Genomic DNA, 57,671 nt, shown 5'->3' on the forward strand with positions numbered 1-57,671 from the left:
CCGCCATCGCCCGGTCTCCTCATCAACCCAGCCGGAAAGGGCGTGGGAACGAGAGCGTTTGGAAATGACAGTCCAGGGTTGCAGCGAAATTCCTGCAGATCGTCTTTGCGCCCTCATCGAAGAAGGGCGCGTCGCGTTTCGGCATTCCACCGGTTGTCACCGCGATCCGAACCGTTGTTTGGCAGCCTCGGTGACAGGCATGAACAGCGCAACGATTGTCCCTTCGGGGTCGCGGAACTGAACGGAGCGGTTGCCCCATGGCATCATTTTGGGCTCGTGCACGACGTCGACCCTGTCATTGAGGCGAGCGAAGTCGCCATCGACATCCTCGCTCATGAACTCGATGATCGCGGTACGGTTCGCGCCCGGCTCGGCGCTGCCTTGCTTGAACAGGGCGACCGTCTCGGCGCTGCCGATGGCAAGCGTCGCCGATGGCGTGACGATCTCGGCGAATTGAGGCGCGAGCCATTCCGCGGACCGGCCCGTTACCATCTCGTAGAAGCTGACCATGGCCTTGATGTCGTGGGCGATCAGACGTGTGGATGCGAACTTCATGGCATGATCCTTTCGGTGACGAGGGAAGCTAAAGCGTTTTGCGATTTGACGGAATCGTCAGGAATCGCAAAGACGCGTCGAAACAAAGAGCTAGAGCTAAGCAGCGATTACGCTTAAACGCGCTTGCTCTAGGGGCGTTGCGAAACCCTTGTCGCACAGGCCTGCTGCCACCATACTGGCAACAGGAGTCAGCCAGGATGCGACGCGCCGACCGACTGTTCCAGATCATCCAGATTCTCCGTCGCTCGACCCGGCCGGTGACCGCTGCCGCGGTGGCCGAGGAGATCGAGGTTTCCCGGCGCACGGTTTACCGTGACATCGCCGATCTGGTGGGCCAGCGTGTTCCCATCGTCGGCGAGGCTGGTTTGGGCTATCTGCTCGACCCCGATTATGACATGCCCCCGTTGATGCTGACACCGGACGAGATCGAGGCTGCGGTCCTCGGTGCGCAATGGGTTGCCCGGCGGGGCGACAAGGCACTGTCCAGCGCGGCCAGCGACCTCATGACCAAGATTGCCGCCGTCATTCCCGAACATCTGCGCCCCTTCATTGCCGATCCGAGCGTAGGGGCCAAATTGGGCGTAGCGGCATTGGAAGACGGCCTGGATACATCCGATCTGAGATTGGCGATCCGCGAGGGCCGCAAGCTCAGGCTTCGCTACCGGTCTGAGGGAGGTGAAGAAACGCAGCGCACGGTGTGGCCGGTGATCCTCGGTTATGCCGAGGAGAGCCGGTTGCTGGCGGCCTGGTGCGAGCTTCGGCAGGGTTTTCGCCATTTCCGCACCGATCGCATCATCGAGGCGAAAATCCTCAGCGAGACCAACGGGCTGCGCAGGGGCGAGCTGCGCCGCCGCTGGCAGCACTGGCGCGAGGGGGTCCTGGGGGATGTGAGGCAGGATCGCGATCGTTGAAACGCAACAGGCGCCCTGATTTCCGCAACGACGCGGAAATCGGGCTCTCGCAGCCTAGAGCAAAGCGCGTTTAGGCGTAAACGCTGCTTCGCTCTAACTCTTTGTTTCGACGCGTCTATGCGATTCTTGCCGAGTCCGTCAAATCGCAAAACGCCCTAGCCCAACCGTCATTCGACGGATCCGCGGGAGTGTCCCGCGGCGTTAGCCCTCGACCGCGCGGACCACGTCGCGGGCGGCATCGACCACAGCGTCGACCGTGATGCCGAACTTCGCATAGACGTCGGCGATCTTTCCCGATTCACCGAAGCCGTGCATGCCCACGAAGCGTCCGTCGAAGCCGATATAGCGTTCCCAGCCCAGTTCCACCGCGGCCTCCACGGCCACGCGCGCCTTCGTCTTGCCGAGCACGGACCGCTTGTAGGCGGCGTCCTGCTCCTCGAACAGCAGGCGGCAGGGCATGGAGACGACGGCGGTTGGAACGCCCTCCTGCTGCAGGATATCGCGGGCCTTCACGGCGAGCTGCACCTCCGATCCCGTGCTGAAGAGGGTGAGCCTGCGCTCGCCATCGGCTTCCAGCAGGACATAGCCGCCGCGGGCCGACTTGTTCTCGCTGGTGGCGTCCTTGCGCAGCAGCGGCAGCGGCTGGCGGGAGAGCGCGATGAGGGCGGCGCGCCGCGGCTGGTCGAGGATCAGCTCCCAGCACTCGGCCGTCTCGATTGCGTCGGCCGGGCGATAGACGCCCAGATTGGGTATCGCCCGCAGCGCGGCCAGGTGCTCGACGGGCTGATGCGTCGGACCGTCTTCGCCGAGGCCGATGGAATCATGCGTCATGACGAAGATCGTGCGGATCTGCATCAGGGCGGAGAGGCGGATTGCCGGGCGGTTATAGTCTGAGAAGCACATGAAGGTGCCGCCATAGGGGACGAGGCCGCCATGCAGCACGAGGCCGTTCATTGCCGCCCCCATGCCGTGCTCGCGAACGCCGTAATGGATGTAGGACCCCTTGTACTCCCCAGGCTTTATTTCGACCTGGTTGGTGGCCTTGGTGTTGTTGGAGGGCGTCAAATCGGCGGAGCCGCCGAGCAATTCGGGAATGGCAGCGAAGAGATGGTTCAGGACGGAGCCGCTTGCCTGGCGGCTGGCCAGATCCTTGCCACCCTCCACGAACTCCTTCTTGGCGTCGAGAATGGCCTGCTTCCAGTTGTCGGGCAGCTTGCCCGCAGTGCGGCGTTCGAATTCCTGGCGGATGCCGTCCGGTGCGCTCTTGACGCGCTCGGCCCAGGCCGTGCGGGCGGCCGAACCCCTGGAGCCCGTCTGCCGCCAGTCGTTGAGGAGATCCTCGGGAATGACGAAAGGCGGCGAATCCCAGTCCAGCCGCTGGCGCGCGCCGGCGATCTCGTCCTCGCCCGGCGCGTCGCTGTGCGCCTTCTGGGTGCCGGCCCTGGTCGGGAAGCCGAAGCCGATGATCGTCTTGCAGGCGATCATGGAAGGCTGATCCTTGACCGACTGGGCGACCTTGATCGCCTCGCGGATGGCGTCGGTGTCGTGGCCGTCGATCTCCTGCACGTGCCAGCCGCTGGCGCGGAAGCGCTCGACCTCGTTGTCGGAGACGGAGAGGCGGGTCGAGCCGTCGATGGTGATCGAGTTGTTGTCCCAGAAGGCAATGATGTGGCCGAGCTTGAGGTGGCCGGCGAACGAGATCGCCTCCTGGCTGATGCCCTCCATCAGGCAGCCGTCGCCCATGAAGACATAGGTGTAGTGGTTGACGAGATCGTCGCCGAATTCGGCATTCAGGATGCGCTCGCCGAGCGCCATGCCGACGCTGTCCGCGATGCCCTGGCCGAGCGGCCCGGTGGTGAGCTCGATGCCGTCGGCATGACGGTATTCGGGATGGCCCGCCGTCTTGCTGCCGGCCTGGCGGAAGCGCTCCAGCTGGTCGATGGTCATGTCCTTGTAGCCCGTCAGATAGAGCAGGCTGTAAAGCAGCATCGAGGCATGCCCGTTCGACAGGACGAAACGATCCCGGTCGACCCAATGCGGATCCGCCGCATCGAAGTTGAGGAACTCGCGGAAGAGCACGGTGGCGATGTCGGCCATGCCCATCGGCGCGCCCGGATGGCCGCTCTTGGCCTTCTGCACGGCATCCATCGACAGGAAGCGGATGCAGTTCGCCAGCTTCCGCAGATGGGGATCCTTGGGCGCCGGCAGTGGAGCAGCGGTCGCCGGAATGGTTGGAGCCGGAGCGTTCATCGAGCTAGTCCCTCTTCGTTATCCTGTTGAGATTACGCTATAAACTGTCGCGCCAGACGGGCTTGCGGGCGCGCAAACATGTCGGTTGTCAAATCGGCCAAAACCGGGGGAATGACGATCGGTGGTCGGAAATGGCCGGTCCTTTCAGCCGAACCTAGCGCGCCCTCGACTTGAGCCACAACAGATATTTCCCAACTCTCGGCGAGGTCGCGCCCGAACCCTGGGGCGGGCATCAGCCGATCGGTTGAATCACGGACAATTCCGGGGGCTGATGGAGCGCGGGCGGGTCAGCGCGCGGCAAGGCTGGCTGTTCTCCGACCCTCGCAAAACGATCTGGAAAAGGGCTTGCTTTCCGCTTGCCCGTCGCGTTAGCAACAACTAATGTTCTTTTTTTGTTCTAAGCAGAGGACGATATGAGCACCTTGGAGAATTTCATCGTCGAGGCGAAGGCGGCGGCCTATGTGAATGACGGCGCGCCACAGGCTTCCTGCCGTGCGGGTTCTCACGATATCGGATATGGCCGAGGGGACTGGCGCTATCTCGACAGTTATTTCGGCGGAACCGATTTCCTCGGCCAGGAAATCGTCTGGCGCGAGGAGCAGCCGATCTGGGCCATGAACTATTATGGCCATATCCTGGAGCCGGTGCTGATCGATGCCGGCGGAGCCGGCGCGGTGGTGAAGAAAGCGCGCGCCGCGCTCTATCGCGAGGGACGTTTCCTCGGCGACTTCAGCCTGGGTGTGGGCAAGAGACGTTTCGAGAGCGCCAGTACCGGGGATATCAAGCGCTTCCTCGGCGTGGAGCGCATCTTCATCGGCGGCGTCGAGGCCTACCGTCTGCAATTCCACGGCGGCCTGATCCGGCCTTAGAGTGAGGAAGGCAGGGAGCGCGGACGTTGCCGGGAGCGCGGACTTCCAGTCCGCTCTTGAACTGCCACCATTTCGGGATAGAGCGAAACGGCAAACATCGTCCTTGCGAGCGAAGCAATCCAGGAGTCGAGGGGCGCGCTCGTCGCCCCCGGATGGCTTCGCTTCGCTCGCAATGACGATGGGTGGCTTTCGCTCCTGACAGGCGGAGGTTCCAAGAGCGGACTGGAAGTCCGCGCTCCCGGCAACGTCCGCGCTCCCAGAAATCCGCTCTCCCCGTCGCTCAGCCTTTCGAGAATGTCGCTGTCAGGCAGCAATCGGGTTTGCGCTGTCTCTAATGTCCCCCCGCATCACGCATTCGGAGTCGCAGGCAAATGGCAGTGTTTCCACAAAAGGCGAAGGTCGTCATCGTCGGTCTGGGGGGTATCGTCGGCGCGGCCGTCGCTCATCACCTGATCGAGCGGGGCTGGGACGATATCGTCGGCATCGACAAATCGGGCATCCCGACCGATATCGGTTCCACCGCCCATGCCTCCGACTTCTGCTACACCACCAGCCATGACTTCCTGTCCTGCTGGACCACGCTCTATTCCATCGATTTCTACGAGAAGATGGGCCATTACGCCCGTGTCGGCGGCCTCGAGGTGGCGCGCGTGGGCGACGATGGCCGCATGGACGAGATCAAGCGCAAGGTCGCTTCCGGCAAGGCCTTCGGCACGCGCGCGCGCCTGGTCGAGCCGGCCGAGATCAAGGCGAAGTTCCCGCTGATCGAGGAGAGCCTGGTGCAGGGCGGCCTGTGGGACCCCGATGCCGGCCTCGTCATTCCGCGCTCGCAGACGGTCGCCGGCAAGCTGGTCGACCAGGGGGAGGCCTCCGGCAAGCTCAAGGCCTTCGCCAATACGCCGGCCAGGTCGCTCGTCATCGAGAACGGCCGCATCAAGGGCGTGGTCACCGACCGCGGCACCATCGAGGCCGATTATGTCATTGTTTGCGCCGGCCTGTGGGGCCGCCTGATCGCCGAGATGGCGGGCGAGGACCTGCCGGTGATGCCGGTCGATCATCCGCTCACCTTCTTCGGGCCCTATAACGAGTTCGCCGGCACCGGCAAGGAGATCGGCTGGCCGCTGCTGCGCGACCAGGGCAACTCGGCCTATATGCGCGACACCGGCGATCCGACCACCGCCGAAGGCGGCCAGATCGAGTGGGGCTATTACGAAGAGACCAATCCGCGCCTCTGCCATCCGCGCGACATTCTCGAAAAGCACGAGGCGCGCCTCTCCCCCTCGCAGCGCGACCTCGACATGGAGCAGATCATGGCGCCGCTCGAGCGCGCCATGGAGCTGACGCCGATCCTCGGCGAGCTCGGCTACAATGAGGGCCACTCTTTCAATGGCCTGCTGCAGGTCACCACCGACGGTGGCCCTTCCATCGGCGAGAGCCAGAAGGTGCGAGGCCTGTGGTATGCCGTCGCCATCTGGGTCAAGGACGGCCCGGGCATGGCCAAGCTGGTGGCCGACTGGATGACGGACGGCCGCACGCCGATCGATCACAACAAGATCGACTATGCCCGCTTCTCCCCGCACATGCTGAAGGAAGCCTTCATCGAAGGGCGTTGCGGCGAGGCGGCCCGCAAGATCTACAATCCGGCCGTGCACCCGCGCGAGCCCTATGACACCGGCCGCAACGTGCGCCGCTCGCCCTTCTACGAGCGGGAGAAGGAACTGGGCGGCTACTTCATGGAGCTCGGCGGCTGGGAGCGCGCCCATGGCTACGCCGCCAACGAGCATCTCCTGGAAAAATACGGCAACCGCGTGCCGGTGCGCGCGAACGAGTGGGACAACCGCCATTTCTGGCGCGTTTCCAATGCCGAGCAGCTCGCGATGAGCGAGGATGTCGGCATCGTGAATTTGTCGCACTTCGCCATGGTCGATGTCGAGGGCCCGGATCACGTCGCCCTGATGGAGTGGGTCTGCGCCGCCAAGATCGGCGGCGACGCCAATATCGGCAAGGGCATCTACACCCACTTCCTCGACGAGGAAGGCATGGTGCGCGCCGACCTCACCGTCATCCGCATGGCTGACCGCTGCCGTGTCGTCGACGGCGCCGATGCCGGTCCGCGCGACTACCAGTATCTACGCCGCGTCGCCCAGGATAAGGGCTTCGACGTCACCGTGACCGATGTCAGCGAGAAGTTCGTCACCGTCGGCATCTGGGGCCCGAACGCCCGCACGACGTTGCAGAAGGTGGTGGAGGATCCGGCGGGCCTGGAGCCGGCCAACTTCCCCTTCGCCGCCATCAAGCCGATCAGGATCGGCGGCAAGGACGTCGCGGCCTTCCGCATCTCCTATGTCGGCGAGCAGGGCTGGGAACTGCATATGCGCTACGAGGACGGCCTCGCCGTCTGGGATGCGCTGCGCACCACCGGCGTGATGCCCTTCGGCGTCGAGACCTACGCCAACTCCCGCCGCATGGAAAAGAGCCTGCGCCTGCAGAACGCCGAACTCAACACCGAGTACAATCTGATCGAGACGGACCTGCAGCGCCCGAAGGTCAAGGAAGCCGATTTCTGCGGCAAGGCCAGGCATCTGGAGCATCGCGCCCGGGAGCACCAGCCGGCCATGCTCTGCACCCTGGTGATGACGGACAATATCGATGCCAAGGGCGTGGCGCGCTACCCGGTCGGCATCCTCCCCGTGATGGATCCGGAGACGGGCGAGACGCTGGTCGACGAGCTCGGCCGCCGCTCCTACACCTACTCGATCGCCTATGGCCCGACCATCGGCAAGAACATCGCGCTCGCCTATCTGCCCTGGTCCCATTGCCAGCAGGGCCGCAAGCTGAAGGTGGAATATTTCGGCGAGACCTATCCGGTGGAAGTGGCGGGCGTGGGGTACAAGCCGCTCTACGATGCGGAGAACCTCAAGCCACGCAGTTGAGTAAACCTATGTTCGAAGGGCGCAACATAAGCCTCCCCCACGAAGCTTGGGGAGGTGGGCCGACGAAGTCGGCTCGGAGGGGGTGTGGTCCGACGCGCTCGACTTAAAAGAAAGAGGCTTGGAGCTCTCAACGGACCCGAGTCCTATCTTGTTACGGCCGGCTTGGTGGCCCACACCCCCTCCGTCATTGTTTCGCAATGCCCAGTGACAACTTCGCACGCGAAGTTGTCACGGATACCCCCAGCTTCGTGGGGGAGGCTTTGCGTCGCGCGTTTTGGCAAAAAACCTCACCGATACCTACATCCACCCATGTTCTCCACGTCATAGAAGCGCGCAAATATTGACGTTCGAGCTTGCTTCCCCGAAGTCTTGGCTCCCCTATCCGCCCTCTCCCAATCAGGAGGCAGGGATTTCGTGTCTTGGACATCGCCGATGCCGAAGAAGACGGGCGTCCACAAGCCCGCGCCTTTTCCCGAACCGCCCAGCATGCCGCCGCAGACCTGCGTGGTCGCCATCGGCGACATCCATGGCCGGCTCGACCTGCTGGAGCCCTTGCTGGACCGCATCGAGCGCCGCGCGGCCTTGCTGCCGGGGGCGCGTCATGTCGTGGTGAGCCTGGGCGATCTCATCGACCGCGGGCCGGACTCGGCCGGGGTGATCGAGCGGCTGATGGCGGGCGTGAAGGGAAGCGAACTGATCGTCCTCAAGGGCAATCATGAGGATGCGCTGCTCGGCTTTCTCGACGACAAGCCGATCGGCGACGCCTGGCGCAGCTTCTTCGGCGCCGAGGCTTTCCTGCAGAGCTATGGCATCGCCGGCCGCCAGAACTTCCGGGTCGAGAAGGCCGCCGGCAAGCTGCGCGAGGACATTTTCGCAGCCATGCCGCAAGCCCATATCGACTTCCTGCGCAGCCTGCGCACGTCCTTCAGCATCGGCGATTACTTCTTCGTCCATGCCGGCGTGCGCCCCGGCGTGCCGCTGGCCGAGCAGGAGGAGCGCGACCTCGTCTGGATCCGCGACGAGTTCCTCCATTCCAAGCAGCGCTTCGAGAAGAAGATCGTCCACGGCCACACCCCCGTGCGCAGGCCGGACTTCAATCGCAACCGCATCAACCTCGACACCAAGGCCTACGCCAGCGGCACGTTGACGGCCGCGTTGTTCGAGGGCGCGGAGGTGACGATATTTTGATGCCGGGGACCGCCGGCATTCCTGCCGGCTCTTGGAAACGACGCCTTCCATAATGGGGGAAGCGGCGGATCGCACGATCCCCTTGCCACAATGTATTCGCTAAAGGCACTCTGCTCTTCCTGACAGGAGGAAGTGACGATCATGCAAGGCGATAGAGAAGAGCCGCGTATTCCTGACGGCATCAGTATCATCGCCTTTGGCGACGTGCATGGCAGCTACGACAAGCTCGAGGCATTGCTGGAACGCGTGGCCGAACGGGTGGCCGAGTTTCCCGAGCGGCGGCATGTCCTGGTCTCGGTTGGCGACCTCGTCGATCGCGGGCCGGATTCGGCGCCCGTGGTGGGGCGCCTCGCCGACGGTGTCGAGGGTTGCGAAACCGTGGTGCTGGCCGGCAACCACGAGGCGATGATGCTGGATTTCATCCGGGGCGGCGAGGATGCACAGGCCTGGCTGCACAATGGCGGGCTGCGCACCATGACGAGCTACGGCGTGGACCTCGAAAGGCTGCTGGCCGAGCGCCCGACCCTCCACACCCTGCGCCTTGCCCTCATCGACAAGATCCCGCCGCACCATCTCTCCTTCCTGATGGGCCGCCCGCTCACCTTCGAATGCGGCGATTATTTCTTCGTGCATGCGGGCGTGCGCCCCGGCCGCCCGCTCGACCAGCAGGACGAGGAGGACCTTCTCTGGATACGCGAGGAATTCCTCGACTTCGACGGCGATTTCGGCAAGCGCATCGTGCACGGCCACACCCCGGTGGATGTCGCCACCTTCAAGCCCAACCGCATCAACCTCGACACCGGCGCCTGCTTCGGCGGCCCGCTCACCGCGGTGCTGATCGAGGGGAGCGAAGTGACGATCTTCTGACGCCGGATGCAACGGAGGGCATCGTGTTGCGGGCCCATGGCCGGATAGAACGCTGGTCTGGTGAGTTTGCGTTTCCCTTTGGTTAACGCCGTGTGAAATGTTCGGCTATAACCTTTTGCCATAGAGAAGGGAGAACGCGCCATGAAGACTGCCGATGGTTTCGATCCTTCCATACCAGACGGCATCTGCGTCATCGCCTTCGGCGACGTGCATGGCTGCCTCGACAAGCTGCAGGCCTTGCTGGAGCGGATCGAGGCGCATGCCGCCGCCTTCCCGCAGCAGCACCATATCGTGGTCTCGCTCGGCAACCTTATCGATCGGGGGCCGGATTCGGCTGGCGTGGTCGAACGCCTCACCAAGGGGGTGCATGGCTGCGAGCTGGTGGTGCTGCGCGGCGATCACGAGCAGATGCTGCTCGACTTCGCTCATGATGCCGATGCGGCCGAACCCTGGCTGTGCAATGGCGGCTTTGACACGCTGCTGAGCTACGGTCTCGACCTCAATGCCATCACCGACCAGAAAGGCGGCCCGCGGGGCCTGCAGCGCGCACTCCTCGAAAAGCTGCCGCGCGAGCATCTGGGCTTCCTTTCGGCGACGCGGCTGAGCTTCGACTTCGGCGGCTATTTCTTCGTGCATGCGGGCGTGCGCCCTGGCGTCGCCCTCGACGATCAGGCACAGCATGACCTCCTGTCGATCCGGGAGGATTTCCTGCAATGGCGGAAGCCCTTCGGCCGCAAGATCGTGCATGGCCACACGCCGGTGAAGGTGCCGGCCCTCAACGCCAACCGCATCAACCTCGATACCGGCGCTTGCTTCGGCGGCCCGCTCTCCGCCATCCTGATGCAGGGGACGGAGGCGACGCTGTTCGGCTGAACACAGCCCACGACCATTGCGGCGATGAGGTGTGCCCAACCGTCAGGGGATTTTGAGCTGTGCGCTGTTTATTTCGATCACGTGATTATCGGGGTCGAGCAAGAAGGCTTGCTGAAAAGGGGCCGGGCCATCCAGTTGGAGGACGAGCCGCTTGGAGTCTCCATCGGACGCATGTTCGCTATAGCCGTTTGCCTTCAAGTGCCCCAGTGCCGCTGTAAAATCCGCAACCCGCACGGCGAAATGAATATCCCCCGTATCGATTCTCGGCTGCCTGCGCAGATGGCCATCCGGGTTGATGGTCAGATGCAGTTCGAAGCTGCCCGACGACATCCACGCACCTTGATTCCTGAATGCCGGTCGCTGAATCCGACGCAGCCCCAGAATATCGTGGTAGAAGGCGATAGACCTGTCGAGATCGGTGGTCACAAGCGCGACGTGATCGAAGGACGATACTTTCATCGTTTTCTCCGTCCCGGCAGGCAAGTCGTGGCCATTGCCAAAACTTCCGGTTGAAGATGCACCTTTGCGACCGGCTTTTGCAATGCATTTTAGGGCCGAGCCGATTTATCGGCCCGCCTTGCTCTCGCTCCGCGCCCTCCTTATGCTGCGCCCCATGCAGAACCGTATCGTGCCCTTCCCGATCCCGCCGCGCGTTCCGGCGGGGACCAGCATCATTGCCTTTGGCGACGTCCATGGCCATCTCGACCTGGTCGAGGACATGCTCGCCAGAGCCTCGGCCCGGGCCCGCGCGAAACCGGATCGGCGGCATATCGTCGTCAGCCTTGGCGATCTCGTCGACCGCGGGCCCGATTCACGCGGCGTGGTTCAGCGCCTGATGGGCGAGGTGTCCGGCTGCGAACTCCATGTCATCCGCGGCAATCACGAGACGCTGCTAATGTCCTTCCTCAAAGGGGACCCAGATGCCAATGTCTGGGTGAAATGGGGCGGCTTGGAGACGATCGGCAGCTATGGCGTCGACATCCAGGGCGCCAATCCCTCCTCGCCGACGGATATCGAGGCGCTTCGCAAGGAATTTCGGGCGAAGATGATCCCCGCGCATCTCGATTTCATGCGCACGCGCCGGCTCAGCGTCACCTTCGGAGACTATTTCTTCGTGCATGCCGGCGCCCGGCCGGACGTGCCGCTGGCCCAGCAGAAGGAGCATGACCTGATCTGGATCCGCGACGAGTTCCTGCCCTCCGGCCAGCGCTTCGAGAAAAAGATCGTGCATGGCCACACGCCGGTGGACGAGGCCGATTTCCGCGGCAACCGCATCAATCTCGACACCGGCGCCTGCTATGGCGGCACGCTGACGGCCGCGATCTTCGAGGACGACGACGCCAGGGTGTTCGCGAGCCTCCCTGCCAGGAGCCCGGCCTGGCACCCCTACGGGACAGTGTGAAGCGCTCCCAGGCCTACGACCTCATCCCGATGCCATGGTTCGGCCGGGCCGTCGAGGCGCGCTCCACCAAGGTGGGGGCGAGCACGACATTCATGCGCGCCGCCGTTTCCCGGCGCAGCTCGCGCACCAGCAGCCTGGCCGCCTCGACCCCCATTTCTCTGTGGCCGATGCGCACGGTGGTCAGGGGAGGCTGCACCATGTCGACGAAGGGCATGTCGTTATGCCCGACAACGGAGACATCGCCGGGACAGTGCCGGCCGAGTTCCTGGAGCGCCTGGTAGATGCCGAGGGCAAGCAAGTCATTGGCGGCGACGATGCCGGTGGCTTCGGGATGCTTCAACAGGATCATCTTGGCTGCCTTATGACCCGCCTCCCTCGTATAGGCGCTGGCGAACTCCATGGTCAGCCCATCGCGGGGAAAGCCGTGATTTTCCATGGCCATCTCGAAGCCGACGCGCCGGAGATAGCCGGTGGAGATGTGCTGCGGGCCGCCGAGATGAGCGATCCTGCGGTGGCCGAGTTCGATGAGATGGTCGACCGAGAGCTTCATCCCGAGCACGTCGTCGGAGACGGCCGCGGGCGCGCGCTGGGTTGCTTCGGAGCGGTTGACCAGCACGATCGGCACATTGCGCTCCAGGCAGTGGTTCACCACCGGATCGTTGCGGCTGGCGGTGGCCAGGATCAGGCCGTCGACCCGCCGTCCGATCAGGGCGTCGACCAAGTCGAGCTGCGCATCCTGCTCGGTGCCGGCATCGGAGACGATGGTGTAGTAGCCCTGGGCGTTCAGGATCTCGTTGATGCCGCCGAGGATGGGGGAGAACAGCGGGTTGGCAATATCGGGCACCAGCACTCCCACCAGCATGGAGCGCCCGGTGCGCAGGCTCGCCGCTAGCGGGTCGCCCCGATAGCCGAGCTCGCGCGCATGCATCCTGACCCGCTCGACCACATCGTCGGCAACCATGCCGCGTGTCGCCGGGTTAAGCGCGCGCGATGCAGTCGAGACATGGACATGCGCGGCCGCTGCCACGTCCTTGAGGGTTACTGCGCGCGATATCTGGCGTGCTTGCTTGTCCATATGCACGTATTGCAGTTCTTTTTGCAATCGTTTTCACGACAGGTGGCTACTGGAAACGCATCAAATGACGCTAGGAAACACGATTTTATACGACAAATGCGCACTGTCAATGACAAATCCCCTTGTTCTTGACAGTCTTGCTTTTCTGCATATGCAATCGATTGTAGTGCGAGGAAACGCTATGACAATCGACCAAGGGCAGTCCGTTACAGAGGCGGTGCTGGCCGTAATGCCGGCCACTCCAGACGAACGGCTGAGCACGGCGACAAGGGCAATGGTTCGCCACTTTCACGCTGCCATCCGCGAGACAAAGCCCACGCAACGGATGGTTGAGTGTGGCCTCGAATTCCTCATCGGTCTCGGACGCGCCACGGCGCTCAACGGACGCTGTCGACCCGTGAATGATCCGGGAATCGCGGCCTGCCGGCTCGAACAGGACCTCATCCCGAAGGCCGGGCACGCGCTCCTTCCCAAACCCCCAATGGCATGAGCTTTCCGATGTTGTTTCATGATCTGTCAGGCAAGGTCGCCGTCGTCGTCGGCGGCAGCGGCGGCATAGGCCGAGCGGTTTCCCTGGAACTGGCACGGGCGGGCGCCCAGGTCGTCGTCACCTATTTCAGCGACGATACCGCCGCCGAGTTCGTCTCGGTGCTGCCCGGCGGCGGCCACGCCGCCATGCCGGCCTGCGTCGAGGACACCGCCTCGCTGCGCGATCTCGCCGCCTTCGTCAAGGCGCGCTATGGCCGGGCCGACATCCTGGTCAACTGCGCCGGCTTTACCTCTCCCGTGGCGGCCGAGGATCTCGAGGCGCTCGACGACGACCTGATCGACCGCACCTTCGCCGTCAACTGGCGCGGTCCCTTCGCCGCCATCCGTGTCTTCCGCGCCATGCTGGCCGAGCATGGCGACGGGCTGATCGTCAACATCTCCTCGATCGCAGGCCAGACCGGTATCGGTTCCAATATCGCCTATTGCGCCGCCAAGGCGGGCATCGACGTGATGACCAAGGCGCTCGCCCGCTCCCTGGCGCCGGAGGTGCGGGTGATGGCGATCGCGCCCGGCATCGTCGATACCTGCTTCGTGCCGGGCCGCACCGACGGTTTCAACCAGCTGGTCGCCAAGTCCATCCCGCTGCAGCGGATCGCCACCGCCCAGGATGTCGCCGATGCCGTGCTCGCCTGCGCCACGCTGCTGCGCTACTCGACCGGCTCCTTCGTGCTCACGGACGGGGGACGGGCACTATGATCTCCAGGCTGTCCGAACGCGTCATGATCACCTGTGCCGTCACAGGCAATCACATGCGCCCCGATCAACATCCGCGCCTGCCGGTCACGCCCAAGGAGATCGCAGATTCGGCGCTGGAGGCGGGCGAGGCCGGTGCGGCCATCGTTCATGTCCATGTGCGCGACCCGCACACGGGCCGGCCGTCCATGGAGATCGGCCTCTATCATCGCGTGGTCGAACATATCAGGGCCGGCAATCCACAGCTCATCATCAATCTGACGACGAGGCCGGGCGGACGTTTCGTGCCCTCCCAGTTCGACCCGAAGACGGCCGCTGCCGGCACCACGCTGCTGCCGCCGGAGAAGCGGGTCGAGCACATCGTCATGCTCAGGCCGGACCTGTGCACGCTCGACCTTAACACCATGAATGCCGGCCAGGAGGTGGTGATCAACACCCCCTACAGCATCAGCCGCATGGCCGAGATCATCCGCGCCGCCGGCGTGCGGCCGGAGCTCGAGCTGTTCGATACCGGCGACATCGCGCTCTGTCGCGACCTCCTGGAGCAGAACGTGCTGGAAGGCCCGATCCTGTGCTCCCTGGTGATGGGCGTGCGCTACGGCATGCAGGCTTCGCCAGAGGCGCTGCTGCATGCCCGCAACAATCTGCCGGCGGATAGTGTCTGGACCGCCTGCGGTGTCGGCCGCTCCGCCTTCCCGATGGTGGCGCAATCGGTCCTGGCGGGCGGCAACATCCGCGTCGGGCTCGAGGATGCCGTCTATATCGAGAGCGGCGTCCTCGCCCCCTCCAACGCCGCGATGGTGCGCAAGGCGCGAGGCATCGCCCAGGCTCTGGGCGCGGCCATCGTCACGCCGGAGGAAGCCCGCGAGCGGCTCGATCTGCCGGTGCGTCCGGCCGGCAGTCCCGTGCCCCTGAGGAGGCAGATATGATCGCCGTCATCAACGGCATGGCCGGGCAGGCGGTGGCCCGGCTCGCTTCGTGCCACGGTATCAAGGTCAGCGGTTTGGTGCGTCGATCCGAGGCCAATGTCAGTCATGCCAATGGCCTCGTCGTCATCGTCGATTCTGCCGTGGATTGGGCAATCGAAAGCATTCGCAATCTTACCGAAGGTAAAGTTTCCAGGCTTATCTTTGGAACGTTCGGCAGACCCCGCTTCCAACTTGCCAGTCGCTCCCTTGCATTGGGCGAGCGCCAGGTCTTCATCGCCGCGATGGACAAATCCGTGTGCTTTAATTTATTTGAATTCTTTCACGACGGACGCTGTTATACTGGTGTAGAGACCCTGGTGCTGGATGCCGCGGCTTGCGCAAGCATGCTGGGCGAGCTTCCGCCCTGGTTCGAAAGCGGCAGGTTGAAGCCGTTTTCCTCTGAAGGTGGCCTCTACGGCGTTGCCGGTGCGGCCCGCGCCTATGCCGAGTCTCGAGTTCGGCTCGTCCGCGTATCCTTTTGTCGCCTTTCTCGTGAGGCGCCCATGCATGTCACGCGTTCAGCGAAAGCACCCCTGTACCGTATGCCAGGCCATTACGGTATGACGATCCGCCAGCTGCAGGGCGATGAGGCCGGACCCGGCTCCAGCGTGGGACTGGCCCTCCTGGAGATACAGCCCGGCGGCGGCGCCGCGGCGGCGCCCTCGCCCCATGAGAAGATCTATTTCGTGCAGGCCGGTGAGGTGACGATCTCCAACGGCGACCACGCCGATGTGCTGAAGGCCGGCGATTCCTGCCGTTTCGCTCCCTACGAGATTCGCAAGGTCAGGAACGACGGCGAGCACCCCGCCACCCTCGTGCTGGCCACGGCGCTGCGATGACGGGACCGAAGTGAGCGGCAGGTGAGTCTGGGCCTGCACGAAACCCTGTGAAAGACCGCAAGGCTCGCCAGCAAGAGAACACAGGCCCCCGGCGCGGGACAGGAAAGCTGGAAGGACGTGGAAATGCAGTTTGAATCGATCAGCGTCGCGCATCTCTCGCATCGCTTCACGGCTGGAGGGGCGCAGCAAGGCACCAACGCGCTCGCCGATGTCTCCTGCTCCTTTCCGGCCGGGCGGATCAGCGCCATTGTCGGGCCGAGCGGTTGTGGCAAGTCCACCCTGCTGCTCATCCTGCGCGGCCTCTTGACCCCGAGCAGAGGGGAAGTCGGCTTTCGCTATGCGAGCGGGACGGGCGCCTCGGTCAACGGCAAGGCGCCGCGCATGGCGACCGTCTGGCAGTCCTTCAACCTGCTGCCCTGGCGCACCGTGCTCGACAATGTCGCCTTCGGCCTGGAGCTCGAGGGCGTCGGCAAGGCCGAGCGGCGTGAACGAGCCTTGCAGGCGATCCGCTCGGTCGAGCTCTCCGGTTTCGAGAAGCATTATCCCAACCAGCTCTCCGGCGGCATGCGCCAGCGCGTCGGCCTCGCCCGGGGGCTGGTGATGTCGCCCGACATCATGTTCCTCGACGAGCCCTTCGGCGCCCTCGACGCGCAAACCCGGCTCTACCTGCAGGAACAGCTCGCGGCGGTGGTCGAGCGCAGCGGCAAGACCATCGTGCTCGTCACCCATTCGATCGAGGAGGCGATCTTCCTCGCCGACCACGTGCTGGTGATGACGGCCCGGCCCGGCCGCATCGCGGCGCGCTTCGATGTCGACCTGCCGCGCCCGCGTGCCATGGAGATCCAGAACGACCACCGCTTCGGCGAACTCTTCACCAGCATTTACGGCCTCCTCCGGGAGGAAGTGAAGAAGTCGATGCTGAACTGAGGGCGCAAGATGGCCATGAGCACTTATGCCGATGAAGAAGGCGCCGTCGAGGATGTCTCTCCGCCGGCCAATCGAGACCGGACCTGGCTCTATGGCCCCGTGGCCATGGTGGTCTTCCTCATCGCCTGGGAAGCCTATGTCACCGTTTTCGCCGTGCCGGAGCTCTATCTGCCGCGACCCTCGGTCGTCATCGCCACGCTGTTCGACCTCTTCGTGCGCAAGAACCTTGGCTATGACCTGTTGCTGACGCTCTACCGCATCTTCGCCGGCTTCTTTCTGGCGGCGATCGTGGGGGTGGCCATCGGCATTGCCATGGGCATGTCGAAACGGCTCTATGCCGTCTGCGACATCTTCGTCGCCGCCATCTATCCCGTCCCGAAAATCTCGCTGGTGCCGCTCCTGATCATCTGGCTCGGCAGCGGCAACATCTTCCAGATCGTGCTGAGCGCGCTCGGCTGCGTCTTCCCGATCCTGATCAACACCGTGCAGGGCGTGCGCCAATGCGACGAGGGCCTCATCCTGGCGGCCCGCGACCTTGGCGCCAACCAGCGCCAGATCCAATGGAAGGTTGTGCTGCCGGCGGCGGTGCCCTCGATCTTCAGCGGCCTGCGCCTGGCGCTCGGCCTTTCGATCATCCTGGTCGTCGCCGCCGAGATGCAGACCGCCCGCTATGGCCTCGGCGGGCGGCTCAACCTTGCCGGCCAGGTGCTGGAGACCGGCCAGGTCTTCGCCATCCTGCTGCTGCTGGCGGTGCTCGGCATCCTCCTCACCAAGACCCAGCAATATCTCGACCACCTCATCAATCGCTGGCGCGTGCGCTAGGCCGGCGGAGTCGGAACCCATGAAACAGACCACCATCAAATGCGGCTGGCTCGTCTCGATGGACGACCGCATCGGCGACCTCAAGGACGCCGAGATCCTCATCCGCGATTCCCAGATCGTCGCTGTCGGCCATGACCTCGGCGCCACCTCGGACGAAGTGATCGATGCCGGCGACATGATCGTCATGCCCGGCCTCGTCAACGCCCATATCCACCTGTGGCAATGCGGGCTGCGCGGCATCGGATCGGAATGGGCGGTGGGCGAATATTTCGTCCACATCCATGGCAATCTCGCCACCCATTATGGGCCGGAAGACAATTATCTCGGCAACCTCATCGGCTCGCTCACCCAGATCGATGGCGGCGTCACCACCGCGCTCGACTGGTGCCACAATCTCAAGAGCCTCGAACAGGCCGAACGCTCCATCGACGCCCTGGAGGAGACAGGCCTGCGCACGGTGTTCGCCCATGGCACCACCAAGCCGCCGACACCGCCGGACGGCTTGCCCTACAGCCAGATCCCCCATCCGCGCGAGCGGGTCGAGGCCCTGCGCAAGGGGCGCCTTGCCAGCGACCGCGGCCGGGTGACGCTGGCGATGGCGATCCTCGGCCCGCATTACTCCACCTGGGACGTGGTGGTGCAGGACCTGGCGCTCGCCCGCGAACTCAACCTGCTCTCGACCTCACACGCCACCAGGCGCAAGCAGGATTGCGTCACGCCCAACGGTTATCTGCGCCTGGCGCAGGAAGGCTTGATCGGGCCTGAGCACAATATCGTCCACGCCAATTTCTTCGAGGACGACGAACTCAAGGCAGTGGTCGAGGCCAGCGCCTCGGTGACGCCGACCGTGCTGGTGGAACTGCACAGCGACTCCGCCGATCCGCTGGTGCCGCGCCTGCGCGCCCTCGGCGCCCTGCCCTCGATCGGCAACGACGTCGAGCCCATCGTCTCCGGCGACATGTTCCGCGAGATGCAGGCGGCGCTCCTCCATGCCAGGCAGGTGGCCAATCGCGACAACCGCCGGGGCGGCGGTGCACCCTTCAGGATCAGCCCGGTGCGCTCGCGCGAGGCCCTGCAATGGGCGACCATCGGCGGCGCCAGGGCGCTGCGCCTCGAAAACCGCGTCGGCTCGCTCACGCCCGGCAAGAAGGCCGACATCATCATGCTGCGCAGCACCGATCTCAACCTCTTCCCGGTGCACAACCCGCTCTACAGCATCGTCGAGCAGGCCAATGCCGGCAATGTCGACACGGTGATGATCGACGGCGTGATCCGCAAGCGGGCCGGCAGGCTGACCTTCCCGGTCGACGTGCTGCGCCAGCGGCAAAGCGAACTCGCCGCTTCGGCCGAACGCATCATGCGGGCCGGCGACTTCACCGTGCTGGCGGCGTGAGAGGAGGGGATCATGCGCATCGACGTTCATGCCCATTACTTCCCCAACCGCTATCTCGATCGGCTGGAGCGCTATGGCAGCCAGCTCACCGACGTGGCACGCAACTGCAACGCGGCCAAGGCGCCCGCTGAGATGTCCAGGCGCTTCGACATGATGAAAAAGGCCGGGGTCGGGAAGCAGCTCATTTCGGTTGGCCCGCAACTGCCCTATTTCATCGATCCCAGTCGCGCGGCTTCGGCGGCGCAGGAGGCCAATGATCTTTATGCCGAGATCATCGCAGCCCATCCCGGTAGCTTCATCGGGCTTGCTGCGCTGCCGCTGCCGCATATCGACAGGAGCCTTGCCGAGATCGAACGTGCCCTCGACAAACTGAAGCTGGCCGGCGTGTGCTTCGGTACCAGCGTGCTCGGCTTCACCATCGCCCATCCCCTGTTCGAGCCGGTCTATCAGGAACTCGACCGGCGCGGCGCCATCCTCTACCTCCATCCCTCGGGGTTGGGGGCTGGCTCGCACCTCATTCGCGACTATGACCTGACCTGGGCCATCGGCGCGCCGATCGAGGATACCATCGGCCTGATGCACCTGATCCTGGCAGGGATCCCGCAGCACTATCCGCGCCTTCGCATCATCGTCTCGCATTGCGGCGGCGCCCTGCCGATGCTGCTCGGCCGGCTCGACGCCCAGGCGAGCTGGCTCCTGCCAGAGGGCAGGGAACTCCCCAGTCATACCGCGCGCCGGCTGTGGTACGACACGGTCAGTCACTCTTACGCGCCGGCGCTGCGTTGCGCCCGCGAAGCCTTCGGGGCTGACCGTCTGCTGTTCGGCAACGACTTTCCCTACAAGCAGGGAGACGATTATGCGAATGGCCTCCATTACATCTTCGGCGCGGGCCTGGATGCCGTCGAAGCCGACAAGATCGCCAACAGGAATGCGGCTGTGCTTCTGAACGCAGCCTGATCCCAAGGGGGCTTTTGAACCAGCGTTCGCATGTCGATCTGCAATCGATTGCGAAAAAATTGCAAGTAAGTTTGGAAACAATCGGGACGTTTCGGAGAGAACAATGTCCATCATCACAAGACGTCAAACCCTGAAGATAGCCGCAGCCGCTACGGCAACTGGCGCCCTGTTCATGACAGGCTGGCCGAAGCGGGCCACCGCCGCTGCGACAGACAAGTTGATATTCGGCACGGTGCCCTATATTTCCTCGGGCCCGCTCTTCATCGCCCAGGCCAAGGGTTATTTCGAGAAGGTCGGTATCGACCTCGATGCCCGCTATTTCGTCGACGGCGGCCTTGCCATGCCGGCTTTGGCGGCGGGCGAGATCGACATCTCCGTCACGCCCTGCAATGTCGGCTTCTACAACATGGTGGCCAAGGGCACTCCGGTACGGGTGTTCATGGATCGTGGACGCGAGGCGGCAGGGCGCGGCTCGCAGGCGATCCTCGTCTCCAACAAGCTCTACGCGGGCGGCTTCCACAATCTCGACGGCTTCAAGGATGGCACCGGCAAGACCATCTCCGAGGCGGTGCCGGGCAGCGTCGGCCATTACCTCTTCTCCAAGGCCTTCAAGCGCGCCGGCCTGACGTCCGATGTCGCCGAATGGAAATGGGGCCTCGACGCTTCCTCCGCCTTGAAACTGATGGTCGCGGGCAACCTCGACATGGTCGAGGTGTCGATGCCTGGCGCCCTCGCCGCCGAGAGGAAGGGCGCCGGCCATATCATCGCCTGGGGCGACGAGATCTCGCCCGATATGCAGCTCGCCACCATGTCGGCCAATGAGACCCTGCTCAACGAGCGCAAGGACGTGGTGGTGCGCTTCTGCATGGTGATGCTGCAGGCCTACAGGGAGTTCATGGCGGCGGCTGACAGCGGCGATGCGGAGATCGTCAAGATCCTCGCCAAGGCCACCGAATTGCCGGAGGCCCTGATCGACGCGGCGCGGCCGCGTTGGTCGGCCATGGCGCTGGACGGGCTGCCCGGCAAGCAGGCCATCCTTGCCCAGCAGGCCTTCTGGCATGAGGAGGTCAAGCTGCTCGAGCGCACCGCCGATGCCGACAAGCTGTTCGACCTTACGGCGGTGACGGAAGCGAAGGCCCGGCTCGCCGACAAGAATCCGTTCATTTGAACCGGAGAAGCGCGTCCCACCCACGCTAACTCCGGCCATGGCGGTGCTTCCTCTTTTCCTCCCGTAGGGGAAACACCGTCTTCACTCCCGCCTCGCCCGGCACGATTGCGACCCTTGCCGGGCAGGCGGGCCTTTCTTCAGTCGAACCGGAGAGGCGTGTCCCAACCGCGCCAACTCCGGCCATGGCGGTGCTCCTTCAATCCCTCCCATGGGGGAGCACCGTCTTCACTCCCGCCCGCCCGGCATGATTGCGACCCAGCCGGGCGTGGCGGGCTTTTCTTTCTCCGCTTCGGCGAGCCTCTTGTCCACTGCCTTGTGGTTTTCGGGCCTGGCGCCAGGCTGGGCGCGCGATTCCGGCAAATCGCAAAACGCCTTAAGGCACCACCTTGCGGAAACCGAACCAGCCGCCGTCGGCATCGAAGGCCACGTCGTAGTCACGCAGGAAGTGCCGGCCGGTATTGACGAAGGCCGGGGTGCCCGGACGATTGACCAGGACCACGCTGGGGGCCGCCTTGTCGCCGGTGTCGCCCACCGTGAAAGCATATTGCGCGATCGGACTGGCCCCATCCGGAAAGGACACGGTCACCTCGGCCCCGGCCGTCAGGCCGGTCGCCTCGGCTCCCGCGCGGCTGGGATTGGGGACGGGCTCGGTGGGGAGTGCCGAGGGGTTGGAGACGGTGAGATACATCTGCTTGATGCCGGTATCGATCAGCACGGGTCCGGTTTCAGCGGGCTGGCCGTTCACCGATACGGCCATTTGCGCCTGGGCCCAGTCACGGAGATCGTTGGACGAGGGCTTGCCCGTTGCATCGAGGCTGTGGCCCTGCAACCTCGTCCAGCTGAAATCGTGACTGTTCGCCTGGCTCAGCCCCAGATGCACGCCGCTCGGCGTGACGATGTAGCCGGGCCGGTAAATGCCTGGCTGGATCGGGCGGCCCTCGATGGCGGTGAGGTTGAGGAACGGGTTCTTGTCAGGGGTGCCCTGAGGCTGCCCGTCATGTTCTCGACCGAAACCCACGCCCATATAGGCGATGCCCGTGGGCATGCTGGTCGTTTCCTGCGGGTTGGCGCATGTCGGCTGGTTGCGTTTTTCGCTCCAGCCCGGGCAGCTATATTGCGTCTCGACCGCGAGCACCGGGACCTTGGCGGTGGCAAGTTCCCCACCCGCAGCGTCCAGGAAGACCAGTTCGCGCGGGATCCAGCGGCCGACCCAAAGGAGCTTGCTGCTGGAAAGGAACTCCCAACCCAGCGGATACTTGTCGTCCGCGCTGGAATAGCCGGGCAGATCGGCGGCTGAGATGACCACGCCCGTCGAGCCGGTATCCATGGTCATGGTAAACGGGTGCGAGGCGCCGCCACCCGGAACCTGCACGAGGAAGGAGAGCTTGGGCGCACCGGTGAAAGGGGCCTTCCCGCTGCCGGCATTGGTATACGGCACGAAGCGCGCCATCGTATAGGCATGAAGGTCCGGCCCTGACTGAGCAAGGGCGCCGGCCGAAAAACCAGCAGCAAGCGTGGCCGCGAGAAGGAGGCTGATGACGCCGCCTGTCACCGGTGCTCTCGGATCGTTCCCCGCGGCTGCCAGGCGTTTCCCCATGCCGATGCCTACGGCTCCAGCTCGGTGTCCCAGTAGAGATAGTCCAGCCAGCTCTCATGCAGATAGTTCGGCGGGAAGTGCCGGCCGTTCTGGTGCAGGTCGGAGAGGGTGGGAGCGAAGGGTTTCTGGTGGGGGTGCATGCCGGCCTCGGCGGGCATGGCGCCGCCCTTTTTGAGATTGCAGGGCGAGCAGGCGGCAACGACGTTTTCCCAGGTTGTCTGTCCGCCCCGGGAGCGCGGGATCACATGGTCGAAGGTGAGGTCCGAGCGCGTGCCGCAATATTGGCACGTGAAACAGTCGCGCAGGAAGACGTTGAAGCGGGTGAAGGCTGGGTTCCGGCTGGGTTTGACGTAGCTTTTGAGGCAGACCACCGAGGGTAATCGGAACTCGAAGGTGGGACTTCGTACGACCTTGTCATATTCGGAGATGATGTTGACCCGGTCGAGGAACACCGCCTTCACCGCATCCTGCCAGGACCAGAGCGAAAGCGGGTAGTAGGAGAGGGGTCTGTAATCCGCATTGAGCACGAGGGCGGGACACGCCTCCGGCGACACCGGCGGATGAAAAACGGCAGGCGAGACATGCGCCGTCACAACGCACTCCTGACACCAAGGCTCAGCCGAAAGCCGATTCGGCCGTTCGTGCCGACAATGTAGGATTAACGTGTCGGTCTTGTGAAGGGGGAACTGGGAGCGCGGACGTCCTACGACACTCAAGGGAGTGTCGGACGATCCGCTCTTGAACCACTGTCGTGCCAGGAAAAGCCAGTATTTTGGGGAAGTCACCGCGAGCCTGGATTCGCTCTCGTTTCAAGAGCGGACATCGCGACATGCAAGCATGTCGCTGAGATGTCCGCGCTCCCAGGCCTAGCGCAACTGCTTCGCCAGCCAGCTCAGAGTCGTATCCGGAATGCCCAACTCCTCCAGGTGGTCATGCGTCGCCAGCACATAATCGGGATTGGAGCCCGACAGGCCGACGGCACTGCGCACCGTCTCGAGCAGGCGCTCCCTCGGCAACGTGCCGCAATATTGCAGATGGCGGCGGTCTGCCCGGTAGGCGAGGGCCGCGATGCGCCGGCCGTCGTCAAGCCGGGCTTCATGCACGATCTCGATATAGACGCTGGTCACCTGTTCGCGCCGGCGCAGATAGTCGACGGTGGTGGCCCAGTTCTCCGGCGCCACGCGGAAGGCGACGCCGTGGCAGGAGCCACCAAGGTCGAGGCCGAGCACCAGGCCGGGCTTTTCCGGCGTGCCGCGATGCACATGCGACCAGATGCACAGCGCCCGGTGCAGGCCGTGGATCTCGGCGTTGCGGCGCTCCTCATAGGCAAAGCCCGGGTTCCACATCAGCGACCCGTAGCCGAAGACCCAGCCGGCGTCGGGGACAGGTGCGTCGTACTGATTCACTCGGCCGCCAGATGGAATGCATCAAGATAGTGGAAGGGCAGGGCCGCGAGCGCGTCGCGCAGGGCGACGAGGTCCTGCTTCAGCCGGTCGAAGGCCGGCAGCGGCGTGAAGTCATGCTCGTTCATGTAGAGCGCGCGGTTGATCTCGACCTGGATGACATGGAAGCCCGCGCCGGGATTGCCGTAATGCTCGGTGATATAGCCGCCGGCATAAGGCTTGTTGCGCCCCACCGAATAGCCGAGCGAACGCAGCGCGTCGTCGGCGCAATCCATGATCAGATGCGAGCAGGACGTGCCATAGCGGTCGCCCAGCACGATGTCGGCGCGCGGGCGTTCTTCACGGGCAAGGCCGCAGGAAGGCATGGAATGGCAATCGACCAGCAGCGCCACCCCGAACTCGCGGTGGATCTCGCCGAGCAGGCGGCGCAGCGTGCGGTGATAGGGCTTGTAGAGTTCCTCGATGCGGCGCAGTGCCTCGTCCACCGGCAGGCGCCTGGCATAGATCTCCTGGCTCTCGCTCACCACGCGCGCCAGGGTGCCGAGCCCGCCGGCGACGCGCAGCGAACGGGTGTTGGCGTAGTTGGGCAGGCGGCCGTCGAACATGCGCGGATCGAGCTCATAGGGCTCGCGATTGACGTCGAGATAGGCGCGCGGGAAGCGGGCGCTCATCAGGGCCGAACCGGTGCCGGCGACATCGGCGAGCAGCAGGTCGACGAAGGCATCTTCCGAGCGGCGCAGCGCATGGGCGTCCAGACGCGAGGATTCCAGGAAGGCGCGGGGATAGACCCGGCCCGAATGCGGCGAATTGAACAGAAGAGGCGCCGAATAGGCCGCCGGCTCGACCACGTCGAAGGGAGGGTTGAGCTCAATTTCCATGCCGGCGACGGACCTCAGCGACGATATCGGGCGGTTCCCTCCGAACCGGATACGGATAGGAACACACAAGGGGATTTGCTGGTTTCGAGAAAATCACGTGTGCGGAAGCATCACAAGCCCCGCACGATCATTTTCTGCTTACCGGACGCTATCGCGTGTATGGCGAAGCACTCCAAGACGGGTTAACTCTATTGCGATGTAAACGAAGCATTTACCACGACGACGGTCTATAGAGATCCAGTGAGCTCCGGCCTGACCGGGGATTCGGGACGCGCAAGCAATGAACAAGATTCTACTCGCCGAAGACGACAACGACATGCGCCGCTTCCTGGTGCGCGCCCTGCAGAATGCCGGCCATGAGGTGATGTCCTACGATAACGGCCTGTCGGCGTATCATCGCCTGCGCGAGGAGCCGTTCGAGCTGCTGTTGACCGACATCGTCATGCCGGAGATGGACGGTATCGAACTCGCCCGCCGCGCCACCGAACTCGACCCGGATATCAAGGTGATGTTCATCACGGGCTTCGCCGCCGTCGCCCTCAACCCGGATTCGGCTGCCCCGAAGGATGCCAAGGTGCTTTCCAAGCCCTTCCATCTCAAGGACCTGGTCAATGAAGTCGACAAGCTCCTCAAGGCCGCCTGAGCTTTTCCGAAAATAACCGGCGTCACGGCTTGCATGCCCTGATTCAACCTGTTATGAGGCCGGCCTCCGCAAGCGATGGGCGCGTAGCTCAGCGGGAGAGCACTACGTTGACATCGTAGGGGTCACAGGTTCAATCCCTGTCGCGCCCACCATCGCGCCTTTCAGATAGTTCGACAAAAATCGCGATTCGGAGAAATCGCGATTTGCTCCAGTTGTGATCTTTCAGGAGGCTGGCGCGTTTTGCGACGAAGCCAGCTCTGCCGCCAGATTGATGGCCGTCTGGAAATACGCGCGCCGCTCGCGGATGGCTGGCGAGCGGGGCCCCGGGACGATCAGGCGCGACGGCTCGCCCAATCGTTCCGGCACCGGCAAGCTCGAGGCGAGATATGCCATCTCTGCTAATCCCAGTGCGGTGAGCTCGGCACTTTCCTGCAAGCAGACCGGACGTGCCATGGCATCGGCGAGGAACTGAACAAAATAGCTGTTGCGGGCGAGTCCGCCATCGATGGAGACCGGCCCATCACCTTCGCCACCCAGCGCCTCGATCAATTCGGCTCCGCGATAGGCTATGCCTTCGAGGACGGCCTTGCGTAGATCCGCCGGCGCTGTTGCCTGCCTGAGGCCCACAAAGCTTGCGGCGACATCGCGTCGCCAGTAGGGAGCCGCGAGCCCTGCAAGCGCCGGGACAAAGGCAATTCCACGTGTGATCGCGGGCGTGGCGTCATCAAAGGCGAAATCCTCGTAGGAGCCGGCGAGGCCTATGGAGATCGCCCAGTCCACGGCGGCGGCGGCCGTATAGTCGCCTCCGTCGAGCGCGTAGACCGGCGCTTCGCCCGGTAATTGCCAAGCGATCGTCGGAACGAGTCCCGGTCGATCAAGGATCGGCGCGGCGCCCGAGAGCGCCAGCGCGAAGCTCCCGGTCCCAAATGTGATCTTCGCATCGCCTACTGTGCGGCAGCCGTGCCCGAACAGAGCCGCCTGTTGGTCGACGATGCTGACCACGAGGGGGAGCTCCCGGTCACGACGCCGGATCACGCCGAAGAAACCAGCCGTCGGAACGATCTTCGGCAAGAGGTCGCGAGGCACGCCGAAGATTTGGCAGAGGCCATCGTCGAACCGGCCGTCGGCGATATTCATCAGGCTGGTGCGCGAGGCGGTCGTCGGGTCGGTCACATATTGGCCCGTCAGCCGGTCGATGAAGAAACTCTCCGACGTGCCGATGCCGAGGCGGCCGTCGCGTGCGGCCTTGCCAACAGCCGGCACGTGCTCCAGGAGCCAGGCGATCTTGGAGGCGGAGAAATAGGCGTCGACCGGAAGGCCGGAGAGCGCCGACACCTGCGCCTTCGTCGAAGCGGGGAGGGCGTCGAGCCGGCCTTGTGACCGCTGATCCTGCCAGACGATGGCGTGGTAAAGAGCGCGCTTCGTCACCCGATCCCAGGCAATAACGGTCTCACCCTGGTTGGCGAGGGCCATCGCTGAGATTTGGGGATGGGCCGCAAGCGCACGATCGATCAGAGTCTCGATATTGCCGATCAGTTCCTCGGCGTCATGTTCGACAAGGCCATCCCCGGGCAGTATCTGGCGATGCGCCAGCCCGCCGCAAGATATGAAGGTGCCGTCGTCGGTCAGGACAAAGGCCTTGGTCGAGGTCGTTCCCTGATCGATGGCGAGGATAGCTGATGCTTGATGCGTCATATCGGTGGGCTACCTTTGCGTGTCCGGGCCAGATCGGCGGCGATGCTCCTTGCGGCGTTCCGCCCGTCGATCGCGCAGGGCCCGGAAGATCGCACGGATCGGAGCACATTGCCCGCCGCGAAGATATGCGGATCGGCCGTGCGGAACGCCGCATCGACCCGAGGGCCGCGCGTCGTCGCCTCGATCCCCATCGGATGAAGCCGAGCCAGCGTCGCCTCGGGCACCCAATCGCCCGAAAATACCACGCCGTCGCAGGCCACTGTCTGGCGTTGGCCGTCATGCTCAAAGGTAACAGCCTCAACGCACTTTTCGCCTTCGATCGCAATGATCGCGACATTGGCTCTTGCGGGGACGCCAAATACAAGACGCGACCCAAGCGCCACGAGCGGCATGCTGCGCAATTTTGGTGCCTCGTCGATGATCATGCGCGGCTTCGCGCCCAGATGCCGAAGCGTCAGGATCGTCGAGAAGGCGACGATCTCGCTGCCGACGATGATGGGGTTTCGGCATGGCAGTCGATGATGCAGATAGACGAAGCGTTGCAAGGCTCCCGTCGTCAGAATGCCGAATGGTCGTCCACCGGAGATCAGTCGCGCCGCGCGAGGTGTCTCGCGAATACCGCTCGCCAGCAGCACGCGGCGCCCGGTAAGTTCATAGGGACCACCCGGCCCGCTGATCATAACCATGCCTCCCGGGCCGAGCCGCGTAACGGCATGGCCGCAGCGCAGATCGATCCCGTCCGCCTGCTCGCGCAAGGCGCGCGCATAGCGCGGTCCGGTCCAGAGACGGGCGAAATCCAGCATTCCGAACCCAGGATGCCCACAATGACGCGGAGCGCCACCCGCCTCGGCCTCGCGTTCCAGAACCGTAACCGAGAGCCCGAGGCGGCGTGCGGCGATCGCCGCGCTTAAGCCTGCCGGCCCAGCGCCGATGACAAGCAGGTCAGGGTTTTCAGACGTCAAGGCTGGTACCCCCAGGCAGTGGTGGCGCTTCAAGCAATTTGTCCTGCGCCATCTCACATACCGCCGCCAGGCAGTTGAAGCCCTGGCAGCGACCCATCATCGCGCGTGTGCGTCGCTTCAACCCGCCGAGATTGCCCGCGGGGAGAGGACCAGCCAGCGCCGCAACGATTTCGTCCCTCGTGACGAGTTCGCAAAGGCAGACAATATCGCCGCGTCCCGGCCTCTCATGGTCTCGCGGCAAATGTTCGGCAAGATTGGGCAGCGACGGCCAGATCAAATCCTGCAACGGTCGAAGCGGAAGAAAATGCTCCTCCACGAGCTCCGTGACATGGTCCGCGATTCCTAGCGCCGCCGTGAGGCCGGTCGAGCGGATGCCAGCGACCGTCACCCAATGACGCCCCGGGATCGCCTCGATGATGTAATCCTTTTGATCGCTTGCGGGCCGGAGCCCGGCATAGATGGCATTGACGGGTTCATCGGCAAGAGCTGGGACCATGCGCGCTGCCTCATCGATCAAATGTTTCAAGGTGCTTCGCTCGACCGTCGCCACGCCGCGATCGTCCTGATCCTCGGCCGTGGGTCCAACGAGCACATTGCCGAAGATGGTCGGACAGACGACAACGCCCTTGGTCCGCGCAGTCGGCACCGGCAGCAGGATCGTCGGAACATGGCGCTGCGCCGTTTTGTCGAAGACGACGAACTGGCCCTTGCGCGGCCGGATGGCAAAGGGGCTCGGGCGCGACAGGGCCTCGACATGATCGCCGTAATTTCCGGCGCAGTTAATCACGATGCCGGCGTCGACCGCTCGCGTTCCGGCGGAGAGGCGCCAGACGCCGCCAAGTCGCTCGGCCGTGTCGACATCGAAAAGCCGCTGCACCACTCCGCCATGAGCCATCGCCTGCAGAACATAAGCCAGCGGTGAGGACCAGGGATCGATGATGTGCTCGCCTGGCACGCTGAGGGCCGCGATCGGCGAAGAGGCGAGTGTCGGCATCCGGTGGCGAAGCACATCGAGCTCGATCGGGCGCACATCGGTCACGCCATTCTGGTGTGCTTTGTCGATGATCGCCGGAAGTCGCGCGGCCTCCTCCTGGCTCCAGGCGACGAGTACGGCGTCGGTTTGGAGAACCGGCAGGCCGAAAAGAGCCCTCTCCGCCAGATAGCGCCTCCGACCAGCCTGCATCATCTGTACTTCGCGGCTGCCGGGCGGCGCGTCGAAGCCGGTATGAAGGATCGCAGAGTTGCCTTTGCTCGCGCCATCCAGAATATCGGCGCTGCGTTCGAGAAGAATGACGGACAGCCCCGCCAGCGTCAGTGCGCGGAACACCGCGCAGCCGACCACTCCGGCGCCGATGACTGCAACATCAAATTCGGCGGTTGCCTTGCGCGGTGGAGGTGGAGCAGAATTCAGCATATGACCATTAAGTCATAGATTATGACTATATAGTCGGTATTACCAAATCATCACTCTGTCAAGCCGCTCTGTCTGGCGCCGCCGTTCTCACAGCGAGCACAGCCCATCCACCAACGCGCGCCACACTGCTGAAGTATTTTGAGCGAGCATAACAAAGCTCATTCAGTGAGTTGGTATCGAATCCAGGCGGCCCACGCTTCGCAAGCCCGGTACGCTGAGGCCCTCGACCGAGAAACATGAGGCGCCGAAGCCGAAAAATCAGAATGCCAAAATAGTCATAACTATTATCTTATGCTCTCAGATTTGACTATTCAGTCATTCTTTGGCAGGGTGCGTTTGGTGACCAAACCAGGTGCGCTTGTGAGGGGAGGGGACGACACCTGTCGGATTGCGGCAATTTGCCGTCTGATCTCGGCGTCCCCCATTTTCATAAGGTTTTCTCTTAATTGATTGGCGCATCAAGAAACATAGAATTCGATATCCTGTAATTTATCTATGAATAAAAGCAGATTTCATAAAATAACAATAAATACTGATGCACCGTATAAATATTTCAAGTCAATCAAAATCAACTGTCTGTCTGTCTATATACGAAAAATCCATCCTTGAATGAAGGCGCTAACACTCGGGAGACTTGAGAATGAACAGTGGAACTGATGAGGACGTAAAGGTTCTCCACTCAATGGGTTACGCCCAGGAATTGGCGCGTCGAATGAGCGGGTTCTCGAACTTTGCCATCTCCTTTTCGATCATTTGCATCCTGGCCGGCGGCATCACCTCCTTTCCGTTGGCGCTAGGCACCGGGTTCGGGTTCGAGGCCTTTGTCGGTTGGCTGGTGGGCGGTCTGTTCGCTCTTGTGGTCGCCGCCTGCCTCGGACAAATAGGCTCTGCCTATCCCACCGCCGGCGGTCTCTATCACTGGTCCTCGATCCTCGGCGGCCGCGGTTGGGGGTGGGCTACGGCATGGATAAATCTTCTCGGCCTGATTTTCGTGGTTGCCTCGGTCAATGTGGGCGTCTGGCAGCTCTTCCGTGATCTCGTCATGGGAGGCGTTTTCCATGTCGATGTGACCAACCTCACCGCACAGTCACTCGACCCGCTGCCGACTGGCATGACGCTCGATCAGGCCAATGCCATCAATTCGCACGCGATTTGGGTGCAGATCGTGGCTGTGTTGCTGATCACGGTCTCGCAGGCCCTGATCAATCATTTTGGCATCAAGCTGACGACGATGCTTACGGATTTCTCGGGTTATCTGATCTTTGTAATCGCGATCGTACTTACCGGCACTTTCCTGATGTGGGGGGCGACCTGGGATGTCTCCCGCCTTTTCACCTTCGTCAACACGACAGGGGATCTCGGCGGCGGCTACGTGCCGGCGGCGCGGCCGGCGATCATCGCCTTCCTTGTCGGCCTTCTCTACCCCCTTTACACCATCACCGGCTTCGATGCGTCGGCCCATACTGCCGAGGAAACGCAGAACGCCCGTGTTGCCGTTCCGCGCGGCATGCTGCACTCCGTGTTCTGGTCGCTGGTGTTCGGCCTCGCCATGGCGGCGTCGTTCGTGATGGCCAGCCCGGATCTCGCCGCGACGGCCAAGGACGGCAGCAGTGCCTGGTTCAATCTCTTCAACAATCTTCCGGCGCCAGTGGTGCTGAAGGATATTCTGGCAATCGGCATTGTCGCAGCCAACTTCGTCTGCGCGCTGGCCGGTCTGACCTCGACATCGCGCATGATCTACGCCTTCGCGCGTGACGGCGGCCTGCCCGGTTCGAGCCTCTGGAAAAGCGTCAGCCCGACTTGGCGCACGCCGGTTGCCGCCATCTGGCTCGGCGCGATCCTGTCGGTCGCTGCAACCCTCTACTCTCCGGCCTTTGCGGCGCTGGCCGCAGGCTGCGCGCTGTTCCTCTATGTCTCCTATGCCATGCCGATTGCCGCCGGCCTGCTCGCTGAGGGTAAGAGCTGGACAGAATTCGGACCCTTCCGCCTCAGCTTTTGGTCGAAGCCATTGGCCTTCATCTCGTTGCTGGGTGTGCTGGTGCTCATGTACGCCGGCATCCAGCCGCCCTTCGATATCCTGATCAACTACGCGATCGGTACGGTGGTGGTGTTGCTGGCCTTGTGGTTCGGTATTGAGCGCCGCCGTTTCAAAGGTCCGCCGGTCGGCGCGGATATCGCCAAACGCGCCAGTGAGATCGCCACTGCTGAAAAGGCCGTCGGGCAAAGCGCCTGACCTACTACGCGTATCGCTGGCCCCGGGGCGTGCTCCCCGGGGCTGGTTGCGTTTTGAGCAGCTCTTGTCGAATGCCGCCCTGGCACTGTTGAAAGAGAAGGCTCGGCATCATCGTACATGCCAGTCCTACTTTTGGTCCCATGGAACAATAGATTGCGCGCCGACCGATTGGTCAGGTTCGTTGGAGAAACGATCACCACTCCAGGCGTTCGGCTTGCCGTTCAATCAAAATGTTTGGAAATCGGGCAGAATCGCTGCTATTCAGAAACCGTCATTGGCTGCCTTCGCGATGGGCTCATCGCGTGGTGGTGAGGAATGTATGGATGGCGATAGGATGAGCTTGCTACGTCATTTGTGCTCGTCGAAAGAGGCCAAACTTCACTCGGCCCATGAGATAACCGATGAGGCCTGAAGATCGGCGTGCGAATCTCGTAGATATCGTGCGCGAGCAGGGTCGCGTGTCGGTCGAGACATTGGCCGAGCGTTTGAAAACTTCCAAAGAGACCATTCGCAGGGATCTGACCGAACTGTCCGACCGCGGGCTCGTGAGAAAGTATCATGGTGGAGCGCTCGCGCCCGAAGCTGCGGGCGAGGGCCCGTTCCAGGCGAGACTGTCGCAGAATATGCCCCAGAAACGAGCGATCGCACGGCGCGCAGCCGCGCTCTTCCAGAGCGGCGACACGCTTTTCATCGATACCGGCTCGACGACCGTGTACCTGGCCGAGGAATTGTCGACTCGGTCCGGCATCACAATTATCACCAACTCCGTGTCGATAGCCTCCATCATGGCGCGTGGGTCAGATGGTACGCGTGTGTTTCTGATCGGTGGCGAGTATCGTGACGAGGCTGCCGAAAATATCGGCGTGTTGGCGATCGAACAGATTTCGCGATTCTCCGCCCAGCATGTCGTGCTGACCGTGGCTGCACTTGATCAAAGGGGAGCGATGGATTTCGACCTGCAAGAAGCCGAGATTGCCCGCGCCATGATCGAGCAAGCCGGGGAGGTGACGGTCATCCTTGACAGTTCGAAATTCGAGAAGACGGCCCTGTTTGGTGTCTGCTCCCTCGCAATGATCGATCGGATTGTTTGTGAAGCATCTCCATCGACGCGGCTTGCCGACGCCTTGCGGGCTGCGTCGGTCGAGGTTGTGATTGCTCAGAATGGGCGTCCGTAAACTCGGCTCAGAGCCACGGAAAAGAGGGTTGGCGATGAGTCAAATCTCTTCAGGTTTCGAAACGCCATTCATCATGATCAATTCAGCAGGCCCGTCGACTCCAATATAGGCATGCGGCTGATCCGCATCGAATAAGATACTATCACCCTCGACTAGCGTGATAGGGTCGTAGTACATGCTGTGCAGCTCCAGCTTGCCCGAGAGAACATACAAAAATTCCTGACCCGGGTGCTGTCTCCATCCGCCATTTTCCTCGAACGACTTCGCAGTGACGCTGACTTTCCAAAATAAATTCTGTTTTTCCTTGAATTCGGCGCAAAGTATCTCAAGTCGCATGCCTGGATTCTCATGAATCGTCCCCGCATTACGGCGCGTTATGGATCGCCTCGCCATTGGCTGGGGAGCCGGCTCAGTCAAAAATATTGCCGCGGGCACATGCAGGATACCAGCAAGTTTCAACGCGGTCTCGACTGTGAGCTTGGCTTTGCCAGACTCAATCTTGGACAATTGTGACGCGGATATACCGGATAATTCCGACAAATCGCGAAGACTAATGTTCTGCAAATTCCGATAGTGACGTATTTGTTGAGAAGCGGATGACATTGCTCTGTTTGATACCCAAAACCTCGCGCCAGGCAGGATGATGGCGCAAATCCCTTTTCACCGGTCAGCAAAACCTCATCTTTGACTCAGCGATGCCTCTCGTCCGGAACACGAAATTCCATTCTGACATCATGTTTCCAAATAAGATACGGCGGAAGGCGGGCGCTATCAACCTGTTCCGCCCCCAGATGTTCCGCCCTCAACCAAAAGACAGAACGTAACCCGCTCCACGTGTCGAGGCTGACTGCAGTCATCACCTGGGTGCGGTGGGCGCCCGCAGCCAGTGTATCCGAAATCGGAATTTGTTTCCAAAAACGAAAATTATTTCCATAATGGATTGTATGACGAGGCGGGATATGCAATTGTGTTGATCGTGATTGCAGGCGGAAACAAGAAGGTTTGCTCCGTCTTCAGCAGTTGCGTCCGTGCCCGTGTTTTCCAACGGGCAAGCAAGGGTTCCGAGTTCCGCTAGCGTACCCGGAAGCCTGGCAAATCTAATTTGGCGAAGTTCTGCACTGTGAGTGCGTCAGATGACGCTTTCATACGCGCTGGCGGCTGTCTTGTCGCAAAACACATATCAAACTTGGGGAGCGCAAAGTGTCGTACGCGCTAAAAATAGATCGCGAGAGAAATACGAAGCGTATCGGCATATTACAGACCGATCATGCTCCCGGCGAATTGATCGCTAAGCATGGTGATTACAATGAGTTCTTTATACGCTCTCTGGCAGACGAGCGGCTGCATTTTGATACTTACGCCGTAGTAGATGGTGTATTTCCCGGGAGTGTCACTGACGCTGATGGCTGGCTCATTACAGGTGCGGAGTATTCCGTGCATGATCGGCACGACTGGATCGGCAAATTAGAGCGGCTCATTCGCGAAATATTTGATGCTCGCATCCCCATGATCGGAATTTGTTTCGGTCACGAGATTATCGCCCAAGCGTTAGGCGGACGTGTTGGGAAATCTGGGCGCGGTTGGACCGTCGGTCCAGTTCAATACGAACGCAGTGATCTCAAGCAAATCCAGACAATTATTGCGTGGCATCAAGATCAGGTAACTGTGAAACCTGCGCTCGCAGAGCGTGTTGGTTCGTCGGCAGATTGTGAAAACGCGGTCTTACGCTACGGATCAAACGTACTGACCTACCAGGGGCATCCCGAGATCACCCCCGACTATATCAGGGATCTTCTGCAACTGCAGGGTCAGCATCTTTCCGAAGCCGCAAGACGAAACGTTCTTCGCGCTGCGGACGCATGTCTGAGCGCCTCGGATGTAGTTCTCGAGATAAAGGAGATGTTTCTTGGGAAGAGATAGATAAATCCATCAACAAGCGACAGATAGCAAAAGACGAAACATCAAGTACCTACAGAGGGAGATGAAATTATGAAACTGAAAATCAAGACAATTCTTTCACGAGGTTGCGTCGCTCTAGCCATGACCCTTCTAGCGTCGGCAGCGACATCACCGGCTATGGCAGATTCAATAGGCAATTGCGAACTGACAGGTGTGAAAGGGTCCATCCCCTTCACGCCGGCGCAGGCGGGGCAGCTGACGGTCGAGACAAATCTCCCGTCTCCAGGTTGGTGGAACGGCGACACGCCGGATACGATTCAAGACGGCTATGAATACTGCATGGCAGCCAATATCGCCCATCGCGCTGGGTTGGATAACTTGAAGGTTGTCAATGTTGCCTTTGACGCGCTGGTCGCTGGCCAGACCAAGGACTTCGATCTCGCTCTCAGTACGATTTCCATCACTGATGCGCGCAAGAAGGTTGTTGATTTCTCGGTACCTTATTTCAGCTCCGATATCGGCATTCTCGTCAAGAAAGGTACCGTGATCGACGCAGCCTCGATTGCGAAGATGCGGATCGGCGTGAAGCAGGCGACCACCGGCGCGAATTTCGTAGCCGGAAAGCTGCACCCGCTCGAGGTCAAGGTATTCCCAGACCAAGCCAGCATGTTTGCGGCCTTGATGGCCGGTCAGGTGGACGCGGCGGTACACGACACCTCCATCGTGCTTGGGCAGGCGGCTCAGTCCGATGGCGCATTCGAGGTAGCGGGCCAGTATTCCACGGCCGAATCCTACGGCGCGATTTACCCCAAGGGCTCGCCGAACGGCGCGACGATCGACACGATCATCGATGCGATGGACAAGGACGGCACGCTTAAGAAGCTCGCCAGCAAGTATCTGGCTCAGGCCTGGGGCGCGGATCCGACCACGATCCCCTATTTCAAGCCCTGACCGTAAAGGCTAGCTCGATGTCCTCAACCAATGATAGCCGAGGAGCCGGCGCGACGCTCGGCCTCCTCGGTGGCAGCCGGCCCTGGAGTGCCGGCACGCCACCGAAAGACGTCACCGGATGGGCAATCACGGCCCTCGGAGTCACCGTGTTTGTTCTGGCGTGCAGCTGGATGACTCTTAAAGGAATATACAGCGCGGCGGAAACCCTGAAGGTCGATGGACCGCTCGCCGCGGGCATCCTCATCATCCTGAGCGTCGCCGTGCTGGCGCTGGCATGGCCAGCGATTCAAAGCTGGCGCCGCTCCCAGATCGCGAAGGCAGCCCTTGCCGCCAACAACCTGGTGAATGCCCGCGTGGCGACCGCCGCATCCCGCGAATTCGCCTACACGACGCTCGGCTACGCGGCGGTGGTCGTCGCCCTGTTGTTGATTGCGCAGTTCTTCATCGCCAACAATCTTGCCGTCAGCCGTACCTTCTTTCAGTTGCCCCTGATCTTCAGCACGTTCGGACTGATGCTCAAGGCCTTCTGGATCAACATCTATATCTTCGTTATCGCGGAGATCCTGGTGCTGGTGTGGGGCCTGTTCGTTGCCATCGCGCGCCTTGTCCCCGGGGATGCGGGCAAGCCTGTCCGAGTGATGGCAACCGTCTACACCGACGCGTTCCGAGGAATGCCTGCGATCATCAACATCTATCTGATCGGCTTCGGAATTCCGCTCACTGGCTTGCCGATCCTGAAGGACCTTGCGCCGGAATCCTACGCGATCCTTGCCCTGACGCTGACCTATGGCGCCTATGTCTCGGAAGTCTATCGCTCCGGTATCGAGAGCATACATTGGAGCCAGGTGGCGGCCTCGCGCTCACTCGGTCTGACTTATTTCCAGACCCTTCGCTATGTGATCGTGCCCCAGGCGGCGCGCCGCATCATACCACCGCTCCTGAACGACTTCATTGCCTTGCAGAAGGACACGGCGCTGGTCAACGTCATTGGCTCGATCGATTCCTTTAACCAGGCCAAGATCGTCGCCAGCAATCATTTCAACCTCTCGCCGGTGACGACCGTTGCCATCCTTTTCATTGCGATCACCATTCCGCAGGCCCGTTTCGTCGACAAAATGATCGAACACGATCAGCGGCGCATGCGCGGCGGTAGCTGAGGTTTCAGACCATGTCGATGATCGAAATTCGCGATATCCATAAAAGTTACGGCAGTGTCGGGGTGATCAACGGCCTAAGCCTCAATGTCGAAGAACACCAGGTCGTCTGCCTGATTGGCCCTTCGGGATGTGGCAAGTCGACCCTGCTGCGCACCATGAACGGCCTGGAAGCGATTCAAGGCGGTGAGATCCGTATCCACGGCGATCGCATGACCGGCCCCGGCGTCGACCTGAACGCACTACGCCGCGACGTCGGCATCGTGTTCCAGAGCTATAATCTCTTTCCGCATATGACGGTGTTGGAGAATATTACCCTGGCGCCGACCAAGGTGCTGAAGCAGGGCAGGGACGAAGCCGAGACCACGGCAATGACGCTGCTCAAGCGCATTGGCCTTGACCACAAGGCGAAGGAATATCCCGACCGCCTTTCTGGCGGCCAGCAGCAGCGCGTCGCCATAGTACGCGCCCTGGCCATGGGCCCATTGGTTATGCTGCTGGACGAAATTACCGCGGCCCTCGACCCTGAACTGGTCTCCGAGGTACTCAATATCGTACGTGACCTCGCCGCAGAGGGCATGACCATGCTGCTTGCTACGCACGAGATGGGCTTCGCCCGCGAAGTCGCCAGCAAGGTCTGCTTTCTCTACCAGGGAAAGGTCCACGAAGAGGGGCCGCCATCGCAAATCTTCGGCGACCCCAACGAAGAGCGCACGCGCGCTTTTCTGCAGCGCATCATCGAGGCCGGCCGGCTCTGACGCGGCGACCAAACACAGCTCGTGCCGCGTCACGCGAGACAGGAGTCTCGATGTAGCAAGGCACGAGTTGCACAGCGTGCTCAAGCGCCCGAAAGTTCGCGCGTGGTAGAAACCATTCGCCACGCAGCCTAAAACTGTTGCTGGTCCCCATCCCCTTTACGGTTCCGGCAATACTGGCGGTCTCGGTCCTCCTCCGAGACCGCCCTTGTGCTATCTCAGGAACGTATTGCGCTCGTAATCTTGAAGATCCGCATCCCTGGAATAAGGCAGTGGGCTCGTTTGCGTCCGTGCAGTCAGATCACTGACACTACTTCCGGACAAGCGGAATCTGGAGATTGGAGGGGCGGTTTGCCTCGGTATCGAAACCACGTCCATCGATGTTTCTCGCGCCCCAGAACAGCATGTCATGTGACAGGTACACGAGGTCGTATTCCATGAAGGTTTTTCCGGCAGTCAGACCGAAGGGCGCAAAGGTCTTGCCGAATACGCTCTGCGGCGCTCGATCGAGTATCATCTACGGGGTAGGGCCTCGATCGGGCGGTGGTGATTTGGCGCGCACCGTGAAACCCGATTATATCGCGTTCGTCAATCTTCGCCCGGTTGACGGGCGCTGCTCCCATGCGGCACATGTATAAGGATCGGCGGAGTTACGTTGCGTCCTGGGACCAAGGGTAGGTTGCCGTAATCTTTCGGGGGAAACGAATGGTCCAACGTCTCGTCTTTATTCTCGTGCTGCTCTGCATCGGGATGGGCTCCGCGAGTGCCCAGGTCGTCCTCTTCGACCAGCCCAATTTTGCGGGGTCGAAGCTCACGGTCCGCGGCGCCGATCCAAACCTTGCCGACAGCGATTTCGGTTCACGGTCGATGTCGATGCAGGTTCTCGGTGGCGTTTGGCAGATCTGCTCCCAGCCCGGCTTTCGCGGCGATTGCCTGAACGTTCCGCCCGGCCAGTACGAGCGATTCGACAAGCGCTTCGCGCATCGCCTGAATTCCCTCCGCCCTCTTGCCGCCGCGCCGGCTGCAGCACCTCTGCCGAACACGCCGCCACCTCCGACGACAGTGATCATCCAGGCTCCCCCACCGCCGCCGCAAATCACCTCCTGCAGCGTCGAGGGGACACAGAAATGCTCCGGTTGCTCGATCTCATGCACGGGACCCAAACAGGCCGTCTGCCAGCAGCCCGACGACGGCATTCTTGACGCGTGCCTTGAGAATGCGCGGTGCGAATGCAAGTAGCGGCGGCCTTTGCCCAGGGCAATCGCTTTAGGTTAACGACACGCGAGAGATGATGGGGCATAGCGCAGGCTCATTCGTCATTGCTTCGCCGCGCTCGCAATGACGGCAAGGAAAGCGCCAAATCAACCTGAAGCGATCACCCTCGCCTTCGCTGTCAGGCGACGGCCGCTCGCTTGTCGTGGCGGGCAAGGCGGGCAAGCAGATATTCGATCTCGGCCTTGGCGGCCACCGACAGGCCGCCGGCCGGGGCGCGCTGGGCATCGGAAGCGATGAGACCGCGGCGCGCCATCACATGTTTGCGCACGGCAAGGCCCACGCCCTGCTGCTGCTCGTAGCGCAGCAGCGGCAGATGGGCGTCGAAGAGGTCATGCGCCTCGTCGCGTTCGCCGGCCTCGGCATGGCGCACCACATCCACCAGCATGTCCGGGAAGGCATAGCCCGTCATGGCGCCGTCGGCGCCCCGCTCGGTTTCGAAGTCGAGGAACAGGCCGCCATTGCCGCACAGGATGGAGACGTGGCGGAGGCTCCCCTCCGCCTCCCATTTGCGCAGGGTGGAGATCTTTTCGAGGCCCGGCCAGTCCTCATGCTTGACCATCACGCAGGAAGGATTGTCAGCGATGATGCGGCGCAGGACGCCTGGCGTCATCACCACGGTGAAATTGAGCGGATAGTCCTGGATCACGAAGGGGATGTCGGCGCCGATAGCCTCCGCCGCCTGCCGGTAATAAGTGACGATCTGGTCATCGGTGCGCAGTGTATTGGGCGGGGCGATCATCACGCCGGCCGCGCCGGCGTCCATCGCGGCATGGGCGAGTGAGCGCATGGCCGCAAAACCCGGCGCGGACACACCGACGATGACCGGCAGGGACGGTGCTCGCTTGATGAAGCGTGTCGCCACCTCCAGGGCCTCGAGCCCGTCGAGCTTGGGCGCTTCACCCATCACGCCGAGCACGGTCATGCCGGTGCTGCCACAGCCGACATAGAAGTCCGTCAGCCTGTCGATGGAATTGAAGTCGATCCGCCCATCCGGCTCGAAGGGCGTCGGCGCGATCGGGTAGACGCCCTTGGCGGAAGCTTCCAGCAGCATGTGCATTCTCCGGATGAACCCATCTTCTATGGCATAGGGCCATCGGCGGAGTAAGCCATCTTAGGTTCGGCAGGCCTATGCGGTGCTCTCGCCTCATCTCGGCTGCGGCGTGCGGGGGAACGACGAGGCCTTCCACCGGCAGACGATCGAGAATGTTCCCGCCCTTCTCGATGATAGGGGACCCCGACGGCGCCCGAAATCCCTTTCGCAACTCCCGAGGTCCCACGGTTGGGATTTGAAGGCGAATGTCGTCAAATGTGCTGCGGCGCGCGGCAAGATCAGCGCAGGCCCGCAACCCGCCTTGCGCTGTGCCGCGACTTTAACTAGGTTGGTTGCGAAACAGAACAAAATAAAGACGGTGCGATTGCAGGGAGGATAGGGATTGGCGGCGGGAGAGCCGATCACGCCATTGCAGGCTCGAACACATCAAAATCAGCAGGAACAGCTTTGCTTCCGCGCGGGTGCGGAAACGAGCTGATACCTCTGCAGAGCAGCGCGGCCTTTGACACGCCTGCCCTCCCGATCTGCCTCCATCCCGTTGCCCGAGACTCTCGTTTCCAGCCAGCCAGAAGGTTCAAAGTATGAGCCAGCTCCGCGCCGACGACGCCCCGTCCCGTCCCAGCTTCGTGCGGCGGCTGCTCCGCTCGCGCGAGACGGGCATCGTGACGGCGCTCGCCATCATGGTCGTCGTGCTGTCGATCCTCGAGCCCGATTTCGCCAGTTCCGACAACCTGCTCAACGATGCGCGCAACTTCTCCTTCGTCGGCATCGTCGTGCTCGGCCAGGCCATGGTGATGATCACCGGCGGCATCGATCTGTCGGTCGGCAGCGTCTGGGGCCTCAGCGCGGTGTCCTCGGCGGCGCTGATGGCGGCGGGCTTCGGCGTGGTGCCCGCCTGCCTGCTGGCCTTGCTGGCGGCGGCGGTCGTCGGCCTCTTCAACGGGCTCTGCGTCACCAAATTGCGCATGCCGCCCTTCGTGCCCACGCTCGCTACCATGAGCATCGCCCGCGCCCTCGCCCTGGTGATCACCCGCGGCAAGTCGATCGACGGCTTCCGGCCCGATGGCGACTGGTTCTATGCGATCGGCGGCGGGGACTTCCTGGGGCTGCCGACGCCCTTCATCATCTTCCTGGTGCTGTCTGTTATCGTCAGCCTCGTGCTCAATCGTTCCGTCTATGGCCGCCAGCTCTATGCGGTCGGCGGCAATGAGAAGGCGGCCCGGCTGACCGGCCTCGACGTCGACAACCTCAAGATCAGCGTCTACGTCATCTCTTCGCTCCTGGCCGGCCTCGCCGGCATCGTGGAAGTGAGCTACCTCTCCTCGGGCATCTCCAACCAGGGCGTGGGCAAGGAACTCAGCGTCATCGCCGCCGCGGTGATCGGCGGCACCAACCTGAATGGCGGCGAAGGCACCGTGCTCGGCGTCTTCGTCGGCGCGGTGATCCTGGAAGTCCTGCGCAACGGCCTCGTGCTGCTCGGAACCGATGCCTATTGGCAGGGGGTTTTCGTCGGCTCCGTGATTGTCTTCGCCGTCTTCATCGACCAGCTCAGAAAGGGTGTTTGGCGGAGGCGATGAATGGTCGCGCCTCGAAAAGGGCGCTCCCTATAACCAACTGGAGGAAACATGAAAAAGACGTTGCTTGCGACTATCGCCTTGGCCGTGCTGGCTGTTGCCGGCCAGGCCCACGCCGCCGACAAGAAGGTCTTCGCCCTGGTGCCCAAGGCGCTCGGCGTGCCCTTCTATGCCGATGCCGAGAAGGGCTGCAAGGAAGAGGCGGCCAAGATCGGCGCCGAATGCCTGTTCACCGGCCCGGCCCAGCTCGACGACGCCGAGCAGGCCCGCATCGTGCGCGACCTGATCACCAAGAAAGTGGCCGGCATCTCCATCGCGCCCAACAATGCCGATTCGATCGGCAGTGTCATCAGCGCCGCGCTTGCCAAGAACATTCCGGTGATCACCTTCGACTCCGATGCGCCCAAGTCCAAGCGTATCACCTTCATCGGCACCAACAACGAGGGTGGTGGCGTTTCGGCCGGCGAGGCCTTCGCCAAGGCCCTGCCGAAGGGCGGCACCTACGCCGTGATCACCGGCGGCCTCTCGGCGCAGAACCTCAACGACCGCATCAAGGGCTTCAAGTCCAAGCTGTCGGGCGACTTCAAGGAGGTGGCGGGCTCGCCCTTCTCCTGCAACGACGACTCCAGCGCCGCCGTGCAGCTCATCCAGGACATCCTGGCCAAGAATCCCGATCTCGACGGCATCTTCTTCTCGGGCGGCTGGCCGATGTTCGCGCCTGAAGCCTATACGAGGGCGCTGAAGAACAAGGTCGCTGACCTCAAGTCCGGCAAGTTCGTCATCGTGTCCTTCGATACGCTGCCGGCCCAGATCAAGCTCCTGAAGGAAGGCTATGCCACGACGCTGGTCGGCCAGCGCCCGCTCGCCATGGGCACGGGCTCGATCGACCTCCTGGAGAAGCTCTCCAAGGGCGAAAAGGTGGATCCTGTGGTCGATACCGGTGTCGACATCGTCGATTCCAGCAACGTCGCCAAGTTCGCGACCGGCGAATGAGTGACAATTGGGGGCGGCCCACCATGCGGGCCGCCTCTCCCCGGCGCTGAGCAAGAAGACGAATGCCGCCAACGCATCGGAGCCTGCCATGACCGTGCTTCTCAGCGTCGAGGACATCTCCAAGAGCTATCCCGGCGTGCAGGCCCTCAGGAACGTGTCGTTCCAGGTCGAGGCGGGCACCATCCACGCCATCATGGGCGAGAATGGCGCGGGCAAGTCGACCCTCATGCAGATCATCGCGGGCGCGCAGGCCCCGACCTCCGGCCGGCTGGTCTTCGACGGCAAGACGCTGGAGCTGACCGGCACCAAGGATGCCGCGCGCCAGGGCATTTCCATCGTGTTCCAGGAGCTGATGCTCGCTCCGAACATGACGATCGCCGAGAACATCTTCCTCGGCGTCGAGCCGCGCATGGCCGGTGTCTTTGTCGACCGGCGCGCCTTGCTCGCCAGCGCGCGCCAGGCGATGGCGCGGCTTGGCATCAAGCTCGACCCGGACACGCGGCTCGGCGATCTCACCATCGCGCAGCAGCAGCTGATCGAGATCTGCAAGTCGCTCGTGCACGAGCCGCGCCTGCTCATCCTGGACGAGCCGACTTCGAGCCTCTCGGAAGCCGACTCGCTCGTGCTTTTCAAGGTGGTGCACGACCTCAAGGCCCGCGGCGTCACCATCCTCTATATCTCGCATCGCATGCGCGAGGTGTTCGACAATTGCGACGTGGTCACTGTGCTGCGCGACGGCCTGCATGTGCGCACCACGCGCCTCGCCGACACCAGCCCCGAGGAGGTGGTGCGCCTGATGGTGGGGCGCGACCTCGCCGAGGTGCAGCGTGTCAGGCCTGACGAGGCCGAGCGGCCGGTCGTCCTCTCCGTACAGGGACTCTGCGATGGCGAGCGCTATGACGGCATCTCCTTCGATCTGAGGCGGGGCGAGATCGTCGGCCTCGCCGGGCTGGTCGGCGCCGGCCGTTCGGAAGTGGCGCTGGGCATTTTCGGGGCACCGCCGCCCGCCGCCGGCACCGTCACGCTCGACGGCCGGCCCGTGACGATCTCGCGGCCGCGCGACGCCATGCGGCTCGGCATCTCGCTGGTACCGGAGGACCGCAAGAACCAGGGCCTGGTGCTCGGCATGGGCGTCGGCGACAACCTCTCCCTCGCCGCGCTCGGGCTCGGCCGCCTTTCGCGCTCGGGCTTCATCCGCACAGGCGATGAAACCAGCATGATCGGCACCTATGTCGATCGCTTCAGCATCAAGACGCCGACGATCGAACAGCTCGTCGGCCTGCTCAGCGGCGGCAACCAGCAGAAGGTGGTGCTGGCCAAATGGCTGGCCTCCAAGCCGCGCGTGCTGATCGTCGACGAGCCCACCCGCGGCGTCGATGTCGGCACCAAGGCCGAGATCTACGCCTTGATGCGCGAGCTTGCGCGCGACGGCCTGGCGATCCTGGTGATCTCCAGCGATCTGCCCGAGGTGCTGACCATCTCGGATCGCATCCTCGTCATGCGCGCCGGCAAGCTGGCGGGCGAGATCGGCTTCGACGAGGCCTCGGAAGAGCGCATCATGGCGCTGGCCGCGCTGGAACATCCCGACCCCGCCCACCCCGAGACGAAGCCGACAGGGTACATCTCGGCGGCAAAGGACGTCTGACATTGTTTGCCCGTTGGGCGGCCGCCAGGCGCACCGGTGACGATCTTCCTATGAATGGCAGGGGCCAGGCTTATCCTTTTCCTTGTCCAAATGCGGGGTTTGCCTGACGTAGTCCTTGTAGACCCCCTCGGCCCAGTCGGCCGCCCGCTCGGTACCGTCGCGCAGCCAGTCATCGCCCCGGCCTTTCAGGTCTTCGTCGATCAGCGCCGCCTTGCGCTTGTCGGTGCAATGGATGGCGGCGAGATCGGCGCCCATCGCCGCCAGGATGCGTTCGTCCATCAGGGAATTGCCTTCGGCGCTGAGATCGATCTTGCGGGAATCGGCGGCGACGCGGCGCACGATATAGGCGTGTTTGTGGACATCGAGATGCGGGTCCGGCGCCCGGTAATGTCCTGTTGCCAGGCGCATGAAATTGTCAGGATTGCCTTGCTTGTGATGCGCCCAGTCCCATGACGACGTTACGAAGGCCTTCGCCTCCCGCACGATGCGGCCGCCCTGGTAATGGGCGACGAGCACGAAACGCGGCCGGCCGAGACTACCACCGCCCTTGGCCCAGCTGGCATGGAACTCTACCTTGGCCCCGTTCGGCAGGACTGAGTCCAGCGCCGCAAGTGCCTCCTCGGGTGGGCCACAGGGGTGGAGATTGTCGATGTCGCGCCAGAACAGCCGGCGATCGCCGTCGGTGCAGGCAACCAGCGGGCGCATCCAGGTGGAGTGCTCGTCGAGCAGGGTGGGGCCCGGATGCTTGAGCCCCCGGCGATATCCGACCAGGATGGCCTCGCAGGCCCGGCCCATCGACAGCATCCGGTCCGGGAAGAGCTTCACGCTCGTTGCCAGCCGCACGAGATCGAAGGTGTAGGGCATCACCGCCGCCTCGTCGAAGTCGTTGACGCCCCAGATCAGCCTGCCCTCGGCATCGCGCCAGGTCCCGAAATTCTCGACGTGGATGTCTCCCACGGCCAGAACCGCCGGGGCATGCCTCACATCCTTGCAGGTCTCCTCGATATGCTTGGACCAATAGAAATAGGTCGCGCGCAGGAAGCTCATGGCATCATGGCGCATGCGGCGATGCTTGCGGGCGAGATCGGCCTCCACCACGGAGCATTGGGTGCGCAGCCATTTTTCGAAATTCTGATTCTGCTTGAGGAAGGACATCCCGATCACGCCTTTCTGCGTTCGCCGAGAGAAGAACAACCGAATGTCTGGAATCGATGGGCGGCGAGCCAAGCTCGGCCGCAGATGAGCACCTGAAAGAACGTTTCCCAAGACCGTCGCGGTGTGGCGCGAAGCCAACCGCTCGTATTTTGCCAGAGTGTTCAATGGTAGCGGTGACGCCAACGTGACGCAGGGCAGGGCATGCGCCGCTGTAACGGCACCTGAGTCCGGCGAACGATGTGAGTAGAAGCGCTAACATTGCTGCGGCGGCGTGGTCCTTCTAGGTTCAAGGACGACAGCTCTCTGGTTTTGTTTGCCCGATATCTTTGTCGGGCCGCCGGCATCGACTAAGAGGGTTGTCGATGACCGGATTGTCCGGTGCGGATGCAAGGCGGGGCAGCGTTCATCGCTCCTTCTGCCGGAGACGAAGTGACCCGCTTATGACCCAGACCCCGCCAGCGGCATCCATCCGCGCCGCCCTCGACAGACTCAAGGCCAGCCAGACCTTCAGCGGGTCGGACCGGCTCTATGCCTTTCTCGCCTTCATTGTCGAGGAGACGCTGGCCGGCCGCGGCGCTTCACTGAAGGAGGCGGTGATCGGCAACGAGGTCTACAGCCGCGGGCCGGCCTATGATCCACGCATCGATTCCGCCGTGCGGGTGGAGGCGAGGCGCCTGCGCCGCAAGCTGGAAGACTATTACCGGGTTGAAGGCGCGGGCGACGAGGTCCATATCGACATGCCGACGGGCCGTTACATGCCGGCCTTCCGCGGGCAGAGCCCAGCGCCGCCGCAAGCCGACGCCGCAAATGGGAGCGACGAGCTCTTCGCCGAAGGCCGCGGCGCAGCGATCGCCGTGCTGCCCTTTCGGGCGCTGTCTCAAGATCCCGTCGATGAGAGCTTTGCGGACGGTTTGACGGACGAACTCATCTATGCGCTCAGCCGGGCCGAGGGCATGCATGTCGCCTCGCGCGGAGCGACCTCGCACGCCGCCGGGCAGAAATCTCTCGCCGATATCGCCGCCGAGCTTGGCATCGACGCCTTGATCCAGGGCACGGTCCGCCGTGTCGGTGCGCGGCTGCGCGTGACGATCGAGGTCTCCAATGCCAAGGGTTTCGTGATCTGGTCCGACCGTTTCGATACGCCCGACGATGACCTCGCCGAGCTGGAGGAGAAGATCGCGGCCACCATGCTGAACCGGCTGAGGCTCGACAGTTCCCGCATGCGCGCCAACGAGATCCGCCCCGGCCCGCAGGCACTGGCGGCCTTTGCCGGCATCATGCGCGGGCGCATGTTCCTCGACCAGCAGACGCCGGACAGCCTGCACAGGGCTGTCGCGATGTTCGAGCAGGTGGCGAAGACCGCGCCGGACTATGCGCGCGGGTTTTCCGGCATCGCCGATTGCAACTGCGACATGTATCGCCTCGGACTGATCGGGCGGGACGAGGCCGGCCGGCGGGCCCGCGAGGCGGCCGCCCAGGCCATGGCACTCGACCCGTCCTCGGTCGAGGCGCATGCGTCGCTCGCCACGGTCGCGGCCTGGCTCGATTTCGACAAGGTACAGGCGGAGGCCGCCTTCACCACCTCGATTCGACTCGGCGAGAATGCCAGGGCGCGGCGCATCTTCGGCGCTTTCCTGACCATCCTCGAACGCCATGGCGAGGCCGAGCGCATGTTCCGTGAGGCGCGCAGCATCGAGCCGATCTCTTCCCAGCAGGACATCACCGAGGCGGTCTGCCACTTCCAGTCCCGCCGCTTCGCCGTCCTGCTCGACCGATTCGGCGCGAACCCGCAGGGCCTGCCCCTCGAAGCAGCCTTCCATCTTGCTCTGGCCGACATTTTCGGTGGCATGGGCCGGCTTGCGGCCGAGGTCATCAGCGCCTGGAACGAGGCGACGGCCGCCGCCTTTCCGACGCTTGCCCTGGCGCTGGCGGAATTGGAGGCGCTGCAGGGCCGGCCGCAGCGCGCCGAGCGCCTGCTGGCGGGCCGACCGGCCGCCTCCCGCTTCGCCATCGCCACGCTGGCGGCCGCCGTGGGAGACGATGGCCGCAGCCTTGCCGAACTCGAAGCCTCGATTGCAGCACGGGAACTGGCGCGGGCCTGGATCCGCACGGACGCGCGGCTAGACCGTCTGCGCAACACCGCGGGCTTCGATCGTCTCGCCGCGCTTCATCTTGAAAGCATGGGAGCTAACAGTTAGCACTATGCCACTCACTCCCGCTGCCCTGCCGGGGCCCTTAGCCTCCTCGCGAATTTCGAGGTGGGCCCGGAGGCAAGGGATGAACCAATATTGCAATGCCGGAGGCGTCACTGGAGACGATCCAGTGATTCTCCCGACTTGCCTGCCCTCCATCCAGAAGGCCGGACGATGAGCGATCAGCCTACACCCGGCCCTGCGCCGGCGGACCAACCTGCGGGCAAGGCCCGTTCTGCCGTTCCTGCCGCGATTCTTGTCACGTTGATCATCGCCGGCATCGTCGCCCTCTCGCTGTGGTATGTCGTGCGGCCCCAGCCCCTGCTGGTGCAGGGCGAAGCAGATGCGCGCCGTATCGATATCGCCGCCCGCATCGACGGGCGTGTGGCGCAGCGGCCGGTGGACCGCGGCCAGAACGTCACTCCCGGGGAAGTGCTGGTCGCCATCGACAATCCCGAACTCCTCACCCAGCTCAAGGAAGCGCAGGCGGCGCAGGCCGTCGCGGCCGCGGATCTTGCCCGCATCAATGTCGGCACCCGCGTCGAGGTCGTCAATGCTCGCCGCGCGGCCCTGGCCTCGGCGCAAGCCAATCTGACTCTGCAGCAGCAGACCTATGACCGCACGCGCCAGCTGACGGAAAAGGATTTCGCCTCCGTGCAGAAGCTCGACGAGGCGACCGCCTCGCTCGATATAGCGCACCGCTCGCTCGAACAGGCCAAGGCCGCCCTCGACGAAGCCGTGACCGGCTATACCGCCGAAGAGCATCAGGTCGCCGAGGCGAGCCTTGCCAAGGCCACAGCCGCGATCGCCACGCTCCAGGCGCAGGTGGCCGAACTGACGGTGACGGCCCCCTCCTCGGCGCAGGTCTACCAGGTCGGCACCGAGGTCGGCGAATATGTCTCGCCCGGCGTGGCGCTGCTCTCGCTGGTCGATCTCGGCGATGTCTGGCTGCGCTTCGACTTGCGCGAAGACCTGGTGAAGCGGCTCAAGATCGGCGACAAGGTGGTGGTGCGCATTCCTGCTCTGGGGGACCGCCAGGTGACCGTCGAGGTCCGCACCATCGCCACGAAGGGCGAATATGCCGGCTGGCGGGCCACGCGCGCTACCGGCGATTTCGACCTGCGCACCTTCGAGGTCCGTGCCTATCCGGTCGACAAGCAGCCCGACTTGCGGCCCGGCATGAGCGCCTATGTCGATCTTGCGGAGGGTGCGCGATGAGGGGGACCGGCATCGCCGCCGTCGCCGCTCGCGAGGTCAGCTGGATCCGGCGCGATCCGGTGGCTCTGCTGCTCCTCTTCGTGGCTCCGCTGCTCGCCTTCACGCTGCTGGCCGGCACTTTCAGCAATGTGGTGATCCGGGGCCTGCATGTCGATATCGTCGATGCCGACCGCTCCCAGACCTCGGCGTCTTTCGTCCAGGCCATTTCGGCCGCGCCGGGTGTCGACGTTGCCGCAAGGAGCGGTGATCTCACCGGCGCCATGCATGCGGTCCGCTCGGGCGCTGCGATCGCCGCCGTCTATATCCCTGAGAACTTCGAGCGCGACGTGCTGGCCGGCCGGCGGCCGCAGATCGTCGATCTCTTCAACAAGCAGTTCTTCACGCCCGGGAATATCGCCTCCAGCGGCATCCAGGCGGCCATCACAAGCGCGGCCGCCACCTTGCCCAATCCGCCCGGCCGCGCGGCTTCCTTCACACCCGGCACCCTGGACGTCGAGCAATATGTTCTCAGCAACCCCGCTTTGAACTATGCGCAATTCCTGTTGCGCGCGATCTTGCCGACGGTATTGCACATCATGATAGCCATCGCCGGCGCCTTCGCCGTCGGGTCGGAATTCGGCCGGCGCCGCAACGCGCGCGAATGGCTGGCGACGGCCGGCGGCAGCCCGCTTACCGCGCTGGTCGGCAAGCTCGCTCCCTACTTCGCCGTGTTCATCGTGCTCATGGCGGCGGGGCTCGGCGTCATCCACGGCCTCTTCGCCGTCCCCTTCCGCGGCGATTCGCTGCTCATGGGCGCGAGTGCGTTGCTCCTGATCACAGCCTATCTGTCGCTTGGCGCGCTCTTCGTGCTCCTGGTGCGCAACCTGCCGCTCGCCCTCTCGCTCACCGGCATCGTCTGCTCGCCCGCTTTCGGTTTCGCCGGCGTCGGTTTTCCCGTGCTTGGCATGGGGCCGTTCGCGCAGGCCTGGGGCACCATGCTGCCGGTGCGCTGGTATATCCAGATCCTGTTCGACCAGGGGGCGAGGGGCGCGCCTGCCGTCGATTCGTTGGGCGCCTTCCGGATGCTGGCCGGCCTCGCCGTGCTCTATTTCGCGCTCGCCTGGCTGCGGGCGCGGTCGGTCCTGCGTAATCCGCCCGTGCCGGCCGAGGCTGTTGCGCCCGGAACGGCCTCTTCCGGTCTCATCGGTAGCTTCCGTGCCGAATATGGCCGGGTCCTGCGCGATTCCGGCGCGTTCGGGCTGATCATCCTGGGCCCAGTACTTTATTCCGCGCTCTATCCCCAGCCCTATGTCGGCCAGCTCGTGCGCGATATCCCCATTGCCGTGGTCGACGACGACAATTCCGAGATCAGCCGCGCCATCGTGCAGGCGCTCGATGCCCATGAGGCGATCAAGGTCGTTGCGCGTCCCCTCAACCTCACCGATGCGCAGGCGGCGATCGCCCGGCGTGAGGTATATGGCGTCGTCTCCATTCCTGAGGGCACCGAGCGCGACATCCTCAACGGCCGGAAGGCGCGCATTCCGGCCTTTGTCGATTCGGCCTATTTCCTGGTCTACAACCGCACTTTGCAGGGCATCGCCGAAGCGGCCTCCGCCGTCTCCATCGATATTCTCGCCGGCTCGGCTCGGCCCGACGGCAGTCTCTACCGGGCGGCGCTGGTGCGCAGTTCCCCGGTCGAACTTCTGAGTCAGCCCTTGTTCAATCCCACCGGCGCCTATGGCGCCTATGTCGTGCCGGCCGCCTTCATCCTCATCCTGCAGCAGACCCTGGTGATGGGCGTCGCCACGCTCGGCGGCGTCGCCTATGAACAGGGGGCGGTCGCCGCGCGGCGAAGGCGTGGCCAGCCGCTGGCGCTGATCGGCCAGGCGCTGGCCCATCTGGCTTTGGCGCTGCCGGCCTACGCCCTGTATCTCGTCGTGATGCCCCATATCTACGGCTATGCCGCCAGCCCGCACCTGCTCGACCTCCTTGTGCTTTCCATCCCCTTCATCCTGTCGGTGAGTTTCCTCGGCCAGGCCCTCGGAGCCCTCGCCAAACGGCGCGAGACAGCGGTGATCATCCTGGTCGGCTTCGGACTGCCGCTGTTCTTCCTGGTTGGCGTCGCCTGGCCGCAGGAAGCGATTCCCGAGGTGGTGAGAGCCGCCAGCGCCGCCATTCCCTCGACCTTCGGCATCGATGCCATGGTGCGCATCAACCAGATGGGCGCGTCCGTGGCCGATGTGGCGGCGGATTGGCGAAGCCTCTGGATCCTGGCGGGCGTCTACGCCGCGCTCGCCTTCCTCTTGTCCCGCCTCGGTGCTGCAGAGGAGAAGCCGGCATGAGCAAGGCAAGCCGTATAGCCCTGGTGATCCTGGCAGGCGCGGCCGTGGCGGCCGGCGTGTTCTTCTATGAGCGCCAGCCCGCTCCAGCCGCGCCGATGCCCGCCGCCGGCATGGTGCGACGGACCGAGATCCGTCTCGCGCCAGAGGTCAATGGGCGCCTGGTGCAGGTGAGCGTCGCGCTGGGCCAGCATGTCGCCAAGGGCGATCTGCTCGCCGTCATCGACAACCCCGATCTCGTCGCCGCCCTTGGCCAGGCCCGTGCCGCGCTGGAGGCCGCCCGGGCCGACCGGGCGAATGTCTATGCCGGCGTGCGGGCCGAGGAGATCGATATTGCTGCCGGCGCGGTCGAGACGGCGCAGGCCAATCTCCTGCTCGCGCAGCAGCAGAACACGCGCGTGGTCGCGCTCAAGCAGCGCGGCTTCAACAGCGGCTCGCAGCTCGACGAGAGCAACGCTTCGCTCGCCAAGGCCACCGCCGATCTCGACCTCAAGAGGGCGGAGCTTGCCGCCGACAAGGCCGGGCCGACAGCCGAGGTGCGCGCTCTGGCTGACGCCAAGGTCGCCTTGGCCGAGAGCGCCGTGGCGGACGCGGAGGCAACCCTCGCCAAGACCCGCCTTCTCGCCCCGCAGGCCGGGACCGTCGGCACGGTGGTGTCCGAGATCGGCGAAGTGCTCACGCCCGGCAAGCCGATCGTGGTGCTCGTGCCGGAGGAAAGGCCCTGGACCTCCTTCGTCATGCGCGAGGACGAGCTGCGCGGCCTGACCATCGGCTCGCGGGTCTCACTGAGCACAAGCGGTGCCGGCCCCTTCGAAGCCGTGGTGAGCGAAATGCGCCCGCTTGGCGAATTCGCAACCTGGCGCGCCGCACGAGCCGTCGGCGACCACGACCTCAACAGCTTCACGCTCCGGCTCGATCCCACCGGTGAGGTGCAGGGGCTCGAACCGGGGATGACGGTGTTCATGGGCGGCCAGCGATAGCGGGGCGCGCCATGCGCAAGTGGCGGTCGGGGACCGCCACTCCTATCCCTCATTTCAGCGACGATCGTGTTCCGCAAGCGGTTTGACTGGACGGATTGTCGCCGTCGGATTATTCCCGTGATGCGAGGAGATCAGTTCCCGTCCCTGCCGCTGAAGAGGAAAACCAGTGACCGCCCGGATTGAAGATTACGCCCTCATCGGCGATTGCGAGACCGCTGCCCTGGTGTCGCGCGAAGGTTCGATCGACTGGTTGTGCTTTCCGCGCTTCGATTCTCCCGCCTCCTTTGCCGCTTTGCTCGGCACGCCCGAGAATGGGCGCTGGCGCATCGCCCCGACCGATCGCAATGCCCGCTCCAGCCGGCGCTACCGTCCGGATACGCTGATCCTGGAAACCACCTTCGAGACCGACCACGGCTCGGCAATGCTCATCGACTTCATGCCGCTGCGCGACAACTCGAACGACCTCGCGCGCATCGTCATCGGTCTCACCGGCAAGGTCGACTTCACCACCGATTTCGTGGCCCGCTTCGACTATGGCCGCACCGTGCCGTGGGTCTCCCAGACGGAGGACGGCGCCATCGTCGCCGTGGCGGGGCCGGACAGGCTGGTGCTGCGCACGCCCGTGCCGCTGCAAGGGGCGGATCTCCACACGGCCGGCTCCTTCAGCGTCTCGGCTGGCGAGCGGGTGCCCTTTCTGCTGACCTATACCGCCTCCCATCTGCCGATCATGGCCAGCCGGGATGTCGAAACGGCGCTCGCCGATACCGAGAATTTCTGGCACGAGTTCGCCTCGCGCTGCCCGCCGGTGGGCCGCTACACCGAGACGGTGAAGCGCTCGCTGATCACGCTCAAGGCGCTCACCTATATGCCGACGGGCGGCATCGTCGCCGCCGCCACCACCTCGCTGCCCGAGCAGATCGGCGGCACCCGCAACTGGGACTATCGCTATTGCTGGCTGCGCGACGCCACCATGACGCTGCAGGCCTTCATGAAGCTCGGCTATTACGAGGAGGCCTCGGCCTGGCGCGAATGGCTGATGCGCGCCATCGCCGGCGCGCCGGAGCAGATGCAGATCATGTATGGCGTCTCCGGCGAGCGCAACCTGCTCGAGTGGGAGCCGCGCTGGCTGCAGGGCTTCGAGAACTCGCGACCCGTGCGCATCGGCAACGCCGCCGCCGAGCAGTTCCAGCTCGACGTCTATGGCGAGGTGGCCGACGCCATGCTGCAGGCGGCAATGGGCGGCATGCCGCGCCATCCGCGCACCCGCGCCCTCAGCGAGGTGATCCTGCCCTATTTGCAAAGCGCCTGGCGCCGGCCGGACGAGGGCATCTGGGAGGTGCGCGGCGGCGCCCAGCACTTCACCCACTCCAAGGTGATGGCCTGGGTCGCCTTCGACCGTGCCGCCACCATGTCGGCCCAGACGGGCGACCGGCCCGATTTCGTCGAGCGCTGCCGGGCCATTGCCGACGAGATCCATCAGGATGTCTGCCAGAAGGCCTTCGACCCCGCGCTCGACAGCTTCGTGCAGGCCTATGGCTCCAAGACCATCGATGCCAGCCTCCTGCTGCTCCCGCTGGTGGGCTTCCTGCCGGCGGACGATCCGCGCGTGACCGGCACGGTAAAGGCCATCGAGGACACGCTGCTGCATCACGGCCTCGCGCATCGCTATCACACCGACCGCGTGGATGACGGCCTGCCGCCGGGCGAGGGCACCTTCCTCGTCTGCAGCTTCTGGCTGGCCGACGTCTACACGCTGCAGAACCGCTACGGCGATGCCCGCCGTCTCTATGAGCGGCTGCAGAGCCTGTGCAACGATGTCGGGCTGCTCTCGGAGGAGTATGATCCGGTGGCCGGCCGCATGCTGGGCAATTTCCCGCAGGCCTTCAGCCATATCGGCCTGATCAACACGGCCCTCAACCTCGCCCGCAGCAGCGGCCCGGCCGAGGAACGCGCGGAAGCGGCAGGCGAAGCACCGAAGGAGTCGGAGCCGGTGTGAAGGGGAGGGGGCAGCGAGGACTTTCCGAGGAGGCGAGCTATAGATTTTACGCATCCCTATATCGAGTGCAGCTTGGCCGGGGTCCCTGAATCTCTCGGCTGGGCGAGATGAGACGTCCCAGGATGGAGCGCGCCTCCAAAGCCCCCTCGCCCCGTTCTTACGGGGAGAGGATAGAGGTGAGGGGCAGCGCAGGGTTATGAGATTGGCGTTCTCTAAGGCATGGCGGTCTAGGTGGTGCGCGCCGTCTTGCTATATTTCATTGATTTAATTGAGAAAACAATCCTGCCAAGGTCGCGTAGCCCCTCACCTCCATCCTCTCCCCGTAAGAACGGGGCGAGGGGACGCGACCGGCTCGCTTCATTCTAATCCGCCTCATCTCGCCCATGCGCTGCTCAAGGGCGTCGGCCATCGCCACCTTTGCGCGCAATTCACGTTTTCTGCATTACGATCTTGCAGGAACGCAGAATACCTTGCTGCCGTTGCCTGTCATAGTTGACGGTCTTCTCCATATCGGCATTGATATGCAGTGGGTCGGAGAACAAAGGACTATGGTGCGGGCGTCGTCTCCTAGTTCAGAGAGTCAGAGCCACTCGCAATCGGGTGGCAAGACGCTGGAACCACTCTTCACCTACATCTGGAAGAACAGCCGCAGGCAGCAGATCTACATCATCGTTATCGTGCTGGTCTCGCTGCCTTTCTATTATTTTTCTCTGGATCTTCCGCGCGGCATCGTCAATGACGCCATCCAGGGCCGGGCCTTCAGCAAGGGCACCCTGGAAGTTCCGCTCATCCATATCGACCTGGAATTGCCCGATTTCCTCGGCGGCTACGTCTTCAAATACACGGCGCTGCCGCTCTCGCGCATGGAATATCTGATGGCGCTCAGCCTGATCTTCATCGTGCTGGTGATGATCAACGGCTTCTTCCGCTATGTCATCAACATGCAGAAAGGCAAGCTCGGCGAATTGCTGCTGCGGCGCCTGCGCCTCGACCTCTTCAACCTCCTGCTGCGCTTCAGTCCAGAGGCGATCCGCTCCGTCCGCTCGGCCGAGGTCGCCACCATCATCCGCGACGAGGTCGAGCCGATCGGCGGCTTCGTCGGCGATGCCTTCATCCAGCCCGCCTTCCTCGGCAGCCAGGCCGCGACCGCGCTCGCCTTCATCGTCCTGCAAAGCCCTCTCCTGGGCCTGCTGGCCGGGCTGATGGTGCTGGTGCAGGCCATCGTCATTCCCCGGATGCGGCGCGAGCAATTGCGCCTCGGCCGCCTGCGCCAGATACGCTCGCGCACCCTCGCCGGCCAGGTCGGCGAGATCGTCGACAGCATGGCGGAGGTGAGCAACCACAACACGCGCGGCTATGAAGGACAGAAGATCACGGCCATCCTCAACGACCTGTTCTGGATCCGCTACGATCTCTATGGGCGCAAGTTCATGGTGAAGTTCATCAACTCGACGCTGTCGCAGATCACGCCCTTCCTGTTCTATTCGATCGGCGGCTATTTTGCCCTGCGCGGCAGTCTCGACATCGGCCAGCTCGTCGCGGTCATCGCCGCCTATCGAGACCTGCCGCCGCCCACCAAGGAGCTGATCGACTGGGACCAGCAGCGCCTGGACGTGCAGGTCAAATATGCCCAGATCGTCGAGCAGTTCGCACTGGCGGAACTGCCGCCCGCAACGGGCACGCCGCCGCCGGCGATCGCCGGCAGCATCGAGATGGAGGCGCTCAGGGTGCGCAGCCCGAGCGGCGATATGCTGCTCGACGGCATCAACCTCACCCTGCCGGTCGGCCAGCATGTCCTGCTCACCGGCTCGCGCGGGGAGGGCTATGTCGCCATCGCGCAGGTCTTGGCCCGGCGCTACTCCGATTATTCCGGCAAGGTGCGCCTCGCCGGCCATGACCTCGCCAACCTTCCCTCCCGCTGGCTCGGCGCCAAGCTTGCCTATCTCGGCCCCGATCCGCCGCTCTTCGGCGGCACGCTGCGCCACAACCTGACCTACAGCCTACGCCGGCCCGCACCCGAGCCGCCCGAGATGCGGTCCAACACGGATTGGGGGGACGAGCCAGACAGTGAGGCGGACGTTGCGGACGAGCGCCCGGCCGCCGCTGAAGCCTCATCCGCGGCCGAGGGAGAGCTCATCGAGTTGCTGCACGACACGGGCCTTGCCGAAACGGTGTTCGCCCTCGGCCTTGCCAGCGACCTGCCGGAGGATCCTGGCACCGATCTCAGCAGCCGTATCGTCAAGGCACGGCTTGCCGTGATCGAGGATCTCGAAGCGAGCGGCTCGGCCGCCTGCATCGAAGCCTTCGATCCCGGCAGCTACAATCACCATGCCACGATCGGCGAGAACATCTTCTTCGGCGTGCTCAGACGCAAGGCCAGCCTGGACACGCTGACCGACGATGTCGTCATCCTCGCCTTCCTGAGGGAAAACGGGCTTTTCGACGATATCCTTGCCCTCGGCCTCAACGTCGCTGCCACCACCTGCGAGATCTTCGCCCAGGTCTCGAACGATCATATTCTGTTCGACCGCTTCTCCTTCATTTCCTACAGCGACCTGCCGCGCTTCGCCGACATCGTGGCGCGTGCCGGCCGGATGGGTATTCCCTCGCTCAGCAAGCCCGACCGCCAGGCCCTTGCGGCGCTCGCCTTCGAATATTGCGAGACGCAGCACCATCTCGGCCTGCTGACAGAGGCTGTTGCAGCCAAGGCGCTGTGGGTGCGCGGCAATCTGATGCGGGCGGGCGCCGGCGTCCTCAAGGATGCCATCGAGTTCTACGATCCCGGGCGCCTGTGCGTCTCGGCCAGCCTGCGCGACAATCTGCTGTTCGGCCGCATCAACCATGCCATTCCCGGCGCCGAGCAACGCGTCAGCCACGCACTCCATGCGGCGGTGCGGCGCTATGATCTCGACGGCACGGTCTTCGGCCTGGGCCTCGACCATGAGGTCGGGCCGAAGGGGCGCGCGCTGATGGTGACGCAACGCGCGGCGATCGGCCTGGTGCGCTGCCTGATCAAGCGCCCCGAGATCCTCATCCTGGACCAGCCGGTGCTCTCCACCTCCGGCGAGGAGCAGCAGAGGATCTTCTCGGCGGTGCGCCGTCGCATGGCCGGGCGCACGCTGCTGGCCGCCATGCGCGACCCCCCGCCGGGCGAGGCCTTCGATCTCGTGGTCACCACGGCTGGTAACCGCATCGAGCGCTCGCCCCAGGCCGCAGTGGGCGGGTCGCCGGTGGCGGAGGAAGCTGCGCCGGAGGAGCGGCCCGAAATCAGGGCCC

General features: G+C 63.5%; 49 protein-coding genes and 1 tRNA gene (1 of these 50 running past the window's edge). 34 read left to right on the plus strand and 16 right to left on the minus strand.

The features are described from left to right. Nucleotides 1-156: 156 nt before the first annotated feature. A complete protein-coding gene (locus tag QQL24_RS18635; protein WP_284313799.1) occupies nt 157-555 on the minus strand; it encodes a VOC family protein in 399 nt (132 codons plus the stop codon). Nucleotides 556-752: 197 nt separating this feature from the next. Between QQL24_RS18635 and QQL24_RS18640 the strand changes: the two genes are divergently transcribed. Continuing rightward, a complete protein-coding gene (locus QQL24_RS18640) occupies nt 753-1,466 on the plus strand; it encodes a helix-turn-helix transcriptional regulator (protein ID WP_284313800.1) in 714 nt (237 codons plus the stop codon). Between the two features lie 201 nt (nt 1,467-1,667). Here QQL24_RS18640 and tkt read toward each other — a convergent pair whose 3' ends face one another. Continuing rightward, nucleotides 1,668-3,716 carry a transketolase gene (gene tkt, locus QQL24_RS18645; protein WP_284313801.1) on the minus strand — a complete coding sequence of 683 codons (2,049 nt, stop codon included), beginning with the start codon at nt 3,714-3,716 and terminating at the stop codon, nt 1,668-1,670. A gap of 413 nt (nt 3,717-4,129) precedes the next feature. On the opposite strand from tkt, the gene QQL24_RS18650 reads away from it, so the two are divergent. From QQL24_RS18650 to QQL24_RS18670, 5 genes are all read left to right on the plus strand, one after another. After that, the gene (locus tag QQL24_RS18650; protein ID WP_284313802.1) at nt 4,130-4,585 is read left to right on the plus strand and encodes a DUF5680 domain-containing protein; all 456 of its coding nucleotides are present in this window, start codon (nt 4,130-4,132) and stop codon (nt 4,583-4,585) included. Nucleotides 4,586-4,956: 371 nt separating this feature from the next. Continuing rightward, nucleotides 4,957-7,518 (plus strand): GcvT family protein, encoded by a 2,562-nt coding sequence (locus tag QQL24_RS18655; protein WP_284313803.1) that lies wholly within the window; start codon nt 4,957-4,959, stop codon nt 7,516-7,518. 432 nt (nt 7,519-7,950) lie between these two features. Beyond that, the gene (locus QQL24_RS18660; RefSeq protein WP_284313804.1) at nt 7,951-8,706 is read left to right on the plus strand and encodes a metallophosphoesterase family protein; all 756 of its coding nucleotides are present in this window, start codon (nt 7,951-7,953) and stop codon (nt 8,704-8,706) included. 141 nt (nt 8,707-8,847) lie between these two features. Continuing rightward, complete coding sequence (locus tag QQL24_RS18665; protein ID WP_284313805.1) at nt 8,848-9,573, plus strand: metallophosphoesterase family protein; 726 nt, start codon at nt 8,848-8,850, stop codon at nt 9,571-9,573. A gap of 141 nt (nt 9,574-9,714) precedes the next feature. Next, entirely contained in the window at nt 9,715-10,446 is a 732-nt protein-coding gene (locus QQL24_RS18670) for a metallophosphoesterase (RefSeq protein ID WP_284313806.1), read from the plus strand. Nucleotides 10,447-10,488: 42 nt separating this feature from the next. Here the strand turns inward: QQL24_RS18670 and QQL24_RS18675 are convergent, their stop codons facing one another. Next, complete coding sequence (locus QQL24_RS18675) at nt 10,489-10,905, minus strand: VOC family protein (RefSeq protein ID WP_284313807.1); 417 nt, start codon at nt 10,903-10,905, stop codon at nt 10,489-10,491. Nucleotides 10,906-11,059: 154 nt separating this feature from the next. Here QQL24_RS18675 and QQL24_RS18680 point away from each other — a divergent pair, with 154 nt between their 5' ends. Continuing rightward, entirely contained in the window at nt 11,060-11,848 is a 789-nt protein-coding gene (locus QQL24_RS18680; protein WP_284313808.1) for a metallophosphoesterase family protein, read from the plus strand. Nucleotides 11,849-11,861: 13 nt separating this feature from the next. Here QQL24_RS18680 and QQL24_RS18685 read toward each other — a convergent pair whose 3' ends face one another. After that, entirely contained in the window at nt 11,862-12,923 is a 1,062-nt protein-coding gene (locus tag QQL24_RS18685; RefSeq protein ID WP_284313809.1) for a LacI family DNA-binding transcriptional regulator, read from the minus strand. Nucleotides 12,924-13,104: 181 nt separating this feature from the next. Between QQL24_RS18685 and QQL24_RS18690 the strand changes: the two genes are divergently transcribed. From QQL24_RS18690 to QQL24_RS18730, 9 genes are all read left to right on the plus strand, one after another. Then, the gene (locus QQL24_RS18690; protein ID WP_284313810.1) at nt 13,105-13,413 is read left to right on the plus strand and encodes a peptidase associated/transthyretin-like domain-containing protein; all 309 of its coding nucleotides are present in this window, start codon (nt 13,105-13,107) and stop codon (nt 13,411-13,413) included. A gap of 8 nt (nt 13,414-13,421) precedes the next feature. Next, nucleotides 13,422-14,168 (plus strand): SDR family NAD(P)-dependent oxidoreductase, encoded by a 747-nt coding sequence (locus tag QQL24_RS18695; RefSeq protein ID WP_284313811.1) that lies wholly within the window; start codon nt 13,422-13,424, stop codon nt 14,166-14,168. Beyond that, nucleotides 14,165-15,094 (plus strand): beta-keto acid cleavage family enzyme, encoded by a 930-nt coding sequence (locus QQL24_RS18700; RefSeq protein ID WP_284313812.1) that lies wholly within the window; start codon nt 14,165-14,167, stop codon nt 15,092-15,094. The genes QQL24_RS18695 and QQL24_RS18700 overlap by 4 nt, the downstream gene beginning before the upstream one ends. Then, nucleotides 15,091-15,972 (plus strand): cupin domain-containing protein, encoded by an 882-nt coding sequence (locus tag QQL24_RS18705; protein ID WP_284313813.1) that lies wholly within the window; start codon nt 15,091-15,093, stop codon nt 15,970-15,972. Before QQL24_RS18700 ends, QQL24_RS18705 begins: the two co-directional genes overlap by 4 nt. Before the next feature lie 123 nt (nt 15,973-16,095). Continuing rightward, nucleotides 16,096-16,899, plus strand: a complete 804-nt coding sequence (locus tag QQL24_RS18710; RefSeq protein ID WP_284313814.1) for an ABC transporter ATP-binding protein — start codon at nt 16,096-16,098, stop codon at nt 16,897-16,899. A 15-nt stretch (nt 16,900-16,914) separates the two neighbouring features. After that, entirely contained in the window at nt 16,915-17,721 is an 807-nt protein-coding gene (locus QQL24_RS18715; RefSeq protein WP_284313815.1) for an ABC transporter permease, read from the plus strand. 19 nt (nt 17,722-17,740) lie between these two features. Then, the gene (locus QQL24_RS18720) at nt 17,741-19,114 is read left to right on the plus strand and encodes an amidohydrolase family protein (protein WP_284313816.1); all 1,374 of its coding nucleotides are present in this window, start codon (nt 17,741-17,743) and stop codon (nt 19,112-19,114) included. Nucleotides 19,115-19,126: 12 nt separating this feature from the next. Further along, entirely contained in the window at nt 19,127-20,071 is a 945-nt protein-coding gene (locus QQL24_RS18725) for an amidohydrolase family protein (protein ID WP_284313817.1), read from the plus strand. 103 nt (nt 20,072-20,174) lie between these two features. After that, entirely contained in the window at nt 20,175-21,239 is a 1,065-nt protein-coding gene (locus QQL24_RS18730; protein ID WP_284313818.1) for an ABC transporter substrate-binding protein, read from the plus strand. Nucleotides 21,240-21,464: 225 nt separating this feature from the next. On the opposite strand, the gene QQL24_RS18735 is transcribed toward QQL24_RS18730, so the two are convergent. From QQL24_RS18735 to QQL24_RS18755, 5 genes are all read right to left on the minus strand, one after another. Beyond that, nucleotides 21,465-21,599 carry a hypothetical protein gene (locus QQL24_RS18735; RefSeq protein WP_284313819.1) on the minus strand — a complete coding sequence of 45 codons (135 nt, stop codon included), beginning with the start codon at nt 21,597-21,599 and terminating at the stop codon, nt 21,465-21,467. Between the two features lie 13 nt (nt 21,600-21,612). Further along, on the minus strand, nt 21,613-22,836 hold the full coding sequence (locus tag QQL24_RS18740; protein ID WP_284313820.1) for a hypothetical protein: 1,224 nt from the start codon (nt 22,834-22,836) through the stop codon (nt 21,613-21,615). A gap of 8 nt (nt 22,837-22,844) precedes the next feature. Then, nucleotides 22,845-23,390, minus strand: a complete 546-nt coding sequence (locus QQL24_RS18745; RefSeq protein WP_284313899.1) for an HNH endonuclease — start codon at nt 23,388-23,390, stop codon at nt 22,845-22,847. Nucleotides 23,391-23,702: 312 nt separating this feature from the next. Beyond that, a complete protein-coding gene (locus tag QQL24_RS18750; RefSeq protein WP_284313821.1) occupies nt 23,703-24,242 on the minus strand; it encodes a gamma-glutamylcyclotransferase in 540 nt (179 codons plus the stop codon). Beyond that, nucleotides 24,239-25,117, minus strand: a complete 879-nt coding sequence (locus tag QQL24_RS18755; protein WP_284313822.1) for an N-formylglutamate amidohydrolase — start codon at nt 25,115-25,117, stop codon at nt 24,239-24,241. The genes QQL24_RS18750 and QQL24_RS18755 overlap by 4 nt, the downstream gene beginning before the upstream one ends. Nucleotides 25,118-25,397: 280 nt before the next feature. Here QQL24_RS18755 and cpdR point away from each other — a divergent pair, with 280 nt between their 5' ends. Then, nucleotides 25,398-25,760 carry a cell cycle two-component system response regulator CpdR gene (gene cpdR / locus QQL24_RS18760; RefSeq protein WP_284313823.1) on the plus strand — a complete coding sequence of 121 codons (363 nt, stop codon included), beginning with the start codon at nt 25,398-25,400 and terminating at the stop codon, nt 25,758-25,760. Nucleotides 25,761-25,837: 77 nt separating this feature from the next. Next, nucleotides 25,838-25,912 (plus strand) — tRNA-Val (locus QQL24_RS18765). A gap of 70 nt (nt 25,913-25,982) precedes the next feature. On the opposite strand, the gene QQL24_RS18770 is transcribed toward QQL24_RS18765, so the two are convergent. From QQL24_RS18770 to QQL24_RS18780, 3 genes are read right to left on the minus strand one after another with little or no spacing between them, the layout of a single operon-like run. Next, nucleotides 25,983-27,455: an FGGY family carbohydrate kinase gene (locus QQL24_RS18770; protein WP_284313824.1), complete on the minus strand. Its 1,473-nt coding sequence runs from the start codon at nt 27,453-27,455 to the stop codon at nt 25,983-25,985. Beyond that, on the minus strand, nt 27,452-28,474 hold the full coding sequence (locus QQL24_RS18775; protein ID WP_284313825.1) for an NAD(P)/FAD-dependent oxidoreductase: 1,023 nt from the start codon (nt 28,472-28,474) through the stop codon (nt 27,452-27,454). The genes QQL24_RS18770 and QQL24_RS18775 overlap by 4 nt, the downstream gene beginning before the upstream one ends. Next, nucleotides 28,407-29,831 carry an NAD(P)/FAD-dependent oxidoreductase gene (locus QQL24_RS18780; RefSeq protein ID WP_284313826.1) on the minus strand — a complete coding sequence of 475 codons (1,425 nt, stop codon included), beginning with the start codon at nt 29,829-29,831 and terminating at the stop codon, nt 28,407-28,409. The genes QQL24_RS18775 and QQL24_RS18780 overlap by 68 nt, the downstream gene beginning before the upstream one ends. 712 nt (nt 29,832-30,543) lie before the next feature. Here QQL24_RS18780 and QQL24_RS18785 point away from each other — a divergent pair. Further along, complete coding sequence (locus tag QQL24_RS18785) at nt 30,544-32,064, plus strand: amino acid permease (RefSeq protein ID WP_284313827.1); 1,521 nt, start codon at nt 30,544-30,546, stop codon at nt 32,062-32,064. A 401-nt stretch (nt 32,065-32,465) separates the two neighbouring features. Then, the gene (locus QQL24_RS18790) at nt 32,466-33,239 is read left to right on the plus strand and encodes a DeoR/GlpR family DNA-binding transcription regulator (protein WP_284313828.1); all 774 of its coding nucleotides are present in this window, start codon (nt 32,466-32,468) and stop codon (nt 33,237-33,239) included. 39 nt (nt 33,240-33,278) lie between these two features. Here QQL24_RS18790 and QQL24_RS18795 read toward each other — a convergent pair whose 3' ends face one another. Continuing rightward, nucleotides 33,279-33,842 carry a helix-turn-helix domain-containing protein gene (locus tag QQL24_RS18795; RefSeq protein ID WP_284313829.1) on the minus strand — a complete coding sequence of 188 codons (564 nt, stop codon included), beginning with the start codon at nt 33,840-33,842 and terminating at the stop codon, nt 33,279-33,281. Between the two features lie 597 nt (nt 33,843-34,439). Here QQL24_RS18795 and QQL24_RS18800 point away from each other — a divergent pair. The 4 genes from QQL24_RS18800 (at nt 34,440) to QQL24_RS18815 (ending at nt 38,001) form a co-directional block, all read left to right on the plus strand. Continuing rightward, entirely contained in the window at nt 34,440-35,159 is a 720-nt protein-coding gene (locus tag QQL24_RS18800; protein WP_284313830.1) for a type 1 glutamine amidotransferase, read from the plus strand. A 69-nt stretch (nt 35,160-35,228) separates the two neighbouring features. Continuing rightward, entirely contained in the window at nt 35,229-36,089 is an 861-nt protein-coding gene (locus QQL24_RS18805; protein WP_284313831.1) for an ABC transporter substrate-binding protein, read from the plus strand. A 17-nt stretch (nt 36,090-36,106) separates the two neighbouring features. After that, nucleotides 36,107-37,246, plus strand: a complete 1,140-nt coding sequence (locus QQL24_RS18810) for an amino acid ABC transporter permease (protein WP_284313832.1) — start codon at nt 36,107-36,109, stop codon at nt 37,244-37,246. Between the two features lie 11 nt (nt 37,247-37,257). After that, on the plus strand, nt 37,258-38,001 hold the full coding sequence (locus tag QQL24_RS18815; RefSeq protein WP_284313833.1) for an amino acid ABC transporter ATP-binding protein: 744 nt from the start codon (nt 37,258-37,260) through the stop codon (nt 37,999-38,001). Nucleotides 38,002-38,308: 307 nt separating this feature from the next. Here QQL24_RS18815 and QQL24_RS18820 read toward each other — a convergent pair whose 3' ends face one another. Further along, nucleotides 38,309-38,515 carry a hypothetical protein gene (locus tag QQL24_RS18820; RefSeq protein ID WP_284313834.1) on the minus strand — a complete coding sequence of 69 codons (207 nt, stop codon included), beginning with the start codon at nt 38,513-38,515 and terminating at the stop codon, nt 38,309-38,311. Between the two features lie 188 nt (nt 38,516-38,703). On the opposite strand from QQL24_RS18820, the gene QQL24_RS18825 reads away from it, so the two are divergent. Continuing rightward, nucleotides 38,704-39,237 (plus strand): beta/gamma crystallin-related protein, encoded by a 534-nt coding sequence (locus QQL24_RS18825; protein WP_284313835.1) that lies wholly within the window; start codon nt 38,704-38,706, stop codon nt 39,235-39,237. Nucleotides 39,238-39,391: 154 nt separating this feature from the next. On the opposite strand, the gene QQL24_RS18830 is transcribed toward QQL24_RS18825, so the two are convergent. After that, nucleotides 39,392-40,324, minus strand: a complete 933-nt coding sequence (locus tag QQL24_RS18830) for a dihydrodipicolinate synthase family protein (RefSeq protein ID WP_284313836.1) — start codon at nt 40,322-40,324, stop codon at nt 39,392-39,394. A gap of 581 nt (nt 40,325-40,905) precedes the next feature. On the opposite strand from QQL24_RS18830, the gene QQL24_RS18835 reads away from it, so the two are divergent. From QQL24_RS18835 to QQL24_RS18845, 3 genes are all read left to right on the plus strand, one after another. After that, nucleotides 40,906-41,901, plus strand: a complete 996-nt coding sequence (locus QQL24_RS18835; protein WP_284313837.1) for an ABC transporter permease — start codon at nt 40,906-40,908, stop codon at nt 41,899-41,901. Nucleotides 41,902-41,949: 48 nt separating this feature from the next. Then, nucleotides 41,950-42,891, plus strand: coding sequence for a sugar-binding protein (locus QQL24_RS18840; protein WP_284313838.1), 942 nt, complete (start codon nt 41,950-41,952; stop codon nt 42,889-42,891). A gap of 88 nt (nt 42,892-42,979) precedes the next feature. Continuing rightward, a complete protein-coding gene (locus QQL24_RS18845) occupies nt 42,980-44,536 on the plus strand; it encodes a sugar ABC transporter ATP-binding protein (protein WP_284313839.1) in 1,557 nt (518 codons plus the stop codon). A 48-nt stretch (nt 44,537-44,584) separates the two neighbouring features. On the opposite strand, the gene QQL24_RS18850 is transcribed toward QQL24_RS18845, so the two are convergent. Then, nucleotides 44,585-45,691 carry a DUF2252 family protein gene (locus tag QQL24_RS18850; RefSeq protein ID WP_284313840.1) on the minus strand — a complete coding sequence of 369 codons (1,107 nt, stop codon included), beginning with the start codon at nt 45,689-45,691 and terminating at the stop codon, nt 44,585-44,587. Between the two features lie 440 nt (nt 45,692-46,131). Between QQL24_RS18850 and QQL24_RS18855 the strand changes: the two genes are divergently transcribed. The 6 genes from QQL24_RS18855 to QQL24_RS18880 form a co-directional block, all read left to right on the plus strand. Next, nucleotides 46,132-47,889, plus strand: coding sequence for a hypothetical protein (locus tag QQL24_RS18855; RefSeq protein WP_284313841.1), 1,758 nt, complete (start codon nt 46,132-46,134; stop codon nt 47,887-47,889). A 168-nt stretch (nt 47,890-48,057) separates the two neighbouring features. Further along, nucleotides 48,058-49,101 carry an HlyD family secretion protein gene (locus QQL24_RS18860; protein WP_284313842.1) on the plus strand — a complete coding sequence of 348 codons (1,044 nt, stop codon included), beginning with the start codon at nt 48,058-48,060 and terminating at the stop codon, nt 49,099-49,101. Continuing rightward, a complete protein-coding gene (locus QQL24_RS18865; RefSeq protein ID WP_284313843.1) occupies nt 49,098-51,422 on the plus strand; it encodes an ABC transporter permease in 2,325 nt (774 codons plus the stop codon). Before QQL24_RS18860 ends, QQL24_RS18865 begins: the two co-directional genes overlap by 4 nt. Then, nucleotides 51,419-52,399, plus strand: coding sequence for an HlyD family secretion protein (locus tag QQL24_RS18870; protein WP_284313844.1), 981 nt, complete (start codon nt 51,419-51,421; stop codon nt 52,397-52,399). The genes QQL24_RS18865 and QQL24_RS18870 overlap by 4 nt, the downstream gene beginning before the upstream one ends. 166 nt (nt 52,400-52,565) lie before the next feature. Beyond that, nucleotides 52,566-54,395 (plus strand): glycoside hydrolase family 15 protein, encoded by a 1,830-nt coding sequence (locus QQL24_RS18875; protein WP_284313845.1) that lies wholly within the window; start codon nt 52,566-52,568, stop codon nt 54,393-54,395. A gap of 548 nt (nt 54,396-54,943) precedes the next feature. Then, nucleotides 54,944-57,671 carry the 5' portion of a cyclic nucleotide-binding domain-containing protein gene (locus tag QQL24_RS18880; protein WP_284313846.1) on the plus strand. 407 nt of this gene lie beyond the right edge of the window, so the window shows 2,728 of its 3,135 coding nt (coding positions 1-2,728); it begins with the start codon at nt 54,944-54,946; its stop codon lies beyond the right edge, outside the window.

This window comes from Labrys miyagiensis (assembly GCF_030160835.1).
Taxonomy (GTDB): Bacteria; Pseudomonadota; Alphaproteobacteria; order Rhizobiales; family Labraceae; genus Labrys; species Labrys miyagiensis.

Excerpts from the sequence above, each read along its gene's own strand:
- QQL24_RS18635 (WP_284313799.1), bottom strand. The coding sequence starts at position 555 with ATGAAGTTCGCATCCACACGTCTGATCGCCCACGACATCAAGGCCATG.
- QQL24_RS18640 (WP_284313800.1), top strand. The coding sequence starts at position 753 with ATGCGACGCGCCGACCGACTGTTCCAGATCATCCAGATTCTCCGTCGC.
- tkt (WP_284313801.1), bottom strand. The coding sequence starts at position 3,716 with ATGAACGCTCCGGCTCCAACCATTCCGGCGACCGCTGCTCCACTGCCG.
- QQL24_RS18650 (WP_284313802.1), top strand. The coding sequence starts at position 4,130 with ATGAGCACCTTGGAGAATTTCATCGTCGAGGCGAAGGCGGCGGCCTAT.
- QQL24_RS18655 (WP_284313803.1), top strand. The coding sequence starts at position 4,957 with ATGGCAGTGTTTCCACAAAAGGCGAAGGTCGTCATCGTCGGTCTGGGG.
- QQL24_RS18660 (WP_284313804.1), top strand. The coding sequence starts at position 7,951 with ATGCCGAAGAAGACGGGCGTCCACAAGCCCGCGCCTTTTCCCGAACCG.
- QQL24_RS18665 (WP_284313805.1), top strand. The coding sequence starts at position 8,848 with ATGCAAGGCGATAGAGAAGAGCCGCGTATTCCTGACGGCATCAGTATC.
- QQL24_RS18670 (WP_284313806.1), top strand. The coding sequence starts at position 9,715 with ATGAAGACTGCCGATGGTTTCGATCCTTCCATACCAGACGGCATCTGC.
- QQL24_RS18675 (WP_284313807.1), bottom strand. The coding sequence starts at position 10,905 with ATGAAAGTATCGTCCTTCGATCACGTCGCGCTTGTGACCACCGATCTC.
- QQL24_RS18680 (WP_284313808.1), top strand. The coding sequence starts at position 11,060 with ATGCAGAACCGTATCGTGCCCTTCCCGATCCCGCCGCGCGTTCCGGCG.
- QQL24_RS18685 (WP_284313809.1), bottom strand. The coding sequence starts at position 12,923 with ATGGACAAGCAAGCACGCCAGATATCGCGCGCAGTAACCCTCAAGGAC.
- QQL24_RS18690 (WP_284313810.1), top strand. The coding sequence starts at position 13,105 with ATGACAATCGACCAAGGGCAGTCCGTTACAGAGGCGGTGCTGGCCGTA.
- QQL24_RS18695 (WP_284313811.1), top strand. The coding sequence starts at position 13,422 with ATGTTGTTTCATGATCTGTCAGGCAAGGTCGCCGTCGTCGTCGGCGGC.
- QQL24_RS18700 (WP_284313812.1), top strand. The coding sequence starts at position 14,165 with ATGATCTCCAGGCTGTCCGAACGCGTCATGATCACCTGTGCCGTCACA.
- QQL24_RS18705 (WP_284313813.1), top strand. The coding sequence starts at position 15,091 with ATGATCGCCGTCATCAACGGCATGGCCGGGCAGGCGGTGGCCCGGCTC.
- QQL24_RS18710 (WP_284313814.1), top strand. The coding sequence starts at position 16,096 with ATGCAGTTTGAATCGATCAGCGTCGCGCATCTCTCGCATCGCTTCACG.
- QQL24_RS18715 (WP_284313815.1), top strand. The coding sequence starts at position 16,915 with ATGAGCACTTATGCCGATGAAGAAGGCGCCGTCGAGGATGTCTCTCCG.
- QQL24_RS18720 (WP_284313816.1), top strand. The coding sequence starts at position 17,741 with ATGAAACAGACCACCATCAAATGCGGCTGGCTCGTCTCGATGGACGAC.
- QQL24_RS18725 (WP_284313817.1), top strand. The coding sequence starts at position 19,127 with ATGCGCATCGACGTTCATGCCCATTACTTCCCCAACCGCTATCTCGAT.
- QQL24_RS18730 (WP_284313818.1), top strand. The coding sequence starts at position 20,175 with ATGTCCATCATCACAAGACGTCAAACCCTGAAGATAGCCGCAGCCGCT.
- QQL24_RS18740 (WP_284313820.1), bottom strand. The coding sequence starts at position 22,836 with ATGGGGAAACGCCTGGCAGCCGCGGGGAACGATCCGAGAGCACCGGTG.
- QQL24_RS18755 (WP_284313822.1), bottom strand. The coding sequence starts at position 25,117 with ATGGAAATTGAGCTCAACCCTCCCTTCGACGTGGTCGAGCCGGCGGCC.
- cpdR (WP_284313823.1), top strand. The coding sequence starts at position 25,398 with ATGAACAAGATTCTACTCGCCGAAGACGACAACGACATGCGCCGCTTC.
- QQL24_RS18770 (WP_284313824.1), bottom strand. The coding sequence starts at position 27,455 with ATGACGCATCAAGCATCAGCTATCCTCGCCATCGATCAGGGAACGACC.
- QQL24_RS18780 (WP_284313826.1), bottom strand. The coding sequence starts at position 29,831 with ATGCTGAATTCTGCTCCACCTCCACCGCGCAAGGCAACCGCCGAATTT.
- QQL24_RS18785 (WP_284313827.1), top strand. The coding sequence starts at position 30,544 with ATGAGCGGGTTCTCGAACTTTGCCATCTCCTTTTCGATCATTTGCATC.
- QQL24_RS18790 (WP_284313828.1), top strand. The coding sequence starts at position 32,466 with ATGAGGCCTGAAGATCGGCGTGCGAATCTCGTAGATATCGTGCGCGAG.
- QQL24_RS18795 (WP_284313829.1), bottom strand. The coding sequence starts at position 33,842 with ATGTCATCCGCTTCTCAACAAATACGTCACTATCGGAATTTGCAGAAC.
- QQL24_RS18805 (WP_284313831.1), top strand. The coding sequence starts at position 35,229 with ATGAAACTGAAAATCAAGACAATTCTTTCACGAGGTTGCGTCGCTCTA.
- QQL24_RS18810 (WP_284313832.1), top strand. The coding sequence starts at position 36,107 with ATGTCCTCAACCAATGATAGCCGAGGAGCCGGCGCGACGCTCGGCCTC.
- QQL24_RS18815 (WP_284313833.1), top strand. The coding sequence starts at position 37,258 with ATGTCGATGATCGAAATTCGCGATATCCATAAAAGTTACGGCAGTGTC.
- QQL24_RS18820 (WP_284313834.1), bottom strand. The coding sequence starts at position 38,515 with ATGATACTCGATCGAGCGCCGCAGAGCGTATTCGGCAAGACCTTTGCG.
- QQL24_RS18825 (WP_284313835.1), top strand. The coding sequence starts at position 38,704 with ATGGTCCAACGTCTCGTCTTTATTCTCGTGCTGCTCTGCATCGGGATG.
- QQL24_RS18830 (WP_284313836.1), bottom strand. The coding sequence starts at position 40,324 with ATGCTGCTGGAAGCTTCCGCCAAGGGCGTCTACCCGATCGCGCCGACG.
- QQL24_RS18835 (WP_284313837.1), top strand. The coding sequence starts at position 40,906 with ATGAGCCAGCTCCGCGCCGACGACGCCCCGTCCCGTCCCAGCTTCGTG.
- QQL24_RS18840 (WP_284313838.1), top strand. The coding sequence starts at position 41,950 with ATGAAAAAGACGTTGCTTGCGACTATCGCCTTGGCCGTGCTGGCTGTT.
- QQL24_RS18845 (WP_284313839.1), top strand. The coding sequence starts at position 42,980 with ATGACCGTGCTTCTCAGCGTCGAGGACATCTCCAAGAGCTATCCCGGC.
- QQL24_RS18850 (WP_284313840.1), bottom strand. The coding sequence starts at position 45,691 with ATGTCCTTCCTCAAGCAGAATCAGAATTTCGAAAAATGGCTGCGCACC.
- QQL24_RS18855 (WP_284313841.1), top strand. The coding sequence starts at position 46,132 with ATGACCCAGACCCCGCCAGCGGCATCCATCCGCGCCGCCCTCGACAGA.
- QQL24_RS18860 (WP_284313842.1), top strand. The coding sequence starts at position 48,058 with ATGAGCGATCAGCCTACACCCGGCCCTGCGCCGGCGGACCAACCTGCG.
- QQL24_RS18865 (WP_284313843.1), top strand. The coding sequence starts at position 49,098 with ATGAGGGGGACCGGCATCGCCGCCGTCGCCGCTCGCGAGGTCAGCTGG.
- QQL24_RS18870 (WP_284313844.1), top strand. The coding sequence starts at position 51,419 with ATGAGCAAGGCAAGCCGTATAGCCCTGGTGATCCTGGCAGGCGCGGCC.